General features: G+C 68.9%; 48 protein-coding genes, 2 tRNA genes and 2 pseudogenes (1 of these 52 running past the window's edge). 30 read left to right on the forward strand and 22 right to left on the reverse strand.

Going from position 1 to position 57,671, the window contains the following annotated elements:
• The first annotated feature begins 1,024 nt into the window (after positions 1–1,024).
• The 8 genes from dnaN to ACFVW8_RS09050 all read left to right on the forward strand — a co-directional run bounded on the left by dnaN (position 1,025) and on the right by ACFVW8_RS09050 (position 11,002).
• Complete coding sequence (dnaN, locus tag ACFVW8_RS09015) at positions 1,025–2,155, forward strand: DNA polymerase III subunit beta (RefSeq protein WP_389687644.1); 1,131 nt, start codon at positions 1,025–1,027, stop codon at positions 2,153–2,155.
• 131 nt (positions 2,156–2,286) lie between these two features.
• Positions 2,287–3,165, forward strand: coding sequence for a phosphogluconate dehydrogenase (NAD(+)-dependent, decarboxylating) (gnd, locus tag ACFVW8_RS09020; protein WP_389687646.1), 879 nt, complete (start codon positions 2,287–2,289; stop codon positions 3,163–3,165).
• An 83-nt stretch (positions 3,166–3,248) separates the two neighbouring features.
• Positions 3,249–4,379: a DNA replication/repair protein RecF gene (recF, locus tag ACFVW8_RS09025; RefSeq protein ID WP_389687648.1), complete on the forward strand. Its 1,131-nt coding sequence runs from the start codon at positions 3,249–3,251 to the stop codon at positions 4,377–4,379.
• Positions 4,376–4,975, forward strand: coding sequence for a DUF721 domain-containing protein (locus ACFVW8_RS09030; RefSeq protein ID WP_389687650.1), 600 nt, complete (start codon positions 4,376–4,378; stop codon positions 4,973–4,975). The genes recF and ACFVW8_RS09030 overlap by 4 nt, the downstream gene beginning before the upstream one ends.
• Before the next feature lie 392 nt (positions 4,976–5,367).
• Positions 5,368–7,455: a DNA topoisomerase (ATP-hydrolyzing) subunit B gene (gene gyrB, locus ACFVW8_RS09035; RefSeq protein ID WP_389687652.1), complete on the forward strand. Its 2,088-nt coding sequence runs from the start codon at positions 5,368–5,370 to the stop codon at positions 7,453–7,455.
• Positions 7,456–7,501: 46 nt separating this feature from the next.
• A complete protein-coding gene (gene gyrA, locus ACFVW8_RS09040; protein WP_389687654.1) occupies positions 7,502–10,153 on the forward strand; it encodes a DNA gyrase subunit A in 2,652 nt (883 codons plus the stop codon).
• A gap of 93 nt (positions 10,154–10,246) precedes the next feature.
• Positions 10,247–10,858 carry a DUF3566 domain-containing protein gene (locus ACFVW8_RS09045; RefSeq protein ID WP_389687656.1) on the forward strand — a complete coding sequence of 204 codons (612 nt, stop codon included), beginning with the start codon at positions 10,247–10,249 and terminating at the stop codon, positions 10,856–10,858.
• A 70-nt stretch (positions 10,859–10,928) separates the two neighbouring features.
• Positions 10,929–11,002 (forward strand) — tRNA-Ile (locus tag ACFVW8_RS09050).
• A 470-nt stretch (positions 11,003–11,472) separates the two neighbouring features.
• On the opposite strand, the gene ACFVW8_RS09055 is transcribed toward ACFVW8_RS09050, so the two are convergent.
• On the reverse strand, positions 11,473–11,844 hold the full coding sequence (locus ACFVW8_RS09055) for a DUF6344 domain-containing protein (RefSeq protein ID WP_389687658.1): 372 nt from the start codon (positions 11,842–11,844) through the stop codon (positions 11,473–11,475).
• A 306-nt stretch (positions 11,845–12,150) separates the two neighbouring features.
• Here ACFVW8_RS09055 and ACFVW8_RS09060 point away from each other — a divergent pair, with 306 nt between their 5' ends.
• From ACFVW8_RS09060 to ACFVW8_RS09070, 3 genes are all read left to right on the forward strand, one after another.
• Entirely contained in the window at positions 12,151–12,285 is a 135-nt protein-coding gene (locus ACFVW8_RS09060; RefSeq protein WP_003958712.1) for a DLW-39 family protein, read from the forward strand.
• A gap of 128 nt (positions 12,286–12,413) precedes the next feature.
• Positions 12,414–14,399: a VWA domain-containing protein gene (locus tag ACFVW8_RS09065; RefSeq protein WP_389687660.1), complete on the forward strand. Its 1,986-nt coding sequence runs from the start codon at positions 12,414–12,416 to the stop codon at positions 14,397–14,399.
• Positions 14,399–15,760, forward strand: a complete 1,362-nt coding sequence (locus ACFVW8_RS09070; protein ID WP_389687662.1) for a hypothetical protein — start codon at positions 14,399–14,401, stop codon at positions 15,758–15,760. The genes ACFVW8_RS09065 and ACFVW8_RS09070 overlap by 1 nt, the downstream gene beginning before the upstream one ends.
• A 107-nt stretch (positions 15,761–15,867) precedes the next feature.
• Here the strand turns inward: ACFVW8_RS09070 and ACFVW8_RS09075 are convergent, their stop codons facing one another.
• Both ACFVW8_RS09075 and ACFVW8_RS09080 read right to left on the reverse strand, forming a co-directional pair.
• Positions 15,868–17,304: a serine/threonine protein kinase gene (locus tag ACFVW8_RS09075; RefSeq protein ID WP_389687664.1), complete on the reverse strand. Its 1,437-nt coding sequence runs from the start codon at positions 17,302–17,304 to the stop codon at positions 15,868–15,870.
• An 84-nt stretch (positions 17,305–17,388) separates the two neighbouring features.
• Positions 17,389–17,937, reverse strand: a complete 549-nt coding sequence (locus tag ACFVW8_RS09080) for a helix-turn-helix domain-containing protein (protein ID WP_389687666.1) — start codon at positions 17,935–17,937, stop codon at positions 17,389–17,391.
• Positions 17,938–18,106: 169 nt separating this feature from the next.
• Here ACFVW8_RS09080 and ACFVW8_RS09085 point away from each other — a divergent pair.
• A tRNA-Ala gene (locus ACFVW8_RS09085) sits at positions 18,107–18,179 on the forward strand.
• 412 nt (positions 18,180–18,591) lie between these two features.
• Here ACFVW8_RS09085 and ACFVW8_RS09090 read toward each other — a convergent pair.
• From ACFVW8_RS09090 to ACFVW8_RS09140, 11 genes are all read right to left on the reverse strand, one after another.
• On the reverse strand, positions 18,592–19,953 hold the full coding sequence (locus tag ACFVW8_RS09090; RefSeq protein WP_389687668.1) for an ATP-grasp domain-containing protein: 1,362 nt from the start codon (positions 19,951–19,953) through the stop codon (positions 18,592–18,594).
• Between the two features lies 1 nt (position 19,954).
• Positions 19,955–22,489 (reverse strand): ATP-grasp domain-containing protein, encoded by a 2,535-nt coding sequence (locus ACFVW8_RS09095; protein WP_389687670.1) that lies wholly within the window; start codon positions 22,487–22,489, stop codon positions 19,955–19,957.
• Entirely contained in the window at positions 22,486–23,802 is a 1,317-nt protein-coding gene (locus tag ACFVW8_RS09100; RefSeq protein ID WP_389687672.1) for an MFS transporter, read from the reverse strand. Before ACFVW8_RS09100 ends, ACFVW8_RS09095 begins: the two co-directional genes overlap by 4 nt.
• Positions 23,799–24,491, reverse strand: a complete 693-nt coding sequence (locus tag ACFVW8_RS09105) for a hypothetical protein (RefSeq protein WP_389687674.1) — start codon at positions 24,489–24,491, stop codon at positions 23,799–23,801. Before ACFVW8_RS09105 ends, ACFVW8_RS09100 begins: the two co-directional genes overlap by 4 nt.
• Positions 24,488–25,489: a hypothetical protein gene (locus ACFVW8_RS09110; protein WP_389687676.1), complete on the reverse strand. Its 1,002-nt coding sequence runs from the start codon at positions 25,487–25,489 to the stop codon at positions 24,488–24,490. Before ACFVW8_RS09110 ends, ACFVW8_RS09105 begins: the two co-directional genes overlap by 4 nt.
• 5 nt (positions 25,490–25,494) lie before the next feature.
• Positions 25,495–26,364, reverse strand: coding sequence for a hypothetical protein (locus ACFVW8_RS09115; RefSeq protein WP_389687678.1), 870 nt, complete (start codon positions 26,362–26,364; stop codon positions 25,495–25,497).
• Entirely contained in the window at positions 26,361–27,140 is a 780-nt protein-coding gene (locus ACFVW8_RS09120) for a gamma-glutamyl-gamma-aminobutyrate hydrolase family protein (protein ID WP_389687680.1), read from the reverse strand. Before ACFVW8_RS09120 ends, ACFVW8_RS09115 begins: the two co-directional genes overlap by 4 nt.
• Positions 27,137–28,354 (reverse strand): acetyl-CoA carboxylase biotin carboxylase subunit family protein, encoded by a 1,218-nt coding sequence (locus ACFVW8_RS09125; protein WP_389687682.1) that lies wholly within the window; start codon positions 28,352–28,354, stop codon positions 27,137–27,139. The genes ACFVW8_RS09120 and ACFVW8_RS09125 overlap by 4 nt, the downstream gene beginning before the upstream one ends.
• Before the next feature lie 4 nt (positions 28,355–28,358).
• On the reverse strand, positions 28,359–30,140 hold the full coding sequence (locus ACFVW8_RS09130) for a hypothetical protein (protein WP_389687684.1): 1,782 nt from the start codon (positions 30,138–30,140) through the stop codon (positions 28,359–28,361).
• Positions 30,141–30,847: 707 nt separating this feature from the next.
• Complete coding sequence (locus ACFVW8_RS09135; RefSeq protein WP_389687775.1) at positions 30,848–31,948, reverse strand: sensor histidine kinase; 1,101 nt, start codon at positions 31,946–31,948, stop codon at positions 30,848–30,850.
• Positions 31,941–32,636, reverse strand: coding sequence for a response regulator transcription factor (locus ACFVW8_RS09140; protein WP_389687686.1), 696 nt, complete (start codon positions 32,634–32,636; stop codon positions 31,941–31,943). Before ACFVW8_RS09140 ends, ACFVW8_RS09135 begins: the two co-directional genes overlap by 8 nt.
• A 279-nt stretch (positions 32,637–32,915) precedes the next feature.
• On the opposite strand from ACFVW8_RS09140, the gene ACFVW8_RS09145 reads away from it, so the two are divergent.
• Together ACFVW8_RS09145 and ACFVW8_RS09150 are read left to right on the forward strand one after the other, a co-directional pair.
• Positions 32,916–33,821, forward strand: a complete 906-nt coding sequence (locus tag ACFVW8_RS09145) for an endonuclease/exonuclease/phosphatase family protein (RefSeq protein WP_389687777.1) — start codon at positions 32,916–32,918, stop codon at positions 33,819–33,821.
• Between the two features lie 217 nt (positions 33,822–34,038).
• Positions 34,039–35,151 carry a lipid II:glycine glycyltransferase FemX gene (locus ACFVW8_RS09150; RefSeq protein WP_389687688.1) on the forward strand — a complete coding sequence of 371 codons (1,113 nt, stop codon included), beginning with the start codon at positions 34,039–34,041 and terminating at the stop codon, positions 35,149–35,151.
• A gap of 103 nt (positions 35,152–35,254) precedes the next feature.
• On the opposite strand, the pseudogene ACFVW8_RS09155 reads toward ACFVW8_RS09150, so the two are convergent.
• Positions 35,255–35,830, reverse strand: a pseudogene (locus ACFVW8_RS09155) (glutamate ligase domain-containing protein); the annotation flags it as partial.
• 51 nt (positions 35,831–35,881) lie between these two features.
• Between ACFVW8_RS09155 and ACFVW8_RS09160 the strand changes: the two are divergent.
• From ACFVW8_RS09160 to ACFVW8_RS09180, 5 genes are all read left to right on the forward strand, one after another.
• On the forward strand, positions 35,882–36,091 hold the full coding sequence (locus ACFVW8_RS09160) for an adenylyl-sulfate kinase (RefSeq protein WP_389687690.1): 210 nt from the start codon (positions 35,882–35,884) through the stop codon (positions 36,089–36,091).
• A gap of 192 nt (positions 36,092–36,283) precedes the next feature.
• A complete protein-coding gene (locus ACFVW8_RS09165) occupies positions 36,284–37,138 on the forward strand; it encodes an ABC transporter ATP-binding protein (RefSeq protein WP_389687692.1) in 855 nt (284 codons plus the stop codon).
• Positions 37,135–37,995, forward strand: a complete 861-nt coding sequence (locus tag ACFVW8_RS09170; protein WP_389687694.1) for an ABC transporter permease — start codon at positions 37,135–37,137, stop codon at positions 37,993–37,995. Before ACFVW8_RS09165 ends, ACFVW8_RS09170 begins: the two co-directional genes overlap by 4 nt.
• A complete protein-coding gene (locus ACFVW8_RS09175) occupies positions 37,992–39,257 on the forward strand; it encodes a sensor histidine kinase (protein WP_389687696.1) in 1,266 nt (421 codons plus the stop codon). Before ACFVW8_RS09170 ends, ACFVW8_RS09175 begins: the two co-directional genes overlap by 4 nt.
• Positions 39,254–39,889 (forward strand): response regulator, encoded by a 636-nt coding sequence (locus tag ACFVW8_RS09180; RefSeq protein ID WP_389687698.1) that lies wholly within the window; start codon positions 39,254–39,256, stop codon positions 39,887–39,889. Before ACFVW8_RS09175 ends, ACFVW8_RS09180 begins: the two co-directional genes overlap by 4 nt.
• Before the next feature lie 32 nt (positions 39,890–39,921).
• Here ACFVW8_RS09180 and ACFVW8_RS09185 read toward each other — a convergent pair.
• A pseudogene (locus ACFVW8_RS09185) lies at positions 39,922–40,137 on the reverse strand (helix-turn-helix transcriptional regulator); the annotation flags it as partial.
• Between the two features lie 125 nt (positions 40,138–40,262).
• On the opposite strand from ACFVW8_RS09185, the gene vanH reads away from it, so the two are divergent.
• From vanH to vanX, 3 genes are read left to right on the forward strand one after another with little or no spacing between them, the layout of a single operon-like run.
• Positions 40,263–41,240 carry a D-lactate dehydrogenase VanH gene (vanH, locus tag ACFVW8_RS09190; RefSeq protein WP_389687700.1) on the forward strand — a complete coding sequence of 326 codons (978 nt, stop codon included), beginning with the start codon at positions 40,263–40,265 and terminating at the stop codon, positions 41,238–41,240.
• Positions 41,233–42,273, forward strand: coding sequence for a D-alanine--(R)-lactate ligase VanA-Sc (gene vanA-Sc / locus ACFVW8_RS09195; protein WP_389687702.1), 1,041 nt, complete (start codon positions 41,233–41,235; stop codon positions 42,271–42,273). Before vanH ends, vanA-Sc begins: the two co-directional genes overlap by 8 nt.
• Entirely contained in the window at positions 42,270–42,878 is a 609-nt protein-coding gene (vanX, locus tag ACFVW8_RS09200) for a D-Ala-D-Ala dipeptidase VanX (RefSeq protein WP_389687704.1), read from the forward strand. Before vanA-Sc ends, vanX begins: the two co-directional genes overlap by 4 nt.
• A gap of 126 nt (positions 42,879–43,004) precedes the next feature.
• Here the strand turns inward: vanX and ACFVW8_RS09205 are convergent, their stop codons facing one another.
• Positions 43,005–43,730 carry a DUF5324 family protein gene (locus ACFVW8_RS09205; protein ID WP_389687706.1) on the reverse strand — a complete coding sequence of 242 codons (726 nt, stop codon included), beginning with the start codon at positions 43,728–43,730 and terminating at the stop codon, positions 43,005–43,007.
• 370 nt (positions 43,731–44,100) lie between these two features.
• Here ACFVW8_RS09205 and ACFVW8_RS09210 point away from each other — a divergent pair, with 370 nt between their 5' ends.
• The gene (locus ACFVW8_RS09210) at positions 44,101–44,628 is read left to right on the forward strand and encodes a peptidylprolyl isomerase (RefSeq protein WP_389687708.1); all 528 of its coding nucleotides are present in this window, start codon (positions 44,101–44,103) and stop codon (positions 44,626–44,628) included.
• Positions 44,629–44,784: 156 nt separating this feature from the next.
• Entirely contained in the window at positions 44,785–45,684 is a 900-nt protein-coding gene (locus ACFVW8_RS09215) for a rhomboid family intramembrane serine protease (protein ID WP_389687779.1), read from the forward strand.
• Positions 45,685–45,994: 310 nt separating this feature from the next.
• Here ACFVW8_RS09215 and crgA read toward each other — a convergent pair whose 3' ends face one another.
• The gene (gene crgA, locus ACFVW8_RS09220; RefSeq protein WP_389687710.1) at positions 45,995–46,249 is read right to left on the reverse strand and encodes a cell division protein CrgA; all 255 of its coding nucleotides are present in this window, start codon (positions 46,247–46,249) and stop codon (positions 45,995–45,997) included.
• 142 nt (positions 46,250–46,391) lie between these two features.
• On the opposite strand from crgA, the gene ACFVW8_RS09225 reads away from it, so the two are divergent.
• From ACFVW8_RS09225 to ACFVW8_RS09250, 6 genes are all read left to right on the forward strand, one after another.
• Positions 46,392–47,159, forward strand: coding sequence for a DUF881 domain-containing protein (locus tag ACFVW8_RS09225; protein ID WP_389687711.1), 768 nt, complete (start codon positions 46,392–46,394; stop codon positions 47,157–47,159).
• A 25-nt stretch (positions 47,160–47,184) separates the two neighbouring features.
• Positions 47,185–47,907: a class E sortase gene (locus ACFVW8_RS09230; RefSeq protein WP_389687713.1), complete on the forward strand. Its 723-nt coding sequence runs from the start codon at positions 47,185–47,187 to the stop codon at positions 47,905–47,907.
• Positions 47,908–48,126: 219 nt separating this feature from the next.
• A complete protein-coding gene (locus ACFVW8_RS09235) occupies positions 48,127–48,309 on the forward strand; it encodes a hypothetical protein (protein WP_389687715.1) in 183 nt (60 codons plus the stop codon).
• Positions 48,306–48,944: an aminodeoxychorismate/anthranilate synthase component II gene (locus ACFVW8_RS09240; RefSeq protein ID WP_389687717.1), complete on the forward strand. Its 639-nt coding sequence runs from the start codon at positions 48,306–48,308 to the stop codon at positions 48,942–48,944. Before ACFVW8_RS09235 ends, ACFVW8_RS09240 begins: the two co-directional genes overlap by 4 nt.
• Positions 48,941–50,323 (forward strand): class E sortase, encoded by a 1,383-nt coding sequence (locus ACFVW8_RS09245; protein ID WP_389687719.1) that lies wholly within the window; start codon positions 48,941–48,943, stop codon positions 50,321–50,323. The genes ACFVW8_RS09240 and ACFVW8_RS09245 overlap by 4 nt, the downstream gene beginning before the upstream one ends.
• A gap of 34 nt (positions 50,324–50,357) precedes the next feature.
• Positions 50,358–51,083, forward strand: a complete 726-nt coding sequence (locus ACFVW8_RS09250; protein ID WP_389687721.1) for a class E sortase — start codon at positions 50,358–50,360, stop codon at positions 51,081–51,083.
• Positions 51,084–51,245: 162 nt separating this feature from the next.
• Here the strand turns inward: ACFVW8_RS09250 and pknB are convergent, their stop codons facing one another.
• From pknB to ACFVW8_RS09270, 4 genes are all read right to left on the reverse strand, one after another.
• Complete coding sequence (gene pknB, locus ACFVW8_RS09255) at positions 51,246–53,210, reverse strand: Stk1 family PASTA domain-containing Ser/Thr kinase (protein WP_389687723.1); 1,965 nt, start codon at positions 53,208–53,210, stop codon at positions 51,246–51,248.
• A 167-nt stretch (positions 53,211–53,377) separates the two neighbouring features.
• A complete protein-coding gene (locus tag ACFVW8_RS09260; protein ID WP_389687725.1) occupies positions 53,378–54,838 on the reverse strand; it encodes a peptidoglycan D,D-transpeptidase FtsI family protein in 1,461 nt (486 codons plus the stop codon).
• On the reverse strand, positions 54,835–56,244 hold the full coding sequence (locus ACFVW8_RS09265) for an FtsW/RodA/SpoVE family cell cycle protein (RefSeq protein WP_389687727.1): 1,410 nt from the start codon (positions 56,242–56,244) through the stop codon (positions 54,835–54,837). Before ACFVW8_RS09265 ends, ACFVW8_RS09260 begins: the two co-directional genes overlap by 4 nt.
• A gap of 23 nt (positions 56,245–56,267) precedes the next feature.
• A protein-coding gene (locus ACFVW8_RS09270) for a Stp1/IreP family PP2C-type Ser/Thr phosphatase (RefSeq protein WP_389687729.1) crosses the window boundary here: on the reverse strand, positions 56,268–57,671 show its 3' portion. 93 nt of this gene lie beyond the right edge of the window; 1,404 of the gene's 1,497 nt are visible here — the last part of the coding sequence; its start codon lies beyond the right edge, outside the window; the stop codon is at positions 56,268–56,270.

The raw sequence follows: 57,671 nt of genomic DNA on the forward strand, positions 1-57,671 counted from the left end.
AAACACCGCGCCCCCCTTCCCACCCCCCCCCAACATCCCCGGGGGCGGGCCCCCCCCCCCCCCGGGGGGCGGGCCCCCCCACCAAGGGGGGCGTGGGCCCCCCCCCGGGCTCCCCCCCCCCCCCTTCTCAGTTCTCTGGAACGCGATCTGAGGCAGCGCCCGCAGGTCCTGAACCGGCTCGGAAGCCGTCCCGAACGCCCTTCGGGACCGTCGTGCACGCGGTTCGCGACAGCTCCCGCCCTCCTCAGCTGTTCGAATACGTGCCGCGGAGGCGCTGTTCTCCACAGATCTGGGCAGAATCTGCCCTCCACAGCCTGGGGATTGAAAAGTTGTCCATACTGCTTCCACAGGCACGGCAGCCGATACTCCATCAGGCCAGCTCAGAGGGCTGGGGATTTGTGGTCAACAATGATCCACAGCCTGTGGACAAAATATTCGTCCACAGACCGCCGTCGTCGTTGTCCACCGGCGGCCCACAGGCCAGACGCTCTTGTCCCCAGCTTCTGGCCGCTTCTCCACACCTCTGTCCACTGTTCGGCAACACAACACCCGCTTTCACCGCACCGAGTGAAAGGCGTCACACCGAGGGGGTCGGTTGGCCTGTGGGGAAGGTGGGTAAAGCTGGGGACAGGCCTGGGGAGAAACCCCCCTGCCCTGTGCACCGGTTGTGCAGAACTTTCGGGTGTCCACAGAAACCCCGGGTTGTCCACCGGTTCCGCCCACAGGGTCGGTGGACAAAAAACAGGGTCTGACCTGCGAAAACGACGTTATCCACGGTTTCCACAGGCCCTACTACTACTGCTACCTCTAGTTAGCCCGGAATCCGCTTCGAAGTGGGGCCTGTGCACAACTCGGCGCCGGAGCTCACCGAACCTCTTGTCGCGACTTGACCCCGAGCAGCACCGAGTGTCGGTGCCGTACGTCAGACTGGTCCCCGGCGTCCTCCCCCTGTCATGGGTGGAGCGACCCGATCCAGACGACGAAGGCCAGCAGGGCGAGCGAGCAACAGCAGGAGGCGGTTCCGGTGAAGATCCGGGTGGAGCGCGATGTACTCGCGGAGGCTGTGGCCTGGGTGGCCCGTAGCCTCCCGGCCCGTCCGCCGGCGCCCGTTCTTGCGGGCCTTCTGCTGAAGGCTGAGGACGGGGCCCTCAGCTTCTCGAGCTTCGACTACGAGGTCTCGGCCCGGGTCTCGGTGGACGCCGAGATCGAGGAGGACGGCACGGTGCTCGTGTCCGGCCGGCTGCTCGCCGACATCTGCCGCGCCCTGCCGAACCGGCCGGTGGAGATCTCCACAGACGGTGTACGGGCGACCGTCGCCTGCGGCTCCTCGCGATTCACACTCCACACCCTTCCTGTGGAGGAGTACCCGGCGCTGCCCGAGATGCCGACGGCGACCGGCACGGTCCCCGGTGAGGTCTTCGCCTCGGCCGCCGCCCAGGTCGCCATCGCAGCGGGCCGCGACGACACGCTGCCCGTGCTCACCGGCGTGCGCATCGAGATCGAGGGCGACACCGTCACCCTCGCCTCCACCGACCGCTACCGCTTCGCGGTCCGCGAGTTCCTCTGGAAGCCGGAGAACGCCGACGCATCCGCCGTCGCCCTGGTGCCCGCCAAGACGCTGCTGGACACCGCCAAGGCGCTCACCAGCGGCGATACGGTGACGCTGGCGCTGTCGGGCTCCGGTGCCGGTGAGGGTCTCATCGGCTTCGAGGGCGCCGGCCGGCGGACGACCACCCGGCTGCTCGAAGGCGATCTGCCGAAGTACCGCACGCTGTTCCCGACGGAGTTCAACACCGTCGCGGTCATCGAGACGGCCCCGTTCGTCGAGGCCGTCAAGCGCGTCGCCCTGGTGGCCGAGCGGAACACTCCGGTGCGGCTCAGCTTCGAGCAGGGTGTGCTGATCCTGGAAGCGGGATCCAGCGACGATGCACAGGCTGTGGAGCGGGTCGACGCGGTCCTGGAGGGCGACGACATCTCGATCGCCTTCAACCCGACCTTCCTGCTGGACGGCCTGAGCGCGATCGACTCCCCGGTCGCCCAGCTCTCCTTCACGACGTCGACCAAGCCCGCGCTGCTCAGCGGCCGTCCGGCCGTGGACGCCGAGGCGGACGACGCGTACAAGTACCTGATCATGCCGGTCCGCCTCTCCGGCTGATCCGGTCACCGGTCCTGTCACGGCAGGCCCCGACGGGCACGCTCAGCGCCGAGCATGTCCGTCGTCCTGTCCCCGGCCGGGCGTAGGCTCGGTCCTGGGTACGAATCGGCACAACGCTTAAGGAATCTCTGATGGAGATCGGTCTCGTCGGCCTCGGCAAGATGGGCGGCAACATGCGCGAGCGCATCCGCCGCGCAGGCCACACCGTCATCGGTTACGACCGCAACCCGGACGTCGCCGATGTCCACAGCCTCGAAGAGCTTGTGGGCAAGCTGAAGGGCCCCCGGGTCGTGTGGGTGATGGTCCCGGCAGGCGCCGCGACCCAGTCCACCGTCGACGAGCTGTCCGAGCTGCTCTCGCCCGGTGACATCGTCGTGGACGGCGGAAACTCCCGCTGGACCGACGACGAGAAGCACGCGGTCGAGCTCGGCATCAAGGGCATCGGGTTCGTCGACTGCGGCGTCTCCGGCGGTGTCTGGGGCCTGGAGAACGGCTACGCGCTGATGTACGGCGGCGACGCCGAGAACGTCGCGAAGGTCCAGCCGGTCTTCGACGCGCTCAAGCCCGAGGGCGACTTCGGTTCCGTCCACGCGGGCAAGGTCGGCGCCGGCCACTTCGCCAAGATGGTTCACAACGGCATCGAGTACGCCATGATGCAGGCCTACGCCGAGGGCTGGGAGCTCCTGGAGAAGGTCGACTCCGTCACCGACGTGCGCGAGGTCTTCCGCTCCTGGCAGGAGGGCACGGTCATCCGTTCCTGGCTGCTCGACCTCGCGGTCAACGCCCTGGACGACGACGAGCACCTGGACCAGCTCCGCGGCTTCGCAGCGGACTCCGGCGAGGGCCGCTGGACGGTGGAGGCCGCGATCGACAACGCGGTGCCGCTGCCCGCGATCACCGCGTCCCTCTTCGCCCGGTTCGCCTCGCGCCAGGACGACTCCCCGCAGATGAAGATGATCGCCGCGCTGCGCAACCAGTTCGGTGGCCACGCGGTCGAGAACAAGAAGTAGCAGCAACGAGCAGCGGGCCGGACCGGAGCGTCCGTCCCGCACTACGCGCACGGAGCAGGAAGCCGGAAAGGTCGGCGTACACCATGCATGTCACGCATCTGTCGCTGGCCGACTTCCGCTCGTACGCCCGGGTCGAGGTGCCTCTCGACCCGGGCGTCACCGCGTTCGTGGGGGCCAACGGCCAGGGCAAGACGAATCTGGTCGAGGCCGTCGGCTATCTCGCCACACTCGGCAGCCACCGGGTCTCCTCCGATGCGCCCCTGGTGCGCATGGGAGCGGAGCGGGCCGTCATCAGGGCTGCCGTCACCCAGGGCGAGCGCTCGCAGCTGGTGGAGCTCGAGCTGAACCCGGGCAAGGCCAATCGCGCCAGGATCAATCGGTCATCGCAGGTCAGACCGCGTGATGTGCTCGGCATCGTCCGAACGGTGCTGTTCGCGCCCGAGGATCTGGCGCTGGTCAAGGGCGATCCGGGTGAGCGCCGCCGGTTCCTGGACGAACTGGTCACGGCGCGGTCGCCGCGGATGGCCGGGGTGCGGTCGGACTACGAGCGGGTGCTCAAGCAGCGGAACACGCTGCTGAAGTCGGCGGCGATGGCGCGCAGGCACGGCGGAAGGTCGATGGATCTCTCGACGCTCGACGTATGGGACCAGCATCTGGGCCGGGTGGGCGCCGAGCTGCTGGCGCAGCGGCTCGACCTGATCGCGACGATGCGGCCGCTGACGGACAAGGCGTACGCGGACGTGGCGCCCGGCGGCGGCCCGGTGACGCTGGAGTACCGCAGCTCGGTGGGCGCGGAGGTGGATCCCGCGCGTACGCGCGAGGAGCTGTACGCGCAGCTGATCGCGGCCCTCGCCGAGGTGCGCAAGCAGGAGATCGAGCGCGGTGTGACGCTGGTCGGCCCGCACCGTGACGATCTGGTGCTGGGGCTGCGGTCCATGCCGGCCAAGGGGTACGCGAGCCACGGGGAGTCGTGGTCGTACGCGCTGGCCCTGCGGCTTGCCTCGTACGATCTGCTGCGTTCCGAGGGCAACGAACCCGTGCTGGTCCTGGACGACGTCTTCGCCGAGCTGGACGCGCGGCGGCGTGAGCGCCTTGCCGAGCTGGTGGCGCCGGGCGAGCAGGTGCTGGTGACGGCCGCGGTGGACGATGACGTCCCCGGGGTGCTGGCGGGCACGCGGTACGCGGTGTCGGCGGGCGAGGTGGAGCGGCTGTGAGCGGCGCCGCGGACAGTCCTGAGCAGCTCCCGGAAGGCGGCCCGGCCGGGACGCCGCCCAAGCCGTCGTCCGGGGCGGCGAAACCGCCGGAGCCCTCGGGAGTGGACCTGGCGCGGGTGGCGTTGCGCGCGGCGAAGGAGCAGGCGCGGGCGCGCGGTGCGGCCGCGCAGCAGAAGAAGCAGGCCGGACGGGGCGGGGGGCTGCGGTCCGGGGCGCGGGCGGACGGCCGCGATCCGCTGCCGCTGGGTGCGGCGATCAATCGGCTGATCACCGAACGGGGCTGGGAGGCGCCGGCGGCGGTGGGCGGTGTGATGGGCCGCTGGCCGCAGATCGTAGGTGATGATCTGGCCAATCATTGTGTGCCGTTGCGTTACGACGACGATCCCGCGGAGCGAGTGCTGACGGTCCAGTGCGATTCGACGGCGTGGGCGACGCAGCTGCGGCTGCTGGCGCCGCAGCTGGTGGCCCGGCTGAACGCGGATCTGGGGCACGGGACCGTGCGGATGATCAAGGTGCTGGGGCCGGGAGGCCCGCAGCGCAGATTCGGTCCGCTGCGTGCACCGGGCAGCAAGGGACCGGGCGACACCTACGGCTGACCTGGCCTTTTACCGTTCTCGTGGGGTGGCGCCCCGGCTCCGGGCGCGGCAGTCACGGCGGGGTGCGGCCCGCTTGTTCCCGAGGCCTCGGGCCCTGTGTCGTACGGCTGTGCGGCGGTGGAAACCGTACGGAGTCGAGCGGGCGTCCCTCACGGTAGCCGGAGGTTGACAGGCCGAAGCGCTCAACGCCCGTGTGAGCCTCTTGAGGCCCCTTCCCGAATATGGGGAGTCGTCAGGCGCTCATTCAGGGCGGCACATGCGGACTCAGGTACCGGCAAACCCCCATTCGGGTCGGCGCTACCGGTAGACTGGTGGACAATCCCGCGTCCTTGCGGGATTCGTCGATACAAGCCGAACGACGCAGCCGCTCCCGCCTGCCCGGAGAACGGCCTGTGCTGTGCCAGAAAGGGCGCTTCGTGGCCGATTCCGGCAACCCCAACGACAACATTCCGTCCACCCCCGGTGAGAGCGTCGTCGCTTCCGCCTTGAACGAGGTGACAGCCTCGTACGACGCCAGCGCGATCACCGTCCTGGAGGGCCTGGACGCGGTCCGCAAGCGACCCGGCATGTACATCGGCTCGACCGGTGAGCGAGGGCTGCACCACCTGGTGCAGGAGGTCGTCGACAACTCGGTCGACGAGGCGATGGCCGGGCACGCGGACACCATCGACGTCACGATCCTCGCCGACGGCGGGGTGCGCGTGATCGACAACGGCCGCGGTATCCCGGTCGGCATCGTGCCGTCCGAAGGCAAGCCGGCCGTCGAGGTCGTGCTCACCGTCCTGCACGCGGGCGGAAAGTTCGGCGGCGGCGGTTACGCCGTCTCCGGTGGTCTGCACGGCGTCGGTGTGTCCGTCGTCAATGCCCTGTCCACCCGGGTCTCCGTCGAGGTCAAGACGGACGGCTACCGCTGGACGCAGGACTACAAGCTCGGCGTCCCGACGGCCCCGCTGGCCCGTAACGAGGCCATCGACGAGACGGGGACGTCCGTCACGTTCTGGGCCGACGGCGACATCTTCGAGACGACCGAGTACTCCTTCGAGACCCTCTCGCGTCGCTTCCAGGAGATGGCCTTCCTCAACAAGGGCCTCACCCTCAAGCTCACCGACGAGCGGGAGTCGGCGAAGGCGACCGCCGGCGCGGACAGCGTCGAGGCGGTCGACGTACCCGAGGAGGAGCCGAACCGGACGGTCACGTACCACTACGAAAACGGCATCGTCGATTTCGTGAAGTACCTGAACTCCCGCAAGGGCGATGTCATCCACCAGTCGGTGATCGACATCGAGGCCGAGGACAAGGAGCGTCTCCTCTCGGCCGAGATCGCCATGCAGTGGAACACGCAGTACAGCGAGGGGGTCTACTCCTTCGCCAACGCGATCCACACGCATGAGGGCGGTACGCACGAGGAGGGCTTCCGTGCGGCGCTGACCTCGCTGGTGAACCGGTACGCGCGCGACAAGAAGCTGCTGCGCGAGAAGGACGACAACCTCACCGGTGAGGACGTTCGCGAGGGTCTGACGGCGATCATCTCGGTCAAGCTGGGCGAGCCGCAGTTCGAGGGCCAGACGAAGACCAAGCTGGGCAACACGGAGGCCAAGACCTTCGTGCAGAAGGTCGTCCACGAGCAGCTGACGGACTGGTTCGACCGGAACCCCAACGAGGCCGCCGACATCATCCGCAAGGGCATCGCCGCCTCGACCGCCCGCGTGGCGGCCCGCAAGGCGCGTGACCTGACCCGTCGCAAGGGGCTCCTGGAGAGTGCCTCGCTGCCGGGCAAGCTCAGCGACTGCCAGTCCAACGACCCGACGAAGTGCGAGATCTTCATCGTCGAGGGTGACTCCGCCGGTGGTTCGGCGAAGTCCGGCCGTAACCCGATGTACCAGGCCATCCTGCCGATCCGCGGCAAGATCCTGAACGTCGAGAAGGCCCGCATCGACAAGATCCTGCAGAACACCGAGGTCCAGGCGCTGATCTCGGCCTTCGGCACCGGGGTCCACGAGGACTTCGACATCGAGAAGCTCCGCTATCACAAGATCATTCTGATGGCGGACGCCGACGTCGACGGTCAGCACATCAACACCCTGCTGCTCACGTTCCTCTTCCGCTTCATGCGACCGCTGGTCGAGGCCGGGCACGTCTACCTCTCGCGCCCGCCGCTCTACAAGATCAAGTGGGGCCGGGACGACTTCGAGTACGCGTACTCGGACCGCGAGCGCGACGCCCTCGTGGCCCTCGGCAAGCAGAACGGCAAGCGGATCAAGGAAGACTCGATCCAGCGCTTCAAGGGTCTCGGCGAGATGAACGCCGAGGAGCTGCGCGTCACCACGATGGACGTCGACCACCGAGTCCTCGGCCAGGTCACGCTCGACGACGCGGCGCAGGCCGACGACCTGTTCTCGGTGCTGATGGGTGAGGACGTCGAGGCACGACGCTCGTTCATCCAGCGCAACGCCAAGGACGTCCGCTTCCTCGACATCTGAGTCGGCCCTAACAGCAAGCCGCAGCGCGAAAGGACTTTGACCAGCAATGGCCGACGAGAACACCCCTGCCCCCGTGACGCCAGAAGAGGTTCCGCCCGTGGAGGGCGTGGGCATGCGTGTCGAGCCCGTCGGGCTTGAGACGGAGATGCAGCGCTCCTACCTCGACTACGCGATGTCCGTCATCGTGTCGCGTGCGCTGCCCGACGTGCGGGACGGCCTCAAGCCCGTCCACCGCCGGGTGCTGTACGCGATGTACGACGGCGGCTACCGGCCCGAGAAGGGCTTCTACAAGTGCGCCCGCGTCGTCGGTGACGTCATGGGTACGTACCACCCGCACGGCGACGCCTCGATCTACGACGCGCTTGTGCGCCTGGCGCAGCACTGGTCGATGCGCATGCCGCTGGTGGACTCCAACGGCAACTTCGGTTCCCCGGGCAACGACCCGGCCGCCGCCATGCGGTACACCGAGTGCAAGATGATGCCGCTGTCCATGGAGATGGTCCGGGACATCGACGAGGAGACCGTCGACTTCCAGGACAACTACGACGGCCGCAACCAGGAGCCGACGGTCCTGCCGGCGCGCTTCCCGAACCTGCTGGTCAACGGCTCCGCGGGCATCGCGGTCGGCATGGCGACCAACATCCCGCCGCACAACCTGCGCGAGGTCGCCGCCGGTGCGCAGTGGTACCTGGAGCATCCGGAGGCCTCACAGGAAGAGCTCCTGGAGGCCCTGATCGAGCGGATCAAGGGCCCGGACTTCCCGACCGGGGCGCTCGTCGTGGGCCGCAAGGGCATCGAGGAGGCGTACCGCACGGGCCGTGGCTCGATCACGATGCGCGCGGTCGTGGCGGTCGAGGAGATCCAGAACCGCCAGTGCCTGGTGGTCACGGAGCTTCCGTACCAGACCAACCCCGACAACCTCGCGCAGAAGATCGCCGACCTGGTGAAGGACGGCAAGGTCGGGGGCATCGCCGACGTCCGTGACGAGACCTCCTCGCGTACGGGGCAGCGCCTGGTCGTCGTGCTCAAGCGGGACGCGGTCGCCAAGGTCGTACTGAACAACCTGTACAAGCACACCGATCTGCAGACCAACTTCGGCGCCAACATGCTGGCGCTGGTGGACGGGGTGCCGCGCACCCTGTCGATCGACGCGTTCATCCGCCACTGGGTGACGCATCAGATCGAGGTCATCGTCAGGCGTACGAAGTTCCGGCTGCGCAAGGCCGAGGAGCGGGCGCACATCCTGCGCGGCCTGCTCAAGGCCCTGGACGCGATCGACGAGGTCATCGCCCTCATCCGGCGCAGCAACACCGTGGAGATCGCGCGCGAGGGCCTGATGGGCCTCCTGGAGATCGACGAGATCCAGGCGAACGCGATCCTGGAGATGCAGCTGCGCCGGCTGGCCGCGCTGGAGCACCAGAAGATCACCGCCGAGCACGACGAGCTCCAGGCGAAGATCAATGAGTACAACGCGATCCTGGTGTCGCCCGAGCGGCAGCGGCAGATCGTCAGCGAGGAGCTGGCGGCGATCGTCGACAAGTTCGGCGACGACCGGTGCTCCAAGCTGGTGCCCTTCGACGGTGACATGTCCATCGAGGACCTGATCGCCGAGGAGGACATCGTCGTCACGATCTCTCGCGGCGGCTATGTGAAGCGCACGAAGACGGACGACTACCGCTCGCAGAAGCGCGGCGGCAAGGGCGTGCGCGGCACGAAGCTCAGGGAAGACGACATCGTCGACCACTTCTTCGTGTCGACGACGCACCACTGGCTGCTGTTCTTCACCAACAAGGGCCGGGTCTACCGGGCGAAGGCGTACGAGCTCCCGGACGCCGGCCGTGACGCGCGCGGTCAGCACGTGGCCAACCTGCTGGCCTTCCAGCCGGATGAGCAGATCGCGCAGATCCTGGCGATCCGCGACTACGACGCCGCGCCGTACCTGATTCTGGCCACGAAGGGCGGTCTCGTGAAGAAGACCGCGCTGAAGGACTACGACTCCCCGCGCGCCGGTGGCGTCATCGCCATCAACCTGCGCGAGACGGCGGACGGCTCGGACGACGAGCTGATCGGTGCGGAGCTGGTGTCGTCCGAGGACGATCTGCTGCTCATCAGCAAGAAGGCCCAGTCGATCAGGTTCACTGCGACGGACGATGCACTGCGCCCGATGGGCCGCGCCACATCGGGTGTCAAGGGCATGAGTTTCCGCGAGGGAGACGAACTTCTCTCGATGAATGTCGTCAGGCCCGGTACTTTCGTGTTCACTGCCACTGACGGCGGGTACGCGAAGCGGACCCCTGTTGACGAGTACCGCGTTCAGGGTCGCGGTGGCCTGGGCATCAAGGCCGCCAAGATCGTGGAGGACCGGGGCTCACTGGTCGGTGCGCTGGTGGTCGAGGCTACGGATGAGATCCTGGCCATCACGCTCGGCGGTGGTGTGATTCGTACGCGAGTCAACGAAGTCAGGGAGACGGGCCGTGACACCATGGGCGTCCAACTGATCAATCTGGGCAAGCGCGATGCCGTTGTCGGGATCGCTCGTAACGCCGAGGCGGGTCGCGAGGCCGAAGAGGTCGACGGGATCGTGGACGCCGACGACGAGACGGCCGAGGCAGTGTCGGCTGAGGCCACCACGGCCGACGCGGCTGCCGAGAGCACAGTCGAGGGCACGACGTCCTCGACCGGGGAGCACGAGGAGTAGAGCGTGAGTGGAGCCACGGGCGCCGGTTCGGCCGCTTCCGGAGCCGGCGCGAACGGTGCCCGTGGCCCTGCCACGGACTCCCAAGGGGGCACTGTGACGGATACCCGGGGTCCACAGCCCCAGTACGAGGGTTACGCGGCCGGGCCGCTGCCCGGTGAGCGGGAACCCGCACCGGGCCCAGCGGGGCCTTACCACCCGCCCCAGGCCTACCCCTCGCCCCCGGGCGGGACCCAGGGTGGCCGGCCGTCCCACGGAGCCCAGCAGGGCGGTGTGCCGGGCGTGGGCGCGGCACAGGCGTCCCGCAAGGCGCGGACGGGGGCGCGGACCACTCCGCGTACCCGCAAGGCGCGTCTGCGGGTGGCCAAGGCCGATCCGTGGTCGGTGATGAAGGTCAGCTTCCTGCTGTCCATCGCACTCGGCATCTGCACGGTGGTGGCGTCGGCGGTCCTGTGGATGGTGATGGACGCGATGGGCGTCTTCTCCACCGTGGGCGGCACGATCAGCGAGGCCACCGGTTCCAACGAGGGCAGCGGCTTCGATCTGCAGGCGTTCCTCTCGCTGCCCCGGGTCCTCATCTTCACCTCGGTCATCGCGGTGATCGATGTGGTGCTGGCCACCGCGCTGGCGACGCTGGGCGCCTTCATCTACAACTTGTCGGCGGGCTTCGTGGGCGGTGTCGAGCTCACGCTGGCCGAGGACGAGTAGCTACGCGGGTATCGATTTTGGGACTGGCCACGACGTGCGCTAATCTTCAGAAGTCAGCGCACAGCGCGGCGGGGCTATAGCTCAGTTGGTTAGAGCGCATCCCTGATAAGGATGAGGCCACAGGTTCAAATCCTGTTAGCCCCACAGTTGCAGCAGAAGGCCCGGACCCTCTTCGGAGAGTCCGGGCCTTCTGCGTGTATGAACCCTCCGGCGTGCGGGGCCGATGCCTGCGGGCGTTCCGTGAACACCGCCCCCGCGGGCTTCCCCCCGAACTCCGTTTCCGGAGCGCGGTGTCCGGACGCCCGCGCCCGGACTGCGCGCCGGGACTTGATTCCTGTGCCCTGGCTCTGTGACTGACCCCTGCGCCTGGCATCCGGGGTCCGCCCCCCGGTGTCCGGGGTCCCGGCTCGTGCAGAGCACGGCACGGCGGCTCAGCTGCGCTCCGGTGGTGGCCTGCAGGCCGGTGTGCTGCCGGGGCTGTCGTAGTGGGTCCGGTCGTTGTGGTGGCAGTGGCAGTGGCAGTGGCAGTGGCACGTCGGCGCCGGTGGGCGCACGGGAAAGCCCCCGTCCGGTGTGAACCGGCCCAGGGGCTCTGGAGGTCAGGTGCGGGGCTCTCAGGGTGGCAGCAGGGACGCGTCCCCCGCCGGGGCACCGTGCGAGGCGCGGGCGGTGCTGGTGGTGTTCGTGGTGTCCGTCGTGTCTGCGGACAGATGGCGGGTGGCGGGTGAGGAGCCGTGCGCCTCGGCGCGGATGCGCTGCTTCATCGTGGGTGGCAGTGCCCGGTCACGCGGAAGGGTCCATCGCACCGACGGGGTGGTCGCGGTTGCCGCGGTCGCACCCGTGTGCTGCTGGGTCGTGGCCGCCGGCTCCGTGACCGTGGCTTCCGTGGCCGACGCGGTGGAGCCGGCGAGGCCCAGTGCGGCGAGAAGTGCGAAGAACGCGGTGATGAAGGCGGTCCAGATGTTCTTGGCCGTGTGGGCGCTCATGGCCCCTCACTTTCAGGTGGTCCGGTTTGCTTACCTTTCCGATGATGTGGATCCGGCCCGCGATTTCTTGGACCGACGCCGCCGATGCGCCGATGTTCGTATGAACACCACTCGTATGGTTCAACCGGTCCCGATCCACCGGGCCCGACCCCTCTCCGGGGCCGGCGACACGGGTGGCCCGATCCTCCGACGATCGCTTTTCCACAGGCCCCAGTTGGGTTGCGGGGAGGTCACCGGTCGATATCGGCCGGTGTGTATAGTCGGGCGGCAGAAGTCCCCTACGCCAACGAAAGACGAGGTCGCGCGGTGAAGAAGCTTCTCCTGGTCGCACTGGCCGCCATCGGCGGGCTCCTCGTGTACCGCCAGATCCAGGCGGATCGCGCCGAGCAGGATCTGTGGACGGAGGCGACTGACTCCGTGCCCGCAGGTTCGGGTGTGTGAGACAGAACAGCCTGTCGCGGGCCCCGGTCGCTTCGAGCGGCCGGGGCCTCGTGCTGTTGCGGGACCGTGGCACCTGTGCTGTTGAGTTCGCCTACGTAAATCATTAGGTTGCTTGAGTAAATGAGCCGGTGATTTCGGTTCAGAGGGCATGGACGAGGGCACGTGAGCACCGCCGCACGGCCCGGGTGGGGACATCGGTCGGCGGGGTGCTGTTCGCCCTGGTGGCCGGCGCACTGCCGGCCGCGGCGGCGCCCGCCGCCTCGGGGACGACCGGATCCGACGGGAGCGGCAGCCTGGTCATGGTGCTCGACTCGTCCGGTTCCATGGGGGACGACGACGGCACGGGCCGGACCAGGATGGAGAGTGCCCGTACAGCCGTGGGCACGGTCGTGGACGGCCTTCCCGACGGCTACCCCACCGGCCTGCGGGTGTACGGTGCCGACCGGCCGCAGGGCTGCACGGACACCCGGCTGGTGCGCCCGGTGCGGAAGCTCGACCGGACCGCGGTGAAGCGGGCGGTCGCCGGCGTACGGCCCCGGGGCGACACCCCCATCGGCCTGTCGCTCCGGAAGGCGGCGCAGGATCTGCCGCAGCCCGCCCGGGGCGCCATCGGTACGCGCACGGTCCTGCTGATCTCCGACGGTGAGGACAACTGCGGTACGCCGCAGCCCTGCGAGGTCGCCGAGCAGCTCGGCAAGGAGGGGGTCGGGCTGCGGATCGACACCGTCGGCTTCCAGGTGAAGGGCGCGGCCCGCAAGCAGCTCGAATGCATCGCGAACGCCGGCAACGGCCGTTACTACGACGCCCCGGACGCCAAGGCGCTGGCCCGCCAGCTCCAGCGCGCCGCGCAGCTCTCCGCCGACGGCTATCGCTTCCGGGGCGAGCGGGCGAGCGGGCGAGCGGGTGACGGGGGCGGCCACGGCCGACGGCGCCCCCGTGCTCGTACCCGGGCAGTATCTGGACACCATCGGTCCGGGCGAGAAGCGGGATTACGCCGTCGGTCTGGACGCCGTGTCCACGGCCGACTCGCTGCGACGGCGGTGTCGCAGCCAGGGGCGTCCGTCGACACGTTCGACGCCCTGAGTACGAGGATCGAGTACGACGACCACGCTTCGTGCGGGACGGACACCGAACGCTTCCTGCAGAAGGAAGGGGCGGTCCCGCTGACATCGGCGGTCGCCCGAATCCGCTCGGAGGCCGGCACCCGCCCCTGTGACCGCGCGGGCCGGTACCGGCTGGTGGTGGAGCGGGAGAGCAAGAAGGGGTCCGATGCCGCACGCCGGCCGCTGGAGCTCGTGTACGGGGTCGAGGCGCCGTTGAAGAAGGGCGTGACGCCCGCCCGGTCGGAGGCGGAGTACGGCCGGGGCGACAAGGAGGCCACGCTGCCGGCGGGCGACCCCCGCGATGTGCGGGGCGGCACCGGCTTCAACGACGCCAGGACGACCGGGCAGGGCGTCTGGCGCGACCGGATCCTGCCGTCCCAGACGCTCTGGTACAAGGTTCCGGCCGGCTGGGGCCAGCAGGTGCGCTACGACGTCGAGTTCGCGAACGAGCCCACGGTGGAGCGCCCCTCCGCCACGTACTCCTACGGGGCGACCCGGCTCTACACGCCGGCCCGGTATCCGCTCACCGACGGCGGCGAGTTCACCCCGACGACGATGTACAACGGCCGCCCCTCGGCTCTCCGGATGGGCGGGGTCCCGGTCTCCTGGACCAACCGTTACGAGAGCCGGGGCAACGTACAGCCGGTGCATGCCGGGGGCGACTTCTACATTTCGCTGACGTTGGGTGCGCAGGCTGCGGAGATCGCGCAGAATCCGCAGATCGGTCTGGTGCTGCGGGTGTCGGTGTTCGGTGCCGAACGGGCCGGGCCGCAGCACGGAGCCCCTGTGCGGGCCGCTGACGACAGCGGTGCCGGCGAGCACGGAGCCAAGGATGCGGACAATAAGGGTGATTCGCCCGCGCACGCAGACAGCGGTGGTGCCGGAGGGGCAGGATGGACCGGCGTCGCGGCTGCTGCCGGGGCGGCCGTCATGGCCGCGCTGGTCGCCGTGTTCGTATATGTACGCAACCGCCGCGGGGCAGCCGCACGGACGACGAGGGGAAGTGCGTGATGAGGCAGCGCAGCAGGGGCCGGGCGACGCTGGCCGCAGTCGCGGCGATGTGCGCGGTGGCGGCGCTGCCGGGGCAGGCGTACGGGGCCGATGGGCCCGCCGCGTACGCCTTCGACCCGCAGGCGAAGAAGGTCGACGGCGCCGCGGTCAGCACCGATGCGAAGGCGCTCACGGCCGGATCGGTCTACCGGAGTTCGATCAAGTTCGGCCAGAAGCTCTACTACCGGCTGAACCTGGAGGCGACGACGAACGCGTACGTCTCGGCCGTCATCGTGCCCAAGGACGGCGGCAAGGTCGCCTACGGGGACGGCATCACGGTCAGCATCAGGGACAAGTCGGACCTGCAGTGCAGCTCGGAGAACGCCCACTTCGAGTCCGCGGAGTACGCGCGCCCCCTCGCCGCGTACGCCTATCGCAATGTGGACAAGGACAGCAGCAGCTGCCAGGGCGCCGGTACGTACAACGTCCTGATCGAGCGGGAGAACGAGGACACCTCGGGGCGCGGGGACTGGGAGCTGGAGATCCGGTACGCGTCGGAGCCGCAGCTCGCGAAGGGCCGGCCGAGGCCGACCGATGCTCCGGAGGACTGGCCGTCCGCTTCGCCGGAGCCGCCCGCCCAGGCCGCGGACAACCGCAGGCACGGCGGCAGCAGTTACTACGACGCGACGAGCCTGCAAACCGGTGAGTGGAAGGACGAGGTCGAGCCCGGACAGACCCTCTTCTACCGGGTCCCGGTGGACTGGGGGCAGCAGATCTTCGCCACCGCCGCTCTCGGTAACAGCACCGAACCCGACGTGGACGAGTACATCAGCGGCGCGCTCTCGATGTCCCTGGACAACCCGGCGCTCGGCCATGTCGGCTCCGCCGCCCCCCTGGCCTACTCGGGCAAGCCGGCTTCGGCGTCCCTGGACCCGGTGCCTCCGGTGGCGTACGAGAACAGGTTCGCGTCCAGCGGCAACGTCAGCGCGATGCGCTTCGCCGGCTGGTACTACCTGTCGGTGACGCTGAGCCCGGAGGTCGCCCAGTACTACGGCTCCAAGCCGTACCCGGTGACTCTCACGGTCAACGTCAAGGGCGAGGCCAAGGACGACACGCCTTACGCGGGCGACGCCGGGATCTTCGGTGTCACCCAGGGCGACAAGGACATGGCCAAGAACGGCCAGAGCGCCCCGCAGGCCGCCGAGAGCAAGAGCGACAAGATGAAGCTGGTCGGCGCGGCCGGCATCGGTGCGGGCGCCGTGCTGGTGCTCGGGCTGGGCGGCTGGATGCTGTTTGCCCGACGCGCAGCGGCCGCGGCACCGGCCGGGACGGCCGACAGCGCTCAGCAGCAGCCGTACGGAGGGCCGCCGCAGGCCTGGTAGCCGGGCGGGGGGCCGCTGCTGCCGGGGCGGACCGGACGCCGGAGCCGGGTCCCTCCTCGGTGGCGTGCCGGGGAGGGACCTGTACGGCGGCTTCACGGAGTCGCCGATCAGGCCTGGGTCAGGGCCCAGATTCCGACGGCGAAGCAGATCAGCGCCACCAGCAGCACCGGGACCGCCACCTTCGGGGGCGGTCCCGGCCGCTTGCCCGGAGCAGGTGCCGCGGCGTGCGAAGGCGATGTGACCCGGGCGGACGGTGCCTGGGCGAGGTGGGGCGGGGCGCCGGCCCCGGAAACTCCCGCTCCCGATACGGGAACCTGCGGCTGCTGAGCGGTGTAAGCACGAGTGAGAGCTTGTTCGTGCTGCACCGCGGCCGTCGGGGCCTGTGAGAGGTCCGGTGCGGCGGCAGGAAAGGGGGACGCCGTATGCGCGGGATGCTGAGCGGCGGGAGGAGTGGGCGTGCCCGTCTGTGCCGTCTGGGGCGTGGGCGCGGGGTGCTGCGGGGGCGGCTGGAGGTGGAAGCTGCCCGTCTCCGACATCGAGGCCGGGGGCTGCGAGTACGGCTGCTGTACGCCCTGTTGGCCTGTCTGCGGCCCGGTCGCCTGTGTGGCCTGTCCGGGTCCTGGCCCCTGCTGCGCGTCCGTGTGGCCGCCCGGCTGCGGGGCAGGCACGGGCCCCGCGGGGCCGAAGCCGGCGGGCAGCGGGCCGATCTGGTCGAAGACCTCGACCGGCTCGTCCTCGTCCCCGGGCTCGGGCAGCATCTCGACCGCGGCCGTCAGCGCCTTGCGCGCACCCGTGGCCGTACGGAAGCGAGCCTCCGGGTCCGGCTGCAGCAGCCCGGCGAGGACCTGCCAGAGCGGCTCCGGGATGCCCTGCGGAGCGCTGGGCGTGCCGTAGGACGCGAAGTGCTCGACGAGCGCCTGCGAGTCGGGCTTCTTCCCCTGGAGCAGATACAGGGCGACGAGACCGACCGCGAACAGGTCCGCGGGGAAGTCCGGCTCCGCTCCCATCATCTGCTCGGGTGCGAAGTAACCCGGCGTTCCCACCACGTAGTTCGTCTCGGTGAGGCGCGGCTCGCCCTTGCGCATGGAGATACCGAAGTCGGACAGCCGCAGATGCGGCCGGCCCGTTCCGGTGGCCTCCATGAGGATGTTGGCGGGTTTGATGTCGCGGTGCACGACGCCCTCGGCGTGCACCGTCGACAGTCCGGACAGCAGCTGGTCGAGCAGGGTGCAGACGAACCGAGGGGGCAACGGGCCGTAGTCACCGATGACATGGGCCAGCGAACCGCCGCTGATGAGGTCCATGGTGAACAGGACCTTGTCGTCGTCCGCGGCCCAGCTGGCCGGAGCGAGCACATGGGGATGCTCGATCCGCAGCGCCTGCTCGCGGACGAAGCGCAGCAGCGTGTGTGCGTCGCTCTGCTGGAGAACCTTGGCTGCCACATAGCGGCGGCGCCGGTGGTCCCAGGCACGCCAGACAGCACCGACCCCACCACGTCCGATCGGATCGATCAGTTCGTACCGACCAGCGAAGACCTCACCCATTGCGCTGCGCTCGCTCCCCGTCCCTGCTCTCGGCCCGTGCGTGTGCCCGGGCACGGATACTGCGGCTGCCGGATCCGTCCCGGTCTAGCTCTGGTGCCCCTCGTAGTGCGCCACCGCGTCCGCGGTGCGTCCTGCCCCGTACACCTTGAGGAACTCTGCCAGTTCCGGGTGGGTCGGGGCGAGGGAGTCCGCAGCATCGATGATGTCACCGGCGGCCGCGACGGAACGCAGCAGCGACTGGATCTCGCGGACCACACGGCGCACGGTGGGTGCCCCGCCGGTCGTCGACGTCTGACCGGTACTGGTGAGCACGGAGCCTCCCTGGGACTTCTTGATCTCCTCCATGCGGTCGGTGGCCTCCCCGGCGCTCACGCTGCCGTCCGCCACCTGGCTGGCCAGTTCCTGGAGGGCCTGGACGCGCTGCACGACCGCAGGATTGCCGATCTTCGCCCGCTGGCCGCTCATGAGCTGGGAGAGCATCGGGGCGGACAGCCCGAGCACGGCGGCGAGCCGGGCCTGGTTCAGGCCGAGATCATCGATCAGCCGACGGAAGAGCGCCCCCAGCGGCTCCCCGTACCAACTGCGCTGAAGATCCCTTGCTCTTGCCGTTGCCTCTTGCTGCGCTGCATCCATGGCGTCTCCCCTTCGCTGCGGCTTCGCTGCTGCGAACCTCGACGAGCATCTTACGGAGCGTGGTCGTCGACCGGGAGCCCCCATCTTTTGGAGGATTCGGGGGATCACCCGGTAGTCTGGTCTGCAGCGGTGACCACAACACCGGTGCGTCCGGTGCTGCCCGCTTTTCGGGGCCTTAGCTCAGTTGGTAGAGCGCTGCCTTTGCAAGGCAGATGTCAGGAGTTCGAATCTCCTAGGCTCCACGTACTAAATGCCCTCTGACCTGCGGAAACGCAGTTTCGGAGGGCGTTTTTCGTGCCCATCAATGGGCGCATCGATGCCCGCCGGGCCCAGGGGGAGTCCGTACCTCCCAAGGGAATTGCACTCCCTCGTCTCCCGGGGGGGGTCTCCTGGGCTCCGACCTGGAGAGCCGCCGCAGAGATGTGAGGCATGAGCCGAGCCGCCGCGGGACCGCTCCTCCGAGACTGTCTGCCGAGCGGATACGGGTTGAGGCAAGGTCGCCGGCTGCAGCAACGGGCTACACGGACTCAACAGTCGATGACGCGGCAGCACGCGCCGGGCTCCGGCGTCTGCGCGACGCCGTCGGACCTGCCCACACCTCGGTGCCTCGAAGGACTCAGTCAAGGCGCAACTTCTGGGTGTTGTGAGAGCGGGTCAACCGCACGCCGAGGCTCCTTCCGCTGTGTGCGTACCGGGCTGGGGCGCGATCTCCACGCGTATGGCGTCTGTCGCGGTCAGCAGCGCGTTCTCGACTGATGCCGAGCTGTCGCCGGTGGCGATGACCGCACCGATGGCGCTGGAGGAAAAGTGCTCCGGTGGGAGCTTGACGGTCGCGCCGGGGGCACGGTCGAGGACGACGTGCTGGATGCCCGGGACGCCGAGCGCGGTGTCCAGGCCATCGACCCGCAGCAGTCTTCCGGCCGCCGGAGCCATCACCTTGCGCAGTCCAGCATGCAGCGGCTGCTGAGAGGGCAGCCGCGGAGCCCGGCCGGTCGCCACGCGGATCACGTTCTCGTGGAAGGGGATCCCGCTCGCGAGGCCGACGAGATGGGAGCCGATGTAGTCACCGCCGGCGCGGGCGGCGACCTCCACGAGCCGGGCGCCCGAATGCTCGTCGTACATGCACTCCAGATGGAAGGTGCAGTCGTCGAAGCCGAGGGCGCGCACGACCTCCTGGGTCAGCGCGTGCACGGTGGAGCGCGCGGCGGCGGGCAGGGCGCTGGGGTGCAGATGTGCGAGTTCCAGGCGGAACGGCTCGGTGGTGGTCTTGTCGGTGATGCCGCAGATGGTCACCTCGCTCCGGTGCACGAAGCCCTCGACGCTGTGCTCGGTGCCGCCGAGCAGCTCTTCGAGCACGAGCTCGCCGCGGTCGTGACGGAAGATGCTGTCACCGTCGGCTCCGGTGAGACGGGTCAGTTCGGCGAACGCGGGCGGCAGGTCCCGTGCGGCGTGCAGCAGGAAGATGCCCTTGCTTCCACTGCCCGCTGCGGGTTTCAGGACGGCGGGGAACCCGACTTCTTCGAGCGCCTGTTCGGCGTCCTGAAGGGTTCGTACCCGGGCGTAGCGGGGTATCAGGTGAGGCCGGGTGGCCAGGGCCTGGCGCATGAGGTACTTGTTGCGGGCCAGCCGGGCGGCTGCCGGCGCGATGCCGGGCAAGCCCAGGCGGTGGGCGGCGCGAGCGGCCGGTTCCACGCCCGCGTCGGACCAGGTGACGACGCCGGCGACGGGGTGCGTCGCGGCGATCTCGTCCACTGCCGCGTCGAACGCGGCGGCGTCGTGCGGGTCGACCGCCCGCACCTCGGCGAGCAGCCCGGAGGGCAGCCCGCCGGGCGGCCGGGCGGCGAGGAGTACCACCGCGTAGCCCTCGCGGTGGGCGGCCTCGAACGCCGGCCGGTGTTCCAGCGGACTCTTGCGTACACCGACGAAGACGACGGCGGGCCGGCGCGGTGCCGGGGCGGGCACAGGCACGGGCGCGGGCACGGGCGCGGGCACAGGCGCGGGCACAGGCGCGGGCACGTCACTCCACCTCGATGGTCAGCTGGGTCTCGACCCGGTCGAGGGTCGCCTCGAACTCCTCGGCCGTGTCCGCACCCACGACCACCATCAGGCACCAGTCCATGGCGTGGGAGAAGCCGACCCGGTCTCCGGTCTTCTTCATCAGGCGCCAGCTGATGACGCCGTCAACGGCCTCGATCTGCTCGCCGGTCGGCAGGGCGGTGATGGTGCCTGCGCGGGACGGACGCAGGTGCAGCGCGCCGATGTGCCGGTACGGGGAATCGCCGGGCTCGATGGCGCCGTACAGCAGTCCGGTGGCGACGGTGCTGAACACGCTTTGCCCGAGGCGGGCGGTGAGCATGTCGGGGATCCAGCCGCCGCCGATCCGGGTGGCGATCTCGGAGAAGACGAGGTCGCCTGTGGGGGTCTCGAACACCTCCAGGTGGGTGACGGCGGTGTCGATGCCCAGGGCTTCGTTGACGGTGGTGTGCATCGCGAGGATGCGTTCGTGGAGTTCGGGGTGGTCCTCGGGTGCCAGTACGTACGATCCGTCCCGGGTGGGTGTGGCGGCGTGCGCCGCACCGTCCGTGGCGACGTGGTCGAGCCGGGGCACGTAGTAAGCGCTCACGTTCAGGAAGAGCGCCTTGCCCTCCCGCCACAGCGCGTCGATGTGCAGCTCGCGGCCGGGAACGAAGCGTTCGACGATGAGATGGCCCGAGGCGAGCCGGTCCGGCTTCGGCAGATCGTGCAGGAAGGCGGTGATCTCCGCCGCGTTCTCGACGCGGAGCGTGCTCATCGTGCCGAAACCGAACGCGGGCTTCACGACCGCGGGGAACCCCACATCGGGCGGGGTGTTGCCGTCGGCGAAGGTGACATCGGTCGGCAACGAGGCCCACTCGGTGACGGCCACACCGGCGGCGCCGACGAGGCGCTTCATCATCCGCTTGTCGCGGACGGCCGCTCCCAGGTGTGCGCCGGCCTCGCCGCAGCCCAGCAACGCGCGCAGCAGGGCGGCGCCCAGCTGCGCGTCCTCGGAGAAGGAGAGCACCTGGTCGACCCTGACACCGCGTACGGCGAGGTCGACGGATACCCCGGTCAACTCCTCGATGGAGTCCACGCTCCCGACGCGGTAGACGGAGCGGGCGGCAGCGGTCAGTTCGGGCGACGCCGCGGCGGTCGCCAACTCGGACTCCTCCAGCACGAGATGGAGGTTCGGCGTCGCGGCGAGCAGGGCCCTGACCATGTCCGGGCGCCATTTGCAGAGCACGACGACGGGGCCCTCCTCGGCGATCAGCGGCGGCTCAGCGGCCGGGGCGGCTGAGGCGGCCGGGGCTGAGGCGGCCGAGGCGGCCGGAGCCGGTGCGGGCTCGGGGCTCGGCGGCTCCACGCGGATTTCGATCTGCCGGAGCACGGCGTCGGCCGCCGCGTCCACGCCGGCGGACGTGTCCGCCAGGAGCAGTGCGTGGGCGACGCGGTCGCCGGACGAGTGGAGGCCGGTGACGATGTCGCCGGCGTGCTTCTTCTGGCCGACCCGCACCACATCGGGGCGCAGCTGAGCCGCCTCCACACCATCCACGGACGTGATGCGGCCGGGGGACGCAGCGGACAGGAACACCACGCCCGCAGCGCGGGGCCGCCCTGAGGGCAGGCCGACCTCGCGTCCGAGGGACAGTTCGATGACACTGCGGAAGAAATCGTGTCCATACGCCCGGCACATCAGCTCCAGGATGTGGTCGCCGGGGGTGCGCACGGCGAACTCCATGGGCCTCAGTACGGTGCCGTCGTCCCGGTACTCCAGGTGCACGATGCCGGTGCGGATACCGGCGGCCGCGACCAGCGCGGCCGTCTGCCCGTCGACGCGGTCGCGGTCGGCGGGCCGGTGGGGCAGCCGGTGCTGCATTTCGACGAACTCGGGTGGACCGGTGGTCACCTTGCGGGTGTGGTTCCCGAAGATCACCTCGCCGTTCTGGACGAGCGCCTCCCAGCTGTACTCAGGAGCGTCCACGTACTCCTCGATCAACACCTGCTGTCCCAGGTCCCGGCGAGTCAGGTCCGCGCGGAGCTCGTCCTCGCCCGCCACACAGCGCACCCCGGCACTGCCCACGCCCCGCAGCGGCTTGACGACGACCGGGTAACGGCCGCGGCTCCACTCGGCGGCCCGGTCCGCGTCGTCGACGACGGCGTAGTCGGGCTGCGGCAGCCCCGAGTGGGAGAACAGCGCGCGCTGGACGGCCTTGTTGCGGCTCGCCTCGGCGGCGGCGAGGGACGGGCCCGGCAGTCCCAGCCGGTCCTGCACCCGTGCCGCGGCCAGCACATGCTGCTCGGCGAACGGCACGGCGCCCTGCGGCGGGTACCGGTCGGCGGCGTCCAGGGCGGCCCGCAGCCAGTGCGTCTCGGTGCCGCCCGCCGGGGTCTCGAAGTGCGCGACGTGCTGCTCGTGCTTCTCGCGCCAGGCCTCGTCGTCGAGCAGTACCGTGCGCAGCCCGAGGTCCCGCGCGGCGGCGACGTAGCCGCGCCCCATGATGCCCGCGCCGACCAGCAGCAGTGTGTCCGTCATGTCGTATCCCCTGTGTGTGACGCGGGTGTCTCTTCGGGTGTGGCCCCTGCGGTTCCGTCTGCGGGTCTGCGTACCGCAACGCGGCGCCGGCCGAGGGTGAGCAGCAACAGCAGGCAGAGCGAGGCGAGACTGAGCCAGACCACGAAGGCCTCGCCGGTGAGGGTCAGCGCGACGCCGATGGAGGGGCCCGCGGCCGTACCGATACCCATGGCGCCGCTGGCCAGGGCGGAGACGCGGGTGACGTCCTTGGCTTCGACCGAGTCGATCAGCCAAGGATGGAACGAGCAGGAGTACGCGCACTCACCGATCGCGAACACCACGGCGAACAGCAGGAGTCCCGCGTACCGGACCGGCTGCGGACCGAACGCCGACCCCATGGCCACGGCGTACGCGGCGACCCACAGCAGGACCGCGGCCCGCAGCCCGAACGTCTCGTCGCGGCTGCTCAGCAGACGTGTGACCCAGCTCTGCCCGAGGGCCACTACGGCGGTGTTCACCAGCAGCAGCGCGGAGACCGCGCCGAGCCCGATGCCCATCAGCCGTACGGCGACCAGCGGCGAGGTCGCCTCGAACTGGCTGTGCCCGAAGAGGTAGGCGCCGAGCTGGAACAGCACTGCGAGCGCCCCTGCGGTCCCGAGCCACTTCAGCCGCCCACCGGCGGCTTCCCGCGCCTCGACTGTCTCCTCCCGCTCCGCGACCCGAACCTCCGCGACCCGAACCTCCTCGCGGCGCTCCCGCGCACGCAGCCGGTGGAAGGCATAGGCGAGCGGCAGATAGCTCAGTGCGTTGGCGACGAACAGCCACGGCACCGCCGAGGTGGTGAAGAAGCCGGTGGTCAGACCGGCGACGACGGCACCGAGGCCCAGGCCCACGTTGATGGCTTGGTAGCGTCGTGCGAACACCGAGCGCCGCTGGTCCTGCGACGTCAGCGAGCTGAGCACCGGCACCATGGAGACCAGCAGACAGCCCTGGCCACAGCCGACGAACAGAACTGCCGCGAACAGTGCGGTGAGCGAGCCCGCTGCCGCTGTCCCCAGGAAACCCACGGCGAGCATCAGCGTCCCGGTGAACCCCAGACGCGCGGGCGACGGTTTGATCCAGCCGGTCGCGAGCACCGCGGCGGTCAGCAGGTTGGCCGCGGCGGCGGCGCCGTAGAAGACACTGACGCCCGCCGCACCCATCTCGGGCAGTTCCGAGAGGTAGAGCGCGGTGTACGGGTAGACCAGGCCGGAGCCGAACGTGGACACACCGTTGAGCAGGATCAGCCTGTCGGCCGCGGTGAGCCGGCGGCCGGGGCCCCGGGGCGTACTCATGTGACCCTCCCCCGTTCCCCGAAGGCCGTGTTGAGGAAGTACGTCCAGTCGGCGGCACCCGGATCGGAGACGTGCAGCAGGTTCTCCACCGCGTCGTAGTGGGTGGTGGGGTAGCGCACGACGCGGCGCACCATCTCCTTGAAGATGTGCAGGGTCGACAGCTCCTGCTCCCCGGCATACCGGTAGATCTCGACCTCTTGGCCGACCAGGTAGTCCCTCAGGCTTCCGGCGAGCCGGGTGAAGTGGGTGTTGTCCGCGTACAGGCCAAGGAAGTCGCGCTGGGTACAGCGGGTGCGCAGGTGGTCGGAGACCGTGAACCCGAGCGCCTCCGCGACACCGAGCACCAGGTCCGCGGTACGGACGGTGTCATCACCCGCTGGATTGAGCAGCGGTCCGGCCAACAGCGCCCGCAGGTCGGCCAGGTGACGGTGGGGGTTGCGCAGGGTGCGGACGTACCAGTCCCTGGCGCGGGTTTTGCGCTCGATGTTGCTGAGCGCCCAGGCGACGGCCTGCTCGGAGGTGTCCACCTCGTAGGCGTACGCCGTCGACGACTCGTACACGGCCAGGAGGCCGCGCACGGTGTCGCGGGCCAGCGCGGCGGGGCAACGCGCGCACGGAGCCGTGAGAATGTCGGGCTTGAGGATGAGCAGAGCGCCCGCACCCGTCGCGACTTCTTCGGAGGGATTCATCGGGCCTCATCGAGCAGGATGTCGAGCAGTCCGGTCAGGCGTACGAGATCGTCGTCGCCGCAGGTGCGGCCGAGGCCGACGCGCAGTGCGGTCGGCCGGTCCGGGTCGGCGAGCCCGTACACCAGGGCCCGGCTCTCCAGGAACTCCACCAGCTTCCGTACGGCGGACGGGGCGAGGGTGGTGGGCAGAACGCACGTGAGATCGCGGTCCCGGCGGTACGGCGGCCCGGCCAGCCAGGATCGGCCCGCCGTGTGCGCGGCGATCAGCTCGACGCGGGACGCGACCTCGCCATCGAGGCGCTCGGGGTGCGACTCGGCGAGGGTGCGGATGCCGTGGGCGAGCATCATCAGGTCCGACGTGCTGGGGCGCGGTGTACCGGGCGCGTCCGCGTCGAGCAGGGCACACATGCCGAAGGGGCCACCGCCCTCTTCGGCGCGGGCGGCCGCGGCCGCCCGCGGGGACAGAGTCAATACGGTGCTGCCGGGCACGACGCCGAGCAGCGCACCGGGGCAGAAGGCCGCCACGTCGAGTGCCGCCAGGAAGCCCTCGGCCAGCGGCCATGAGGTGCCCGAGAGATCCGCGGCACTCCACGCATCGGGTCCGCCGGCGCTGAACGGCCGGGCAGCTCCACCGGCCGGCCGGGGCACGACGTCGTGGGCCACGGCCCACTTCTCCCGGGCGAGCAGCCCGGCCAGGGTCTGCGGCACCACGGGCACGAGAAGGCAACTGTGTCCGTCCGGCAGACCCACCAGCGCGCGCAGTTCCTTCAGGAGCGAGGCGGTGAAATCGTCGGTGCCTGCGAGCCCGGGCCGCAGGCCCAGCACCGCGGGTCCTGACCGAGCGAGGGAGGCGAGGCGGTCGGCGGGTACCGCGACACAGGTACCGCCGAGGCGCGGCTCGCGAGGCAGCAACGTGTCGGGTATGTCGTACAGCTCGACGGGCGTGAACTCCCGCTCGCCGATGGCGGAGAGCGGGCCTTCGGAGTCGACGAGTGCCATGGGCGTCATCCCAGCTTCGATCGGGCCACGAGGCGTACGTAGGGGCCGGCTCGCTCGCCCACGGAGTCGATCACCGCTGCGAGCTCGGCCTGCGTCTCCACGACAGCGGCGGCCGTGTCGGCGGGCGGATCGAGCAGCCGACGGGCGGTGTGCGCGGCGCACCGGGCGTGCGGAGCACCGCTGTCACTCCCGCGTTCCGCCTCACGCTGCAGGAGCCGTAGCAGCCACTTGACCGAGGGGACCGTCACTCCGGCGGCGGCGAGCGCGCACTGACCGGTGTGCACCAGGGCCTCCCGGTACATCCAGGCCGCCGAGTCGCGGTGCCCGTCCGACAGCTCGCCCGACACATCGTTGAGCCGATTGACGGCGGCGACGGCGGCGACGTTCAGGAGATAGCGGGGGAGGTCATCCGTGCCGAGGCCGTCGCGCAGCTCCTGGAGCCGGTCGGGACGGCGCAGAGCCTGCCCGGTCCGCACCCGGTGAAGGATCTTGAGGTTGTCCTCGTCGACCAGCTGGGCGATGCCCTTCTCCTGCGACAGGCTCGCCACCGAGGCACGGAACGCCTCCCGCAGCCGGTCGAGCGCGGCCGGTTCGAGCACCGCGACGTTCACCTCACGGCCCTCGTGGAAGGCTACTGTCGCGGTCCGTTCGCCCTGGCGCGCGGCCGTCTCCGAGCCGGCCACCCGGAAATCGCCCACGACGTACAGGTCGAGATCGGAATTGCGGTTCGCGAGCCCGTCAGTCGTCGATCCCGCGAGGAAGAGCAGCTCATCGCCGCCGCAGCCGACCGCGGCGAGCGAGGTGGCGGCGAGGGCCTCGTGTTCGACAGCGGCCGGGCCGGTCGCCCGGCCGGTGGTGGTTCCTGACGTGCTCACTGCTGTTGCCTCGACTCTGTCCAGGACCCGCAGCGTCGGCCGAACTCGGCCAGCACTGCCCGGTCCAGGGGTGATGTATCGGTGTGGTGCTCGAAATGCCACTGCACGCCGAGCACGAAGCGCTCCGGAGCGCCGACGCTGACCGCCTCGACCGTCCCGTCCGGGGCGGTGGCCTCGACGAACACGTGGCCGGGCACCTTGGCCACCCGGTCGCTGTGCTGCGAGTTGACGGGCACGGCACCCGGATCCTGGCCGGGTCCCACCAGCGGGGCGAGGAGTCCGCCCGGATGGACGGCCACCGTGTGCGCGGGTGCCCAGCGGTCGGGCCCGTCCACCCCGGCCCGCAGGCGATGCCTGACCTCCGACGCGGGCACGGGTTCGAGCGTGCCTCCCTGGTGCGCGACGAGCTCCTGCAGCCCCCGACAGCTCGCGAGGACCGGCAGGCCGGGAATCCCGTCCGCCGCCCGCAGCAGCGCGGCCGCCGTCGCGTCCCTGGGCAGGTCGTACTCCCGCTCCGGCACGGCGTCCGCCTTGCCGTAACGCGCCGGATGCACGAAGGACCCGCTGCCCGGCAGCACCAGACCGTCCAGGCGCGCCAGCACACTGGCGGCATGCTCGGGCCGCACCGTGTGCAGGAGCACCGCGGTCACGTCCGCATGCTCCAGAAGCGGCTCCGTCAGATGGTCGTTGACCCGGGAGTACGTGGTGCCGTTGGCCCGCTCCTTGTGACAGGCGAGGATCCCGACCAGCGGAGTCCTCGGCTTACCGACGCTCACCGGGCCGACTCGCGTACGTCCGCCACGGCACCGGGCAGCAGCGCCGGATCCTCCGTGACGACGACGGCCACCACTGACTCGGTGCCCGGCCAGTCCTCGGCGACGACGACCTTCGGATGAGTGCGCACCGACGTGACCAGCTCCTCCGCCGAACGCCCGGCCTTCGGCAGCAGCACCATGGCCGCGCCGCGCTGCGCCTCAGGAGTCTCGCCGGGCAGTTCCCCACCGGCGAGCAGTGTCAGTAGCGTCTCGTAGGGCCGAACCGCGTCCATGTGCGCGTACGGGATGAGATGGGAGTTGATCAGATCGCCGCCGAGACGCCCGCCCACCTCCAGGACCACCGGGCCCTCCGGCCCGAACCGTAGGTCGGCGTGAAACCCGCCAGTGCCCAGACCGACCGCGAGCACAGCTTGCTCGGCCGCCTGACGCAACTCCTTCACCTGCGTCTCCGTACGCGCCGACGGGACCGCCGTCGCCCACGAAGCCGACAGCTGACCGTCCACGTACTTGTCGGTGACACCCAGGACCCGCACCGTGCCGTCATGTACGACACCCGACACGGAGTGCTCGGAACCCTCGACGTACTCCTCCACCAGGAAGTCGTTCGTGCCCGAGTAGTTCGCCGAAGTGAGCGCGAACACCGCGTCCGGATCCGAGTCCGGTCCGATCACGGCCATGCCCCGGCCACCGGAGCAGTGCGCGGACTTGAACACCAGCGGCCTGCCTGAGGCACCGAGCTCTGCCACGGCGGCAGTCAGCTCCTCCACCGTACGCCCGGCGCGCCAGGGCGGGTTGAGGCCGAACGGCTCCATCGCGCGGCGCTGCGCGACCTTGTCCGTGGCGACAGCCGCGGCAGTGGCGCCGATACCACGCACCCCGAACCGCTCGGCGAGCAGTGCGGTGAGCGCGACGTACTTGTCGCCCCAGCAGACCACCGCGGCCGGGTTCGGACCGGAGCCCGCCTGCTCGGTCCGTACGGTCCGCGCGGCCTCCGCCGCCTGATCGGCGAGCGCCGCACCTCGGTCGAAGGAACCGCGCCGATGCTCGGGCAGCCCTGTGTGGGACACGTTCGCATCGGACGCGACATGGACATTCAGACCGCACGCGGCGGCCGCGTCGATCTCGGCGCGCCACTCCAGGGGCGAGCGTCGCAGCCCCAGATAGAGCACCGCGGGGCGGTCGGCCGCCGTCGGGGAAATCTCAGCTGTCGTCATGAGGTCAGATACCGTTCTCGTTCGCTGTACCCGTCTGCGCGTTCGCCTCGGAACCGTACCGGCCCTGGTACCAGGTGTTTCCGAAGTCCTCCACCACGAATGGCTCTTCGCGCTTCTCCAGGTGGATCGCGTGCTCCTGGTAGTAACCGCGCAGGACCTCGCCCATCGCGATCGCCGACCGCAGCTCACGCGGTCCGTAGACGTCGCCCTCCGTACGCATCAGCCGCAGGTCGTGCACACCGGGGCGATGCGCCCCCGCCAGGGTGATGCCGAAGGGGACGCGAATGGCATGCCGTACACCGTTGGCGACGTGCCCCTGGTGGTGGTGCGAGGTCCATTCCGTCATGTCGGGCATGGAAGGGGCGAAGAACCAGTCGCGCTCGGCGAAACTCCCGTCGTCCGTGACGTCCGCCGCGTGCGGCATGAAGTGCCAGCTGTTCCAGCGCATACGGGCCGCGATCGCACGCACCACCTGAGGCAGCTCTGCGGCGGCGCCGGAGGCGGCCAGCCGCTGACGAAAGTCTTTGCCGGGCGCCACACAGCAGTAGTACTCACTGGTCTTCCAGTGGCCCGGTTCGATGCTGCCGTCGGCAAGGAGCGAACTCAGCCGCAGGATGTCCCGCGGCCCCCGGGACATGCTGACGTCCGAACCGGTAGCGGCCGCGGCGGCGCTCACCAGCCGGTGCAGTACCTCCTCGAAACGGCTGCTGAACCCCGGCTGCGAAGCCCGGGGACCACCGTCGAACAGTGGCTGCCAGTCCACACCGAAATCACCGCCGCGTACGGCATCCGGCGCCGACGGCACCAGATCCGCGAGGGTGTCGAGGAAAACCTCCGGCACATCCACCCCGGTGACGGGGGTGTCGAAGAGATGCTCCTTCTTGTTGATGGTCATCGCCTGCACCGTGCGATAGACCACCGCCGACTGCAACTTGGCTATCCGCAACTCTCTTGCTGCATCCGCGAGTTCAAAGAGTCGTCCGACGGGGGAATCCGACGCCTCGGGGGCGGGGACCGTCCCGTCGTACGCCCTGATCCGGCCCTCGATGAACTCTGTCAACCTGCCCGGCAGCAACTGAGTGCCGCTGAACTCCTCAGTACGCGAGGGGGTTCCTGAGGAAATCAGCGCGGACATGCAGACGACGAAACACGCGTCGGCGGCACTCCACTCCGGCAGCGGAGTTTCGGAGAGGACCTTCATCCGGCAGCGATCGGACTCCGCACCGATGGACTTGCCGACGAGGTTCCCGTCCTTGCCCAGATTCGTGTAGCAGGCGTCACCTATATAGAGCCGTATCGGCCCGACATGCCGGAACAGAAAACGCAGCCGGGCCACCAGGACCGCCGCGTACTCCTGCCCTTGCTCGGACAACCAGTCGTGCACCGACTCGACTTCGGCCACTGCCTGTGCGGCGAGCTCCGCACACGCGGTCTCAAGGCCCGCCGGCGGGCCGTCGGGCCAGCGGATCCCGGCGACCACCCGAAGTTCCGGCCCCGCCGTCTCCTCCGGGCCGAGGATGCAGGCCTTGCCCGCCTTCAACTGCCCGAACCGGTAGCCTTCCGCGTCCTCCGCGGCAGTCACGTCGACCACGGCACCGGCCGACTCCAGCACATTGAGGAGGTGATGCTCAGCCGGACGCAGCGCACCGAGCGCCACTTCGGGCGCGAGCCGTTCACCGATCGTCGCCAGATGACGTATGGCGGGCCCGGCGGACGTGAACTCCGTGACCTCGGCGGCGACATTCTCCAGAAGCTTGTCGAATCCTTCGGAACGAAGGAGACCCATCTGTGATTCCCTTGTGAAGGCGTATGACATTTCGCAAGCGGTCGCCGGTGAACGCAAGGTGCCAGACAGTGGGATGAATGAGAGTGAAAAGTGCTCGGACGTGCGCTGGTTGACCGCGCGCAGCGATGAGTGCCGGAGAGATGAAAGGGGGAGGTTGGTGAACCTGCGCCGTGGAAATGTCCGGATGAGCCCCGTTGCTCAAGTGATGACCGATCGCAGGTGGTGCGAGGCCCATCACGGGAAGTGACTCTAACCTCTGGGATAACACCCGGCAATCATTTCGTGTACAGCAGTTGGCTCGAGGATCAGGTGTTGCGTAATCCAGGTGGGGGCGCGGAGGGGTGCGTCAGCGCTCTGTTCGTGAAGTTCCCCGGGCCGGGGGCGAAGTAGATTCTTTGCTTGTGCAGTGCTGCACGTGGCGTCTTCCTGTGCTGGTCCGGAAGGTGCGTACGAGCGTGATCGGGACCCTGGATTCTCTTCAGCAACTCACCCCGTCTCTGTGTTGACGCGTCATCACGTGGGTGGGGTCGAGCCCGATCCAGCGGGACGCAGGGGGATGAACACGGGGTTGAATGTCCGATTCTCCGGCGTTTCTGCAAGTCGGAGAGGTAACGACTTCGGGTTCGAATCTCCTGGGCCTCACTTCCATATCCCATCTGATCTGCGGAAACGCGGGCAGAGGGGCTATTTGTGAATGGCCCGATGTGTTATCGGTCGGTCTGTGGGGCCGGTGCGGGCAGTTCCACTGTGATGCGGAGTCCGCCGGCAGGACGCGGGGTGAGGGTGAGCGTTCCGTCGTGCGCCTGGGTGATCGTTTCGACGATCGCCAGACCGAGGCCGGCGCCTGCGTGATCGGTGTGGACGCGCTCGGTGCCGCGTTGGAACGGCTCGGTGAGCGTGGAGACCAGCTGTGGGGTGAGCTCCTCGCCGGTGTTCTCGACGGTGAGCACCACGGTCCTGGGGCGGACGCCGGTGTGGACCCATACGTTGCCGTTGCCGTGTTCCGGCAGGTTGTGGACGATCGCGTTCTGCACGAGGTTCATGATCAGCTGCAGCAGCAGCGTCGGTGATCCGAGCGCCGGCGCGATGTCGCCGCTGGTTTCGAGGGTGACCCCACGCTTTTCCGCGAGCGGGAGGAGCGTTTCGGCGGCTTCTTCCGCCATGAGGGACAGGTCGACGCGTTCCCGGGTGAAGGACCGCCGGTCGGCGCGGCTGAGCAGGAGCAATGCCTCAGTGAGGTCGATGGCCCGGGTGTTGACGGCGTGGAGGCGGTCGACGAGTGGATCGGGGGCGCGATGCGGATCGGCGCGGGCCACGTCGAGAAGCGACTTCGAGACCGACAGCGGGGTGCGCAGCTCATGAGAGGCATTGGCCGCGAATCTCTGCTGTGCGGCGACGTGCGCTTCGAGCTGCGCGAGCATCATGTCGAAGGTGTCGGCGAGCTCGCGGAACTCGTCCTTGCGGCCGGGCAACCGGATCCGGTGGGACAGCGATCCCGTCGCTGCCGTGCGGGTGGCATGGGTGATCTGGTGCAGGGGGGCGAGCATGCGTCCGGCGAGGATCCATCCTCCCAGGAGGCCGAAAGCCAGGAGGAACAACATCGCTCCGGCTGCCGTCGGGGCGAAACTGCGCAAGAAGATGGTGCCCGGAGTTGCTCTCACCTGCCCCGCTTCATTGGTTTGCAACCACCCCTGCCGGAGGAGGAACACTCCCACGGCGACGATCAGCAGGGCGCCCGCGAGCATGAGGAATCCGGCGTAGCTGAGGGTGAGTTTGAGGCGGACGCTCAAACCGGGCTTTCTATCCACGGTCCCCTCCCCCGTGTCCGGTGCCGGGCCGGGGGTCGATGCGATAGCCGACACCCGGCACGGTGGCGATGACCCAGGGTTCGCCGAGGCGTTTGCGCAGTGCGGAGACGGTGATGCGCACGGCGTTGGTGAACGGGTCGGCGTTCTCGTCCCATGCCCGTTCCAGGAGGTCCTCGGCGCTGATGACTCCGCCCTCGGCCGCGACGAGGATTTCGAGCACGGCGAACTGCTTCCTGGTCAGCGCGATGTAGCGGTCGTCGCGATAGACCTCGCGCCGGAACGGATCCAGCCGCAGCCCCGCGATTTCCTGTACCGGGGGCCTGGTGTGGGCCCGCCTGCGGTCGAGTGCTCTGAGTCTGAGCACCAGCTCCTGCAGCTCGAAGGGCTTCGTGAGGTAGTCGTCGGCACCGAGTCCGAACCCGGAGGCCTTGTCGTCGAGGCGGTCGGCGGCGGTGAGCATGAGGACCGGCATGCCGCTGCCGGAGGCGACGATGCGGGTGGCGATCTCGTCGCCCGAGGGGCCCGGGATGTCGCGGTCGAGGATGGCGATGTCGTAGGAGTTGATGCTCAGCAGCTCCAGAGCGGTGTCGCCGTCACCTGCGATGTCCGCCGCAATCGCTTCCAGACGCAGACCGTCGCGGATGGCTTCTGCCATATAGGGCTCGTCCTCGACGATCAGCACACGCATGTTCTCAAGGCTACGAGTGGGTCCCTATCGTCGGCGTATCAAAATCCGCATACGTGCCGGCAACACGCTTTTGCCTTCAATGGCGGTATGACGCGAACCCTGCCTTCCTCACGACCGACGACCCGCCGGGTTCGCCGGCCGGTTGCGGCCGCCCCGGCGGATACCCGCGCACCTGGTACCGGAGCAGGTGTCCCGGCGGGTGCTCGATTCGGCTTCCGGCGGGGGGCCTGGAAGCGTGGCCGGGTGCTTGCAGCACTGGCGGTGCTGCTCGGTCTGCTCATGCTGCTGCACGCGCAGATCACGGACCGCGGGGGCCTCGGCAGCCTGGTGGAGACGTTCCTGCCGTGGTTCGGCCTGTTCGTCCCGGTGCTGCTGGCCGGCGCGCTGTGGCGCCGCTCCGCCTCCGCGGTGGTCGCACTGGTGCTGCCGGCCACGGTGTGGCTGAACCTCTTCGGCGGGCTGCTGGGCGACAAGTCCCGGCCGGGCAGCGAGCTCACCGTGGCCAGCCACAACGTCGGCGCCGACAACCCCGACCCGGCCGGTACCGCCCGTGACCTGGTCGCCTCCGGTGCGGATGTGCTGGCGCTGGAGGAGCTGACCGAGCAGGACCGGGGCACGTACGAGAAGGGGCTGGCGAAGGCGTACCCCCATCACACGGTGCAGGGCACGGTCGGTCTGTGGAGCAAGCTGCCACTGTCCGGCACCCGGTCGGTCGACACCAAGATGGACTACGGGCCACTGGGGGACACCAAGCCGGCCGCGCTCAAGATGACCTACAGCCGGGCGCTGCGCACCACGGTGGCCACCGATCACGGACCGCTGGCCGTGTATGTGGCCCACCTGGGGTCCGTACGCGTGAATCCCGGATCGGGATTCTGGACGGAATCGCGGGACCGGAGCGCGCAGGCGCTCGGCCAGGCCGTCGCCGCGGAGCGGAGCGAGCGGGTGGTGCTGCTCGGCGACCTGAACGGAACCGTGGACGACGGCGCGCTCGGCGGCATCACCTCGCAGCTGCACTCGGTCCAGGAGGAGGCGGGGGACGGCTTCGGCCTCAGCTGGCCGGCGAAGTTCCCGGTAGCGCGGATCGACCAGATCCTGGTCCGCGGTGTGGAGCCGAAGAGCTCGTGGCTGCTCCCGGCCACCGGGAGCGACCACCTGCCGGTGGCGGCCGGAATCAGCTGGTGAACAATTCTCCGGCACATCGTCGGCCTCCTGCGGCACCGGCCGGGACCATATCGTCGGCATATCGAAAACCGCATACGCGCCGGCAACACCTGGCCGCCTTGACTGACGGCATGTCCTCCAGCGAACCAGCTCGAACAGCAGCCAAGACCACGGCGCACCCGCCGGCCCTGCCCCCGGTGTCCCCGGCCGTGTCCTTCCCGGGCGGCAGGTGGCCGGCGTGAGGCTGACCGTCGGGCCGATCAGCGCCGCCGAGCACCTGGCGTTCGTGCGGACACAGCGGTCGGCCAGCTTCCTGCAGACCCCGGCCTGGGGCAGCGTCAAGACCGAATGGCGCAGCGAGTCCCTCGGCTGGTTCGACGGCCGGCGGCTGGTCGGTGCGGGGCTCGTCCTGCACCGGCCGGTGCCGCGGCTCGACCGCTTCACCCTGGCCTATCTGCCCGAGGGCCCGGTCATCGACTGGACCGGCGAGCTCGCCGCATGGCTCGAACCGCTGGCTGCGTATCTCAAGGAGCACGGCGCGTTCGCCATCCGGCTCGGCCCGCCGGTGTGCACGGACACCTGGAGCGCCGCCCAGGTCAAGGAGGGCATCGCCGACCCGGGCGTTCAGCGGCTGACCGAGGTGCGGAGCCAGTGGGCCGACCCGGTCGGCGCCCGCGTGACCAGCGGGCTCAGGGACGCGGGCTGGCTGCCGCAGAGCCCCGACGACGGGTTCGGGGTCGGGCATCCGCAGTTCAAGTACGAGGTGCCGTTGGCCGGCCGGACCGAGGACGACCTGCTCAGGGGCATGAACCAGCAGTGGCGCCGGAACATCAAGAAGTCGGTCAAGGAGGGCGTCGAGGTCACGGTGGGCGAGGACCTCAAGGCGTTTCACGACCTCTACGTCCACACCGCCGAGCGCGACCGCTTCACGCCCCGCCCGCTGCGCTACTTCGAGACCATGTTCGCGGCGCTGAGCGCCGAGGACCCCGAGCGGATCACGCTCTACCTGGCCCGTCACCAGGGCGATCCGGTCGCCGCCACTCTTCTGGTCCGGGTAGGCGCCCACGCGGTGTACTCCTACGGTGCCTCCTCCACCGAGAAGCGCGAGGTGCGCGGTTCCAACGCCTGCCAGTGGGCGATGATCCGCGACTCGCTGGCAGCCGGCTGCGACGCCTATGACCTGCGCGGCATCACCCCGACGCTCGACGCCGACGACCCGCACGTCGGACTGATCCGGTTCAAGGCCGGCACCGGTGGCCGGGCGGTGCGGTACGTCGGCGAGTGGGACCTGCCGCTGCGGCCGATGGTCTACCGGGCCTTCGCGCTCTACATGAGGCGGCGCGGGCGCTGAGCGCGGATCTCCTGCCGGCCGGCGACTGTCCTCTCCTGTCGGCCGGTGCCGTTCGCCAGGGGAAACGGCACCGGCCTCGGCCCGGTGGCCGCGTACGAGTGACTCAGGCGAGCGCTGCGGCGACCACGTCGAGGCGTGCCCCGCGGGACGCCTTGACCAGCACCACGTCGCCGGCGGTGATCCGGTCGCGCAGCCAGTCGACGGCTGCCTGGTTGTCGGCCAGCACCACCGCCCGCTCTCCCGCGCCTTCGGCGATCGGCCGGGCGGCCTCGCCGACAGCGGCCACCACGTCGGCCCGGGAGGCGGCGTACTCCCCGACGGCGCGGTGTTCGGCCGCGCTGCCGTCGCCGAGTTCGAGCATCTCGCCGAGGACGGCGATGCGACGTCCGCACTCGACCGCCGCCAGCGCGTCCAGGGCGGCGCGGGTCGAATCGGGGTTGGCGTTGTAGGAGTCGTTGAGCAGCGTCCCGCCGCCGTCGAGGTCGCGCAGCTCCATGCGCCACTGCGACAGCGAGGCGGTGGCCAGTGCCTCCGCGGCCCTGCCGAGCGGTACGCCGGCCACCAGCCCCGCCGCTGCGGCAGCTGAGGCGTTGAGCGCCTGGTGGGCGCCGACGAGCGGCAGCGTGACAGGAGCAGGGGCGTCGCTGGTCCGCAGCGTGAAGGACGGTCGTCCGAGCCGCGGGACCTCGCGCGCAGCCGACTGGAGGAGAGCGAGTTCTGCGAGGTGCACGTGGACACGCACCTGGAAGTGGCGGAGGCCCGCGACCCCAAGGGTCTCTACCGACGAGCCCGCGCGGGCGAGGTCCAGGACTTCACGGGCATCGACTCGCCGTACGAGGCGCCGTCCCGGCCGGATGTCCGGATCGACACGACGACGTGCACGCCACAGGAGGCGGTGGAGGTGCTGGTGGAGAAGCTGGGGAGGATGGGCGTGCTGTAGGGGCGCGCCCGCTCGCAGCACGATCGCCGTCATGACCGGCCCCCGCCCGGCCGGCCACCGCCCCGAGAACTCCCCTGTCGGTCCGGCGTCCACGCGCCGGCCCGATCGCACGTCCCGTGTCCACCGGACGGTGGACACGGGTCTGCCTTATCGGTCGTACCGCCCGGCCCCCCGAGCCGACAGGGTGGGGATATGACAGAAACGGCAGTGCGGGTCCGCGGATTGCGGAAGACCTATGGTGACCACGTCGCCGTCGACGGTCTGGACTTCGACATCCGGCGGGGCGAGATCTTCGGCATTCTCGGGCCGAACGGTGCGGGCAAGAGCACCACCGTGGAGATTCTGGAGGGTCACCGCAAGCGCGACGCCGGCGAGGTGGATGTGCTCGGTGAGGATCCGGCCCATCCCTCACGGCCCTGGAAGTCGCGGATCGGCATCGTCTGGCAGAACGAGGTCGTCGCGGGCGAGTTCACGGTCGGCGAGACCGTGCGGCACTTCGCCCGCTACTTCCCCAACCCGCGCGACCCCGAGGAGATCATCGACCTCGTCGGCCTCAGCGAGAAGACCAATGACCGGGTGGGCAGTCTTTCCGGCGGCCAGCGGCGCCGCGTCGACGTCGCCGTCGGTGTCATCGGCAGGCCCGAGCTGCTGTTCCTCGACGAGCCGACCACCGGGTTCGACCCGGCGGCCCGGAGGCAGTTCTGGGGCCTGATCCGCTCGCTCGCCGACGGTGGCACGTCCATCGTGCTCACCTCGCACTACCTGGACGAGGTCGAGGCGCTCGCCGACCGGCTGATCGTCGTCGTCAAGGGCAAGGTCGTCGTGGAGGGCGACCCGGCCACCCTCGGTGGCCGCGCCACCGCGCAGGCCACGGTCTCCTGCCTCGGCCCCGACGGGCCCATGGAGCGCCGCACCGACTCACCGACCAGGGTCGTCAACGAGCTCGCGGCGCACTTCAACGGCGAGATCCCCGAGCTCACGGTCAGCAGGCCGTCCCTCGAGGACATCTATCTCGGTCTCATCAAGGAGCAGGAGACAGCGGCATGACCCAGACTCTCGCGGGCAGTCCCACCACCGGCCTGCATCCGTCCGACGTGACCGGCAAGCTCCCCAGCGCGTTCCGACTCGGCCTGGTCCGCGGTGGCCTGGAGATCAAGGGGTTCTTCCGGTCACCGGCAGCCGTGGTCTTCACCTTCGCCCTGCCGATCATGATGATGACGATGTTCGCGTCGATCTTCCACGAGAAGGTCGCGGGCGCAGGCGTCACCGTCTCCCAGCTGTACGTCGCCGCGATGCTCGGCGCCGGTCTCATGTCCACCAGCTTCCAGGCCATCTCCATCGGCATCGCCACCGAGCGCGACGAGGGCAACCTGCGCCGGCTGGCAGCCATGCCGATCCCGCGCAGCTCGTTCTTCTTCGGCAAGCTGTGGCTGGTCCTGGCGACCGGCGTCTCCGAGACGCTGCTGCTGCTCGTCGCCGGCGTCGCCTTCTTCGACCTGAAGCTGCCGCACGACCCGGCCAAGTGGTTCACCTTCGCCTGGGTACTGCTGCTCGGCCTGATCGGCTGCTCGTTGCTGGGCATCGCGATGAGCAGCGTGCCGCGCGACGCCAAGAGCGCGACGCCGATCGTGACCCTGCCCTTCCTCATCATCCAGTTCATCTCCGGCGTCTACATCCCCATCAACTCCATGTCCGGCTGGATGCAGAACGTGGGAGCCTTCTTCCCGCTGAAGTGGATGTGCCAAGGTTTCCGTGCGGTCTTCCTTCCCGACCAGGCGAAGATGCTGGAGCAGGCAGGAGACTGGAAACTGGGGCGGATCGCCCTCGTCCTGGGCGCTTGGTGTATCGGAGGACTGATTCTGTGCCTGGCGACATTCCGCTGGAAGGGCCGGCACGACGGATGACCGTGCCCCCAGCGGCCCCGCAGCCGAGCGCCCGTGCCGCCCACGCGTGGCAGCGGAACGCTCGGCTGTGGGATTTTCACTTCGGTGTGGTGCTGGTGGTGGCCGAGCTGTTCGTCGCCTTCTCACACGGACCCGGCCTGTGGGTCTGGCTGATGAACGGGTGGCTGCTGCTGTCCGTACCGCTGTACGCCGTCATCGGGCGGCCGGCGCTCCACGGCGACCCGGAGAACTCCCGGCGGGCCATCGCCTTCTGCGCCGGAATGGCCGTGCTTTACACACCTGCGGCGATCCTGGCGCAGGAGGCGTCCGTCGCCATGGTGGCCCTGGCGCCGCTGTCGTACATGCTGCTCGACCGGACCCGGGCGATGACTTTCCTGCTGATCTACAACATCGCCCCGCTCGGTGGCTGGATGTTCCTGATGTGGGACGACCCCGGCAGCCTGCTGCGCATGGTGCTGATCGCCGTCGTCGTCGCCGGCTCCTCGATGAGCATCGGCGGTTGGGTGGAGAGCATCGTCGTGCAGAGCACCGAGCGCGCCGAGCTGATCTGCCGGCTGGACGAGAGCCGTGACGAGCTGACCCGCCTCTCGGTCGCGCACGGCGCCCTGCTGGAGCGCGAGCGTCTTGCCCGGGAGATCCACGACACCCTCGCGCAGGGTTTCACCAGTCTCGTCATGCTCAGCCAGGCGCTGGAGGGCGAGCTCGAGCGCAACCCCGAGCAGGCCCGTCGCTATGTCGACCTGATGCAGCGGACCGCCCGCGAGAACCTCGCGGAGTCCCGCTCCCTCCTCGCCTCGCTCGCACCCGCCCAGCTCGACGACAGTTCATTGGACGATGCCGTACGGCGCCTCGGCGAACGGCTCGTGGAGGAGCTCGGCATCGAGGTGGACTGCCAGGTCTCCGGCGCACCCTGCGAGCTGCCGCCCGCCGTCGAGGTGGTGGCCCTGCGCGCCACTCAGGAGGCGCTGTCCAACATCCGTAAGCACGCGCATGCCAGCCGCGTCGAGCTCCTCCTGGCCCACACTGATCTGGGCCTGGAGCTGACCGTTCGGGACAACGGACGCGGCTTTGTCACCACCGCCGGGCCGGGCAGGGGCTACGGCCTGCCCGGCATGCGCGCCCGCGTCGCGGAGGTGGGCGGCACCACAGAGCTGACCAGCGCCCCCGGTGAGGGCACCCGACTGACCGTGCGTCTGACGGTTGCGGCCTGCCCCCGTGGCGCCTACGCCCCGACCACACCGCTTCAGGAGGCCCGTCGGTGATCCGGATCCTGCTTGTTGACGACCACCCCGTGGTACGGGAGGGACTGCGCGGCATGCTCGACGTCCAGCCGGATCTGCACGTCGTCGGCGGCGCATCGTCAGGTCCCGAGGGCGTCGCGTTGTGCGCCCGGCTGGAGCCCGACATCGTCCTTATGGACCTGCGGATGCCCGGTGGCGACGGCGTGGACGCCACCCGGCAGATCCTCGCCGCTCAGCCCGGGACTCGTGTCGTCGTGCTGACCACGTATGAGACCGACCGCGACATCCTGCGCGCCGTCGAGGCCGGCGCCGCCGGTTACCTCCTCAAGGACGCCTCCAGCGCGGACCTCGCCGACTCCATCCGGGCGGCGGCGCGCGGGGAGACCGTACTCGCGCCCACGGTGGCGGCCGCGTTGGTCTCCCGGCTGCGCGGCGGCGAGGCGGACCGGCCGCAGCTCTCTCAGCGGGAGCTGGAGGTGCTGCGGCTGGTGGCCGAGGGCTGCACCAACTCCGAGATCGGCCATCGCCTGTTCATCGGCGAGAGCACTGTCAAGACCCACCTGCTGCGGACCTTCGGGAAGCTCGGAGTCTCCGACCGCACAGCCGCGGTCACCCGGGCGATGCAGTTGCTGCTGCTCTCGACGGACTCATGATCCGGCCTGTCGGGCCTGTCCGGCAGGCCCGGCTACGCCTTCGCGCCCACGCGCCACACCGTGGCAGCCCCCTGCTGCGGAAAGCTGTAGTCACCGTCCGTGAGCCGAAGGGGGAGATCCGTCCGCCGGGTCACGTCCAGCTTGCGGTATACGCGCGTCAAGTGCTGCTCCACGGTACTGACCGTGATGTAAAGCCGGCTGCTTATCTCGCGGTTGGTGTGCCCCACGGCGGCCAACGCCGCCACGCGGCCGATGCAGCTGGTGAAGGCTGTTTCGTCGAAGGTCATGCCTTCAGTCAAATCAACGCGGTGTATCGCCGGCGTATCGAAAACCACATACGTTCCGGCAACACCGCACCGCCTTGACTGAAGGCATGACCAACAGCGAACCGGCCCGCATCACCATGTATGGGTGCGGCCCGGATGAGGCCGTGCTGTTCCGAGAGTTGGCGCCCCGCTTCGGCGTAACGCCGGCCATCACGGACGCACCGGTCTCCGAAGCCAATACTGCACTGGCATCCGGAAGCCGATGCATCAGCGTCGGCCACAAGACTCGCATCACGGACGCCACTCTTCTCGCGCTCGGTCGGGCCGGCGTGAAGTACGTCTCCACGCGGAGCGTCGGGTACAACCACATCGATGTCGAATACGCGGACAGCGTCGGCATTTCAGTCGGGAACGTCGCCTACTCGCCGGACAGCGTGGCCGACTACACGCTGATGATGATGTTGATGGCCGTGCGAGATGCCAAATCCATCATCAGGCGCGTGGACCTGCACGACTACCGGCTGAGTGCAGCGCGTGGGAAAGAACTGCGCGATCTCACCGTCGGCGTGATCGGAACAGGCCGCATCGGCACCGCGGTCATGGACAGGCTGCGGGGCTTCGGCTGCCGAATCCTGGCCCATGACAACCGTCCGAAGACCGCAGCCGATTACGTTCCCATCGACGAACTGCTGCAGCGGAGCGACATCGTCACTCTTCATTCACCTCTCACCGCGGATACGCACCATCTGCTGAATCGTCAGCGCTTGGAGCGGATGAAGCGCGGTGCCCTGATCGTCAATACCGGACGGGGCGCGCTCATTGACACCGAAGCCCTTGTGCAGGCGTTGGAGAACGGCGGGCTGGGCGGTGCGGCACTGGATGTCCTCGAAGGAGAGGAAGGGACGTTCTACGCCGACTGCCGAGAGCAATCCGTCGAAAGCAAGCACTTGTTGCGGCTGCAGGAGCTGCCAAATGTGCTCATCAGCCCGCACACCGCCTACTACACGGACCACGCACTGAGCGACACCGTGGAGAACTCCCTCATCAACTGCCTGAAATTCGAAAGCAGGAGTCAGCATGGATAAGTTGAAGGTCGGAATCGTCTTCGGCGGCCGTTCCGAGGAACACCCCGTATCCGTCAAGTCCGCGCGAGAGGTGGCACGGAACCTCGATCTCGAGAAGTACGAGCCGTTCTATGTCGGGATCACCGAGGGTGGGGCGTGGAAGCTCTGCGACGGGCCCGAAACGGACTGGGAGAACGGCGACGTCAGGCCGGCCGTGCTGTCGCCGGACCACACCGTGCACGGGCTGCTCGTTCAGGAACAGGGGAGATGCGAGACGATCCGCCTGGACGTCGTGCTGCCCGTCCTGCACGGCACGCTCGGCGAGGACGGTGCGATGCAGGGGCTGCTGGAGCTCTCCGGCATTCCCTACGTCGGCTGCGACATCCAGAGTTCCGCCCTGTGCATGGACAAATCCCTTGCCTATGTCGTCGCCAGGAGCGCGGGAATCGCAACGCCGAATTTCTGGACCGTCACGGCGGACGAGTCGGCCGATCCCGGACTGCTCACCTATCCGGTCTTCGTGAAACCGGCCCGCTCGGGATCGTCATTCGGCGTCACCAAGGTGTCCCGGGAAGAGGAACTGCTGAGTGCGGTGGAAACCGCAAGGCAGTACGACTCGAAGGTGTTGATCGAAGAGGCCGTCATCGGCAGCGAGATCGGATGCGCCATCCTGGGGAACGATTCGGACCTGGTCGCCGGTGAGGTGGATCGAATCGCCCTCTCCCACGGCTTCTTCAGGATCCATCAGGAGGACCGGCCGGAGACCGGTTCCGTGAACTCGACAGCAATCGTTCCCGCCGACATTCCGGAGGCTTCGCGACTGCTCGTTCAGGAGACGGCCAAGGCGGTGTACCGGGCCCTGGGATGCCGAGGACTGTCTCGGGTGGACCTTTTTCTCAGAGAGGACGGAGAAGTGGTCCTCAACGAGGTCAACACCTTGCCCGGCATGACCTCGTACAGCCGTTACCCGAGAATGATGGCGGCCGCGGGGGTTTCGCTTTCCGAAGTGATCGACCGGACGGTGTCACTGGCCCTGACAGGGAAAATCCGATGAGGGACGACTTCGTCTTCGTGGACGAGCTTGCATCCGGAATGCGCTGGGATGCCAAGTACGCCACGTGGGACAACTTCACCGGCAAGCCGGTGGACGGGTATCTGGCCAATCGTGTCGTCGGTACGGTGGCCTTGTGTGCAGGCCTGGAGCGGGCGAGGGAGAAGGCAGAATCCCTCGGATTCGGATTGCTTCTCTGGGATGGATACCGCCCGCAGCGTGCCGTTGACTGCTTTCTGCGCTGGTCGAAGCAGCCGGAGGACGGACGGACGAAGTCACGGCACTATCCGAACATCGACAGGGCCGAGATGTTCGAAAAGGGTTATGTGGCCGCCAGATCGGGCCACAGCCGTGGCAGCACCGTTGATCTCACGCTCTTCGACCTGGCCACCGGTGAGCTTGCCCCCATGGGCGGTGACCATGACCTGATGGATTCCATCTCGCATCATGGAGCACAAGGGATCACCCAACTCGAAGCGAGGAACCGTCAGCATCTCCGGTCCATCATGGAGGCCTGTGGTTTCACTGCCTACGACTGTGAGTGGTGGCATTACACGCTCAAGGACGAGCCTTATCCGGACACCTGTTTCGATTTCCCCATCACCTAGTTCGGCGTGGGTCCCCGGCCGGCTGACGGCGTCCCGCACGGACAGCAGAACGGGCGATGGACAGCAGAACGGGCGCCGGAAGACCTCAAGGTCTCCGGCGCCCGTGCTTCGTGCTGTCGCCGCCGCTCAGGGGCGGTCGTCCGGGTCGGTGCCGTCCACGGCGTCCGGCCCGTCCGTCTCCGCGTCGGCCTGCTTGGCCTGGACGTCCGGGTCGAGCACCGATGAGCCGGTGCCGTCGACCGAGGTCAGCGGGGCGCGGTCGTCGACCTCGGTGGGGGCCGGCGGCTCGACCAGCCAGTCGGGGTTGGCCTGCTTGTCCCACCAGCGCCAGACGGCGTAGGCGCCGCCCGCGAGGATGCCGGCCACGGCCAGCCCCTTGAACGCACGGCCGCACTTGGCCCGCCGCTCGTGCTTGCGGGTCAGCTTCCTGATCTCCTTCGCCGTGACCTGGCCACGCAGAGCGGCCAGCGCGGCGGTGCTGCGCGCGGTGGCCTCCTCGGCGACCGGCTGGGCGAAGGCCCTTGCCTGCTCGACGCGGGGGACGGTGTAGTCCGTCGCGCTTCGGGCGGCCTGACGGGTGCGGAGCGCTGCGCGCTGCGCGGCTTCGTCGACCTTCGGGGGCACATGCGTGCGGGCGAGTTCGATACGGGGCGCGAGATGCGAGCCGTACTGGACACGAGCCTGCTGAGCTGCCTTCGACACCTTCGGTGCGAGCAGCGTACGGGCCTCCTGCGCGTAGTGAACGGCCTGTTCCCTGGCCGTGTCGGCGTAGGGCGCCACCACTTCCGCGGCATGCTGCACGCTGTCCCTCGCCGAGTCGGTTGCGGCGCGCACGCTGTCGATGCGGGTCACGGGATCCTCCTCCTTGGTGGCGGGTTGGTACTCCGCCTTTCCACCCAATTCGAGATCATGCCTACACAGGGCGTGTGGGGCACGTGGGGCGGGCATCCGGGTCATTCAGGTCATGAAGGACACCCTTGGGCAATGAGGTGCAAGGGGAGCCTGTCGTCGACAATGCCACGGTTCGGTGCGGCACGCGCCGGTTCGTCACGCACTTGGCCGCATTCGTTACCGCCGGAAGCGGCAGTGGCTGCCGCGGGCGGGTGACGGGGAGCCGGACGACGGCACACACGGCCCGTGCGGCGTGGCCGGGCCGCACGACTCGGGGAGCCGTCCGTGCGAGGATCGGTGAACGTCAGAGAAGTCTTACGGAAGGCAGACCGTGGCCGAGCAGCTTTACGCCACCTTGAAGACCAATCAGGGCGACATCGAGATCCGGCTTCTGCCGAACCACGCGCCCAAGACGGTCAAGAACTTCGTCGAGCTCGCCACCGGTGAGCGCGAGTGGACCCACCCCGCGACGGGCACCAAGTCCAAGGACCGGCTGTACGACGGCACCGTCTTCCACCGCGTCATCAGCGGCTTCATGATCCAGGGCGGCGACCCGCTGGGCAACGGCACGGGCGGCCCGGGGTACGAGTTCGGCGACGAGTTCCACCCCGACCTCGCCTTCACCAAGCCGTACCTGCTGGCCATGGCCAACGCCGGCCCGGGGACCAACGGCTCGCAGTTCTTCCTGACCGTGTCGCCGACCGCCTGGCTGACCGGAAAGCACACCATCTTCGGTGAGGTGGTGGACCCGGCGAGCCAGAAGGTGGTGGACACCATCGCGGCCGCCCAGACCAACGCGCGCACCGACCGCCCGCTGCAGGACGTGGTGATCGAGTCGGTCGTCGTCGAGACCCGCTGATCGCCGAACGTCGCCGTCCGCTCACTCTCTGACCGGCCCGTCCGGGAACCAACTGCCCTGCCCGTCCGTACTTGATGACAGAGCGGACGTGCAGGGCTGCGTCGTGCGCCCCGCCACGATGACGAGGACCGAGGGGACCGGGAAGTGATGGGACCGATGGACCAGCAGCCGCCGGGCGGGCAGAACCCGTCCGCCCACGTGGACGGTCCGGTCACCTGTTACCGCCACCCGGACCGCGAGACGTCGATCCGCTGCACCCGCTGCGACCGCCCGATCTGCCCGGACTGCATGGTCAGTGCCTCGGTCGGCTTCCAGTGCCCGGACTGCGTCCGCCAGGGATCGGGTACGGGGCACAGCCCGGCCGCCAGTCGCCCCCGCACGATCGCCGGCGGCTCGGTCGCGTCCGACCCCCGGCTGATCACCAAGATCCTGCTCGGGATCAACGTCGCGGTGTTCCTCGCGGTGCTGGCCAACAGCGCGCTGGTCGACGACCTGGTGCTGCTGGGCCGGGCCAACTTCTACTACGGCGGTCCGCCCGAGGGCATTGCGGAAGGCCAGTGGTACCGGCTGGTGACGTCGATGTTCCTGCACCAGGAGGTGTGGCACATCGCCTTCAACATGCTGGGGCTGTGGTGGCTCGGCGGACCGCTGGAGGCGGCGCTCGGCCGCGCCCGCTACATCGCGCTCTACCTGCTCTCCGGGCTGGCGGGCAGCGCCCTGACCTACTGGCTCGCCGCACCGAACCAGCCGTCGCTGGGCGCCTCGGGCGCCATTTTCGGCCTGCTGGGTGCCACCGCGGTGCTCATGCGCCGGCTGAACTACGACATGCGCCCGGTCTTCGCGCTCCTCGCGATCAACCTGGTCATCACGTTCAACCCCTGGGGCGGAATCGCCTGGCAGGCGCATGTGGGCGGACTGGTCGCGGGCACGCTGATCGCGATCGGCATGGTGCACGCCCCGCGGGAGCGGCGGAACCTGGTGCAGTACGGCACCTGCGCCGCGGCCCTGGTCGTGGTGGTCCTGATCGTGGTCCTCAGATCAGCCGCCCTGACGTAGGAACCAACGCGGGAAGCACGCTGTTAGCCCGTTGCGGACCGTTTGTGATCGAAGTTGTCCACAGCGTGCACCTGATCTTGTGCATTCGGTGGGTACAACTGTGCCCCTTGTCGCTGAGCTGGGTTTTTCCAGCAGGGACAAGGGGCGTACCGCCCCGGCCCGGGGCGGCTGCAGTCACACCGGCGTCAACAGCCAAGGAGTTATCCACAGATCGTCTGACCTTTTCCCCCGCCTGTGGATAACGCTGTGGGTAACTCAGGGCAAGGGTTGCGGGACGTGGGCCCGCTGTGGTCCTACGTGCTCCGAGGAGCTACTTCCACTGGGTGGAGACGCCGAACCCGCCGGCGATGAAGCCGAAGCCGACGACGATGTTCCAGTTCCCCAGCGCCTTGATCGGCAGATCGCCGTCGGTCACATAGAAAACGACGATCCAGGCCAGACCGATCAGGAAGAGCGCCAGCATGACCGGCGCCACCCAGCTGCGGTTGGCCAGCTTTATGGCCGTTGCCTGCTTCGTCGGAGGCGGCGTGAAATCGGCCTTCTTGCGGATACGTGACTTCGGCACGAGGAACTCTCCTGTCGATGCGCTGCGTTACCGCGCAGGGAACTGTTGGCTGACGCCGGGCGTGGCGCGAGGGGGAAATGCTGCCTCCCCCGGGCGTCCGTTAGCGTAGTGCTTCCGTGGCGCCGAAGGAGATAAGGGTACGTTGAGCAATTCTGCCGACTCTCCCCCAGGGCCGGTCCGGCGCACCTTCCGGTACCCGGTCAGAGTGCTCACGGCTGCCGTTTTCGCCCTGGCCGGACTGATCTTCGTCACCAGCGCGAACACGGCCAAGGGCACCAACATCCGTACCGACTCCTCGCTGCTGAAGCTCTCCGACCTCATTCAGCAGCGCAGCGACAAGAACGCCGGTCTGGAGGAGTCCGCCGCGTCCGTGCGTGAGGACATCGACACCCTTGCCCAGCGTGACGACGGCAGCACCAAGGCGGAGGACGCCCGCCTCAAGGCGCTGGAGCGGGCCGCGGGCACCACGAAGCTCTCCGGTCAGGCCGTCTCCGTCACCCTCGACGACGCCCCGCAGAACGCGACGGCGAACCCCGGCTACCCCGATCCGCAACCCAATGACCTGGTCATTCACCAGCAGGACCTGCAGGCGGTCGTCAACGCCCTGTGGCAGGGCGGAGCCGGCGGCATCGAAGTCATGGACCAGCGGCTGATCTCCACCAGCGCGGTGCGCTGCGTGGGCAACACCCTGATCCTGCAGGGCCGGGTCTACTCGCCGCCGTACAAGATCACCGCCGTCGGTGACCCGGCAAAGCTCAAGCGGGCGCTGAACGCCTCCCCGGCGATCCAGAACTACCTGCTGTACGTGAAGGCGTACGGGCTCGGCTGGAAAGTCGACGAGCGCCAGGCGATGACTCTTCCCGGCTACTCGGGCACAGTGGATCTCCACTATGCGGAGCCGGTGAAGTAGCGAGCAGCTTCGGGGAGGCCGACCGGTGTCGGTGCGACTGATCGTCAGGACGTTCAGCGAACTGTGCATCACGATCGGTGCCCTGATCGTGCTGTTTGTGGTGTATGTGCTGTTCTGGACCGGCGTGAAGGCCGCCGGTGCGACCGACGGACAGATCGACGCGCTGCAACGCGAGTGGGCGCAGGGCACGGTGTCCGCACCGGCACCCGCGCCTTCGGCATCCTCCTCGTCCGGGTCGCCCGAACCCGGTGCAAAGCCGCCGGCTGCCGCGGCGTACCGCGACGGGAAGCCGTTCGCGATGCTCTACATCCCCCGCTTCGGTAAGAGCTGGGAGTGGCCCGTCCTGGAGAACACCGAGGTCAAGACCTTGCAGAAGGGGCTCGGGCACTACAGCGGCACCGCCCGTGCCGGAGCCACCGGCAACTTCGCGGTGGCCGGCCACCGCCGCACGTACGGCGACCCCTTCAAGGACTTCCCGAAGCTGCGTCCCGGCGATCCGGTGCTGCTGACGGACGGGACGACGTGGTTCACGTACCGCATCGACAAGAAGCCCTACCGCACCGTGCCGAGCGATGTCGGCGTCATCGATCCCGTCCCGCGCAAGTCCGGATTCGACGGGCCCGGCCGATATCTGACGCTGACCACGTGCGACCCCGAGTGGGGCAGCAGCCACCGGCTGATCGCCTGGGCGCACCTGGATGCGACCCAGCCCGTGACCGACGGACGGCCGGCGGCTCTCCACAGCTGACCCACGGCTCTGCCCCAGCCCTCGGAGCCTGTCCGGTGGATCAGGGATGGGGTCGCGGCGCGTGGCACGGCACCTCGCCGCGTTACCGGAACGTCCGAATCGCTCCGCGACGAGGACGCTCCGGCGCCTTGCGATGCACGCACCGCGGACCGAGCCCTTTCCGACTCTGCGCCGCCGGACAGGCTCTACTCTGGTCCCGTACCGAATGGAGGGGTCAGCATGTACGGCTGGATCTGGCGTCATCTGCCGGGCAACACGTGGGTGCGCGGGTTCATCTCGCTCGTGCTCGCCCTGGCGATTGTCTATGTGCTGTTCCAGTACGTCTTCCCGTGGGCGGAGCCGCTGCTTCCGTTCGGCGATGTGACGGTCGACGGAGCGGCCGCGACGGGGGCCGGCCGATGAGCGCCCGCATCCTGGTCGTGGACAACTACGACAGCTTCGTCTTCAACCTCGTGCAGTACCTCTACCAACTGGGCGCCGAGTGCGAGGTGCTGCGCAACGACGAGGTGACCACGGCCCACGCCCAGGACGGTTTCGACGGGGTCCTGCTCTCACCCGGGCCCGGCACCCCCGAGCACGCGGGTGTCTGCGTCGACATGGTGCGGCACTGTGCGTCGACCGGCGTCCCGGTCTTCGGGGTCTGCCTCGGCATGCAGTCGATGGCCGTGGCGTACGGCGGTGTCGTGGACCGCGCTCCCGAGCTGCTGCACGGCAAGACGTCCCCGGTGACCCATGAGGGCAAGGGCGTCTTCGCCGGTCTGCCCTCCCCCTTCACCGCGACCCGCTACCACTCGCTCGCCGCCGAACCGGACACGGTCCCGGAGGAGCTGGAGGTCACCGCGCGTACGGCCGACGGCATCATCATGGGGCTGCGGCACCGGGAGCTCGCGGTCGAGGGAGTGCAGTTCCATCCGGAGTCGGTGCTCACCGAGCACGGCCATCTGATGCTGGCCAACTGGCTGGCGCAGTGCGGTGACACCGGAGCCGTCGAGAGGTCGGCGGGACTCGCGCCGGTGGTGGGCAAGGCCGTCGCGTGACCCCACCCCGCCACGGCCGCGACGCCGGTCAGGACGGCCCGCACGAGGAGGGGACGGACGGGGCCGCGGGAGCGTTCGAGGCGGCGGTCGGCCAGCTGGCGGACCCGCTGAACGATCCCTTGCCGGGGGAGCACGCCTCGCCCTGGTTCCGGGCGGAGAACATCCCCTCGGAGCCGGACAACGGCGCGGCCGCGCCGGGCGGTTTCGGTACCGTGCCGGCGCAGGCGCCACACGGGCCACTGGCGGCCCAGGACACCCCGCACGAGTGGTACGACCCCGAGGGATACGAACGGGACTGGTACGGCCGCCAGGAGCCTGTGCAGGCTGTCCCGGTCGAAGTGCCCCCGTCCCACGACGAGACGGTCGCTCTGCGGACGTCGGACACCCGCCGAATAGTCCCCCGCGCGCAGACAGCACATGCCCCGGGGCCGGACCGTGCGCCGGCGGCCGCAGAGACGGCTGACGCGGCAGACGCGGCGGAAGCCGACGGTGGACCGGAGAGTGCCGACGAGGCGGACGCGGTTCCCGGAACGGTCCCGGCCGAGTCAGCGCCGAGCACCGGAGGCCGGGCCGAGCGCCGCCGCGCGGCGGCCAAGAGCCGCGGCCGCAGGCGTGCCGAACCGTCGACGGCGGGGGCAACGGAGTCCGCCACCCCCGCGAAACCGATGTCGCGCGTCGAGGCGAGACGGGCGGCACGGGCGGCCAAGGACAGCCCCGCGGTGGTGGTCAGCCGGGTGGTCGGCGAGCTGTTCATCTCGCTCGGCGTGCTGATGCTGCTGTTCGTCACGTACCAGCTGTGGTGGACCAACGTGCGCGCCGACCAGATCGCCGGCAACGAGACGCACAAGATCCAGGACGACTGGGCCAGCGGCAAACGTGCCCCGGGCGCCTTCGAGGCCGGTCAGGGCTTCGCCATCATCCATATCCCGAAGCTGGACGTGGTCACGCCGATCGCCGAGGGCACCAGCAAGGACAAGGTCCTCGACCGCGGCATGGTCGGCCACTACGGCGAGAAGCCGCTGCGAACGGCGATGCCGTCGGACAAACAGGGCAACTTCGCGCTGGCCGGCCACCGCAACACGCACGGTGAGCCGTTCCGCTACATCAACCAGCTGAAACCCGGCGACCAGATCGTCGTCGAGACGCAGGACGCGTACTACACGTACGCGATGACGAGCGAGCTCGCCCAGACCTCGCCGTCGAACGTGTCGGTGATCGGTCCGGTGCCGCCGCAGTCGGGGTTCACCAAGCCCGGGCGGTACATCACACTGACGACCTGTACGCCCGAATTCACGAGTACGTACCGATTGATCGTCTGGGGCAAGATGGTCGACGAACGGCCGCGCAGCAAGGGGAAGCCCGACGCGCTCGTGGGCTGAACGGGCTGGACATCATCACGACAGGGGCGGTGCGGTGGCAGCGAGGACCGAGGACCAAGAGCAGACCGACGAGTCCGCGCCCCCGGTGCGCCGGACCCGCCATCCCGTCGCGACCGCGGTCAGCGTCTTCGGTGAACTGCTCATCACCGCAGGCCTGGTGCTCGGTCTCTTCGTCGTCTACTCCCTCTGGTGGACGAACGTGCTCGCTGACCGCGAGGCCACCAAGCAGGGCAACACCGTCCGCGACCGCTGGGCCGGCGGCCCCGGTGCGCTGGACACCAAGGACGGCATCGGCTTCCTGCATGTCCCGTCGATGAAGAACGGCGAGGTGCTCGTCAAGAAGGGCACCGACACCGAGAACCTCAACGACGGCATCGCCGGCTACTACACCGACCCGGTGAAGTCGGCCCTCCCCTCGGCCGAGCACGGCAACTTCACGCTGGCCGCCCACCGGGACGGTCACGGGGCGAAGTTCCACAACATCGACAAGGTGCGGACCGGTGACGCGGTCGTCTTCGAGACCAAGGACACCTGGTACGTCTACAAGGTCTTCAAGGAGCTTCCGGAGACGTCGAAGTACAACGTGGACGTGCTCCAGGCGGTCCCGAAGGGTTCGGGCAAGGAGAAGGCCGGCCGCTACATCACGCTGACGACGTGCACGCCCGTCTTCACGTCGAAGTACCGCTACGTCGTGTGGGGCGAGCTGGTCCGTACGGAGAAGGTCGACCGCGACCGTACGAAGCCGGCGGAGCTGCGCTGACCTGTGCTGACTGCACCCCTGCCCGCCTGAACGAACGCCACAACCTGCCTCGACAGCCGACAGCCGACAGCCGACAGCACAGGGCCCCGGTCACCATTGCGGTGCCGGGGCCCTGTGCTGCTGTGCCGTGTTCCGAGGGCCGGTCCCCGTCCGTCAGCCGGACTACTGATTGCCGAAGATGCCGCCTCCGCCGCCCTCGACGGTGTTCAGGGTGACCGCACTGCCCTTGTCCACCGCGGTGTTGGGCGTCGGGTTGCTCATGATCACCTTGGCGTCGGGCTTGTCGACCGAACCGGGACCGAGCGTGACCGTCAGCCCCATGCCCTCCAACTGGGCCTTCGCGTCCTGGTAGGACTTGCCGACGACGTCACCCGGGATGGTGACCTGCTCCGGCTCCGGCGGGCCCTTGGACACCTTCAGGATGATCGCGGTGTCCTTGCCCACCTTCTTGTTGGCCTCCGGGGCCTGGCCGACCACCTGGTCGGCCGGCTGATCGGAGTCGGTATCGGTCCTGGCGATGTTGCTGAATCCGAGTCCCGTCAGCTGGGCCACCGCTTCGTCGTACGAGCGGCCGTCCACAGCAGGCAGTGTGATCAGCTTCTCCGTCGCGACAGAGAGCTTGACCTCGGAGTTCTCCGCAGCCTTGGCGTCGCCCTTCGGGGACTGTTCCAGGACGGTGCCCGGCGTCGCGTCGGCCGACTCGACCGAATCGACGGTGACCGTGAAGCCCTTGTCCTCAAGGATCTTGCGGGCGTTGTCCTCGGACTTCTCCGTGACGTCCGGGACATCGATCTTCGGCGCACCCGTGGAGACGAAGACCGTGACGGTCTCCCCGTCCTTCATCGTCTCGTCCGCCGTCGGCGTCTGGCGGCAGATCTTGTTCTTGGGCTGCTGCTTGCACTCTTCCTTCGGACCGGCCTTGAGGACGACGCCGGCGTTGTCGGCGAGCTTCTGCGCGTCCTTGTAGGTGATGCCGACCATGTTGGGCACGTCGAACGCGGCGTTGTCACCGCCGTCGCCGCCGAAGACCGACTTGCCGATCAGTACGGCTCCGATCAGCACCAGGATGCCCGCCACGACCAGCAGGATCGTCGAGGTGTTGCTCTTCTTCTGACGGCGGCGGTCGGGCCGGTCGTCGTCGTAGTCGTCCGGGTTGACCGGAGGCAGCATCGACGTCGGGGCGCCGTTCTGGTCGGCGGCCCGCAGGGCGGTGGTGGGCTGGTCGTTGCCGTACCCGTCGTAGCCGCCGTAGCCGGCCGCGCCCATGGCCGCGGTGGCGGCGACCGGCTGGCCGTCGAGGCAGGCCTCGATGTCGGCGCGCATCTCGTCGGCCGACTGGTAGCGGTAGTCCGGGTCCTTGACCAGGGCCTTCAACACGATCGCGTCCATCTCGGGCGTGATCTCGGGGTCGAAGTTGCTGGGGGTCTGTGGCTCTTCCCGGACGTGCTGGTAGGCCACCGCGACAGGTGAGTCGCCGATGAACGGCGGCCGGACCGTCAGCAGCTCGTAGAGCAGGCAACCGGTCGAATACAGGTCCGATCTCGCGTCCACCTGCTCGCCCTTGGCCTGCTCCGGGGAGAGGTACTGGGCGGTGCCGATGACGGCCGAGGTCTGGGTCATCGTCATGCCGGAGTCGCCCATGGCGCGGGCGATGCCGAAGTCCATGACCTTGACCTGGCCGGTGCGCGTGAGCATGACGTTGGCCGGCTTGATGTCGCGGTGGACGATGCCCGCGCGGTGCGAGTACTCCAGCGCCTGGAGGATGCCGACCGTCATTTCGAGGGTGCGCTCGGGCAGCAGTCTGCGTCCCGAGTGCAGCAGCTCTCTGAGCGTCGAGCCGTCGACGTACTCCATGACGATGTACGGGATCGAGACCCCGTCGACGTAGTCCTCACCGGTGTCGTACACCGCGACGATCGCCGGATGGTTGAGCGAGGCGGCGGACTGGGCCTCACGGCGGAACCGGGCCTGGAAGGACGGGTCGCGGGCGAGATCCGCCCGCAGCGTCTTCACAGCTACGGTGCGGCCGAGCCGGGTGTCGTGGGCGAGGTATACCTCGGCCATGCCACCACGGCCGAGCACCGAGCCCAGCTCGTACCGGCCGCCGAGGCGACGCGGCTCTTCCATAACTGTTCCAGCCCTCTCCGTCAGTCCTGACCACACCGGTGTGCGGTCCGGCGGTGTGCTGCTCGCGCATACGCTACCGGCCGCCCACTACCTGATCGGCCCGCAGCCCATACCTGATATCCGACCGGTATCCCAACGTGCGGATATGGCACCCGGCGTGACGGCTGTCACTTCTTGCCGTCGATGACTGCCTCCATGACCTTCTTCGCGATGGGGGCCGCCAGGCCGCCACCGGAGATGTCGTCGCGGTTGGCCTTGCTGTCCTCGACGACCACGGCGACGGCGACGGGGGAGCCGCTGTCGGTCTTCGCGTACGAGATGAACCAGGCGTACGGATTCTCGCTGTTTCCGAGGCCGTGCTGGGCCGTACCCGTCTTGCCGCCGACGGTGACGTTGGGGATCTTCGCCGTCTTGCCCGTGCCGGACTCGACGACTGTCTCCATCATCTGCTGGAGCTTCTGGGCGTTCTCGCCCGAGAGGGGCTGGCTGAGCTGTTCCTTCTCGTGGGTGTAGACGACGTCCAGGTTGGGCGCCTGCCGCTCGGCGACCATGTACGGCTGCATCAGCTTGCCGTCGTTGGCGACCGCGGAGGCCACCATCGCCATCTGGAGCGGGGTGGCGCGGTTGGACGCCTGGCCGATGCCCGCCATGACGTTCTGCGGCCGGTTGTCCTTGGGGTAGACGCTCGCGCTGGCGCGCACCGGGGTGAAGACTTCCTTGTTGAAGCCGAACTTATTGGCCTCGTCGATCATCTTCTGGTTGCCCAGGTCATCGCTGATCTTGCCGAAGACCGTGTTGCAGGACATCCGCAGGGCTTCCTTGAGCGAGACGTTCTCACACGGGATGTTGTTCTCGTTGGGGAGAGGCTGGGTGCTCTGGGGAAGCTGGTACGGCAGCGGTGAATCCGTCTTCCCGTCGATGTCGTCGTAGAGGCCGTTCTCGAGGGCGGCCGCCGCGGTGACGACCTTGAAGGTCGAGCCGGGCGGGTAGGTCTCGCGCAGCGCCCGGTTGAGCGTCGGCTTGTCCTTGTCCTTCGTGAGCTTCTGCCAGGCCTTGGTGTCGTCGTCGGTGTTGCCCGCGAAGGTCGAGGGATCGTACGAGGGGGTGCTGGCGAGCGCCAGGATGGCACCGGTCTCCGGGTCGAGGGCGGCGACGGCGCCCTTCTTGTCCCCGAGCCCGTTGAAAGCGGCCTTCTGCGCGGCGGAGTTGAGCGTGGTGACGACGTTGCCGCCCTGCTTCTTCTCGCCGGTGAACATCGACATCGTGCGGTTGAAGAAGAGCTGGTCGTCGTTGCCGGTGAGGATCCCGTCCTCGATGCTCTCCAGCTGGGTGGCGCCGAAGGCCTGCGAGGAGTAGCCGGTGACGGGCGCCCACAGCGGGCCGTCCTGCCAGACCCGCTTGTACTTGAAGTCGCCGCTCTTGGTCTCCTTGGACGCGGTGACCGCCTTGCCGCCGTCGACGATGATGTTGCCGCGCTCGTGCGCGTAACGCTCGATACGGACGCGGCGGTTCTCGTCCCGGGTGTTGAGCTCGTCGGCCTTCACGTACTGGAGGTAGTTGGTCCGTGCGAGCAGGGCGAAGATCAGGACGCCGCAGAAGATCGCGATCCGGCGCAGGGGCTTGTTCACGGGCGGACCACCTGGGTCATCTCGGCGTCGGATGTAGGTGCGGGGGCCGGGGCGGGGCGGCGCGCGGTGTCGCTGATGCGGATCAGAATGGCGATCAGCGCCCAGTTGGCCAACACGGATGAGCCACCGTAGGCGAGGAACGGCATGGTCATACCGCTCAGCGGGATGAGACCCATGACTCCGCCGGCCACCACGAAGACCTGGATAGCGAAGGCGCCGGAGAGGCCGATCGCCAGGAGCTTGCCGAAGGGGTCGCGGGCGGCGAGTGCGGTGCGGACACCGCGCTCGACGATGAGGCCGTAGATCAGCAGGACGGCCATCATTCCGGCCAGACCCAGCTCCTCGCCGACGGTGGACAGGATGAAGTCGGCGTTGGCCGCGAACATGATCAGGTCCGAGTGGCCCTGGCCCAGTCCGGTGCCGAGCGTGCCTCCGGAACCGAAGGACATGAGGGACTGGGCGATCTGGTCGCTCTGCGCCATCGTCGCCTTGGAGAACGGCTCGAGCCAGGCGTTCACACGGTCCTGCACGTGATGTTCGAAGGACGCGACACCCACCGCGCCGACCGCGGACATCGCGAGACCGAACACGATCCAGCTGGTGCGCTCGGTGGCGACGTACAGCATGACGACGAAGAGACCGAAGAACAGCAGCGACGTACCGAGGTCGGTCTCGAAGACCAGGATCAGGATCGACAGGGCCCAGATGGTGATGATCGGGCCCAGGTCGCGACCGCGCGGCAGGTACAACCCCATGAAGCGGCGGCTGGCCAGGGCCAGCGCGTCGCGCTTCACCATGAGGTACCCGGAGAAGAAGATGGCGATGAGGATCTTGGCGAACTCACCCGGCTGGATGGAGAACGGGCCGAGGCTGATCCAGATCTTCGCGCCGTTCACCGCGGGGAAGAAAATCGGGATGACCAGCAGGATCAGGGCCGCGGCCATCGAGATGTAGGTGTAGCGCTGGAGGATGCGATGGTCCTTGAGGATCATCAGCACGGCGACGAAGAGAGCCACGCCGATCGCCGAGTACATGAGCTGCTTCGGGGCATCCGGGCTGTACGCCCCGTACAGGTACTCGGCACGGTCGATCAGTCGTTGCGACTGGTCCAGCCGCCAGATCAGCACCAGCCCCAGACCGTTGAGCAGAGTGGCCAGCGGCAGCAGCAGGGGGTCCGCGTACGGGGCGAACTTGCGCACCACGAGGTGGGCGACGCCGCCGAGCAGGATGAGCCCTGCCCCGTATCCGAACATGCCTGACGGGATCTTGCCGTCGATGGCAAGACCCACGTTGGCGTAGGCGAACACCGAGATGGCGATGGCGAAGACCATCATCATCAGTTCGGTGTTGCGCCGGCTCGGTGCGTCGATCGCGCCGATCGTGGTCGTGTTGGTGACAACGCTCATGGTGCTGAAGGCCCCCTACGGCTTTACTGCTTACCGCACTGCGGGACCAGCTTCTTCTCATCCTCCGAGAGGCTGGGACCAGGAGTGGGAGTCGTTGAAGTCTGCTTGGTCTTGGTTGTGCCGGACGTCGAGGACGCCTTGGTCGCGTCCTTGTCCGTACCGCCGGCCTGGCCCTCGTCGCTGGGGGCGTTCTTCTCGGCTGCGCGGCGCTGCGCGTCCTTCTTGCAGGCGGTCGCCTGGTTGGAGAGCTCGGTGATCTTCTCGCGGGCGTCGGCCAGGCTGCCTTCGGCGATGGTCGCCTCGACCTGCTTGCGCTGGTAGGGCGGGAGGTACTTGAGTTCGATCTCGGGGTGGTCGTTCTCCACCTTCGAGAGCGAGACCCAGGCGAGGTCCTGGCTGATGCCCCGGTACAGCGCGACGTTGTCGCTCTTCGCGCCGACGTAGTACTGGGTCTGGGTCCAGCGGTAACCGCCGTAGAGGCCGCCCCCGATGACCGCCAGCGCGAGCACGATGTAGATCGACCTCTTGAGCCACTTGCGGCCGCCGGGCTTGACGAAGTCGTCGTCGGAGTAGGACCCGAAGGACCCGTCCGGCATCGCGCCGTAGTCGGCGTCGTCACCGCTTCCGGGAGGGCCGAAGCCGCCCGAGGGCGGCGGGACCTGGCGGCCGAGCCCGGCCGCGCGTCCGGCCGGGGTCTCCATCGCGCCGCCGTCGTTCTGCTGGGCGGCCTGGTTCTCCGCGACCGCACCGACGATGACCGGGGTGTCGTTGAGCTGCCCGGCCAGGGTGTCGTTGTTTTCGGCGTCGAGGACGTCGGCGACGATGCAGGTGATGTTGTCCGGACCGCCGCCGCGCAGGGCGAGCTGGATCAGGTCCTGGATGGTCTCCTGCGGGCCCTGGTAGCTGGCGAGCGTCTCCTCAATCGTCTGGTGGGAGACGACGCCGGAGAGGCCGTCGGAGCAGATCATGTAACGGTCGCCGGCCCGGACCTCACGGATGGAGAGGTCGGGTTCGACGTGGTCGCCGCTGCCCAGCGCGCGCATCAGCAGGGAGCGCTGCGGGTGGGTGGTGGCCTCCTCCTCGGTGATCCGGCCCTCGTCGACCAGGCGCTGGACCCAGGTGTGGTCCTGCGTGATCTGGGTCAGCACTCCGTCGCGCAGCAGGTACGCGCGTGAGTCGCCGACGTGCACGAGACCGAGGCGCTGACCGGTCCACAGGAGGGCGGTGAGCGTGGTGCCCATGCCCTCCAGCTGGGGGTCCTCCTCGACCATCATGCGCAACTGGTCGTTGGCCCGCTGGACCGCCGTACCGAGCGAAGTGAGGATGTCGGAGCCGGGTACGTCGTCGTCCAGCTGGACGAGGGTGGAGATCACCTCGGAGCTGGCGACCTCACCGGCGGCCTGGCCGCCCATTCCGTCGGCGATGGC

Source organism: Streptomyces sp. NPDC058221 (genome assembly GCF_042882365.1).
Classification (GTDB): Bacteria; Actinomycetota; Actinomycetes; order Streptomycetales; family Streptomycetaceae; genus Streptomyces.

What these genes read in the sequence shown, in the direction of transcription:
- ACFVW8_RS09075 (WP_389687664.1), bottom strand. Translation starts at nt 17,304, where the DNA reads ATGGGTGAGGTCTTCGCTGGTCGGTACGAACTGATCGATCCGATCGGA.
- ACFVW8_RS09215 (WP_389687779.1), top strand. Translation starts at nt 44,785, where the DNA reads ATGGACCAGCAGCCGCCGGGCGGGCAGAACCCGTCCGCCCACGTGGAC.
- ACFVW8_RS09145 (WP_389687777.1), top strand. Translation starts at nt 32,916, where the DNA reads ATGCTGCTGCACGCGCAGATCACGGACCGCGGGGGCCTCGGCAGCCTG.
- ACFVW8_RS09235 (WP_389687715.1), top strand. Translation starts at nt 48,127, where the DNA reads ATGTACGGCTGGATCTGGCGTCATCTGCCGGGCAACACGTGGGTGCGC.
- ACFVW8_RS09240 (WP_389687717.1), top strand. Translation starts at nt 48,306, where the DNA reads ATGAGCGCCCGCATCCTGGTCGTGGACAACTACGACAGCTTCGTCTTC.
- ACFVW8_RS09100 (WP_389687672.1), bottom strand. Translation starts at nt 23,802, where the DNA reads ATGAGTACGCCCCGGGGCCCCGGCCGCCGGCTCACCGCGGCCGACAGG.
- pknB (WP_389687723.1), bottom strand. Translation starts at nt 53,210, where the DNA reads ATGGAAGAGCCGCGTCGCCTCGGCGGCCGGTACGAGCTGGGCTCGGTG.
- ACFVW8_RS09125 (WP_389687682.1), bottom strand. Translation starts at nt 28,354, where the DNA reads ATGACGACAGCTGAGATTTCCCCGACGGCGGCCGACCGCCCCGCGGTG.
- gyrA (WP_389687654.1), top strand. Translation starts at nt 7,502, where the DNA reads ATGGCCGACGAGAACACCCCTGCCCCCGTGACGCCAGAAGAGGTTCCG.
- vanH (WP_389687700.1), top strand. Translation starts at nt 40,263, where the DNA reads ATGACCAACAGCGAACCGGCCCGCATCACCATGTATGGGTGCGGCCCG.
- ACFVW8_RS09170 (WP_389687694.1), top strand. Translation starts at nt 37,135, where the DNA reads ATGACCCAGACTCTCGCGGGCAGTCCCACCACCGGCCTGCATCCGTCC.
- ACFVW8_RS09080 (WP_389687666.1), bottom strand. Translation starts at nt 17,937, where the DNA reads ATGGATGCAGCGCAGCAAGAGGCAACGGCAAGAGCAAGGGATCTTCAG.
- vanX (WP_389687704.1), top strand. Translation starts at nt 42,270, where the DNA reads ATGAGGGACGACTTCGTCTTCGTGGACGAGCTTGCATCCGGAATGCGC.
- ACFVW8_RS09130 (WP_389687684.1), bottom strand. Translation starts at nt 30,140, where the DNA reads ATGGGTCTCCTTCGTTCCGAAGGATTCGACAAGCTTCTGGAGAATGTC.
- vanA-Sc (WP_389687702.1), top strand. Translation starts at nt 41,233, where the DNA reads ATGGATAAGTTGAAGGTCGGAATCGTCTTCGGCGGCCGTTCCGAGGAA.
- ACFVW8_RS09165 (WP_389687692.1), top strand. Translation starts at nt 36,284, where the DNA reads ATGACAGAAACGGCAGTGCGGGTCCGCGGATTGCGGAAGACCTATGGT.
- ACFVW8_RS09265 (WP_389687727.1), bottom strand. Translation starts at nt 56,244, where the DNA reads ATGAGCGTTGTCACCAACACGACCACGATCGGCGCGATCGACGCACCG.
- gnd (WP_389687646.1), top strand. Translation starts at nt 2,287, where the DNA reads ATGGAGATCGGTCTCGTCGGCCTCGGCAAGATGGGCGGCAACATGCGC.
- ACFVW8_RS09175 (WP_389687696.1), top strand. Translation starts at nt 37,992, where the DNA reads ATGACCGTGCCCCCAGCGGCCCCGCAGCCGAGCGCCCGTGCCGCCCAC.
- recF (WP_389687648.1), top strand. Translation starts at nt 3,249, where the DNA reads ATGCATGTCACGCATCTGTCGCTGGCCGACTTCCGCTCGTACGCCCGG.
- ACFVW8_RS09105 (WP_389687674.1), bottom strand. Translation starts at nt 24,491, where the DNA reads ATGAATCCCTCCGAAGAAGTCGCGACGGGTGCGGGCGCTCTGCTCATC.
- ACFVW8_RS09095 (WP_389687670.1), bottom strand. Translation starts at nt 22,489, where the DNA reads ATGACGGACACACTGCTGCTGGTCGGCGCGGGCATCATGGGGCGCGGC.
- ACFVW8_RS09140 (WP_389687686.1), bottom strand. Translation starts at nt 32,636, where the DNA reads ATGCGTGTGCTGATCGTCGAGGACGAGCCCTATATGGCAGAAGCCATC.
- ACFVW8_RS09070 (WP_389687662.1), top strand. Translation starts at nt 14,399, where the DNA reads ATGAGGCAGCGCAGCAGGGGCCGGGCGACGCTGGCCGCAGTCGCGGCG.
- ACFVW8_RS09110 (WP_389687676.1), bottom strand. Translation starts at nt 25,489, where the DNA reads ATGGCACTCGTCGACTCCGAAGGCCCGCTCTCCGCCATCGGCGAGCGG.
- ACFVW8_RS09055 (WP_389687658.1), bottom strand. Translation starts at nt 11,844, where the DNA reads ATGAGCGCCCACACGGCCAAGAACATCTGGACCGCCTTCATCACCGCG.